The sequence below is a fragment of the Sphingobium naphthae genome, assembly GCF_043589935.1.
Lineage (GTDB): Bacteria > Pseudomonadota > Alphaproteobacteria > Sphingomonadales > Sphingomonadaceae > Sphingobium > Sphingobium naphthae_A.
The window spans coordinates 55,341-111,526 of sequence record NZ_CP171454.1 but is presented as its reverse complement, the minus strand read 5'-3'; the positions used below and the strand labels follow the sequence as shown (position 1 = coordinate 111,526).

At 65.7% G+C, this 56,186-nt stretch carries 52 protein-coding genes and 1 tRNA gene (1 of these 53 only partly in view); 19 read left to right on the top strand and 34 right to left on the bottom strand.

Going from position 1 to position 56,186, the window contains the following annotated elements; translation table 11 throughout:
• The first annotated feature begins 58 nt into the window (after positions 1-58).
• The gene (locus tag ACGGKE_RS00540) at positions 59-808 is read left to right on the top strand and encodes an electron transfer flavoprotein subunit beta/FixA family protein (RefSeq protein WP_375188798.1); all 750 of its coding nucleotides are present in this window, start codon (positions 59-61) and stop codon (positions 806-808) included.
• Positions 805-1,737, top strand: a complete 933-nt coding sequence (locus ACGGKE_RS00535) for an electron transfer flavoprotein subunit alpha/FixB family protein (RefSeq protein WP_037523217.1) — start codon at positions 805-807, stop codon at positions 1,735-1,737. The genes ACGGKE_RS00540 and ACGGKE_RS00535 overlap by 4 nt, the downstream gene beginning before the upstream one ends.
• A gap of 601 nt (positions 1,738-2,338) precedes the next feature.
• Here ACGGKE_RS00535 and ACGGKE_RS00530 read toward each other — a convergent pair.
• From ACGGKE_RS00530 to ACGGKE_RS00515, 4 genes are all read right to left on the bottom strand, one after another.
• Complete coding sequence (locus ACGGKE_RS00530) at positions 2,339-3,589, bottom strand: tyrosine-type recombinase/integrase (protein ID WP_051887101.1); 1,251 nt, start codon at positions 3,587-3,589, stop codon at positions 2,339-2,341.
• Positions 3,590-4,021: 432 nt separating this feature from the next.
• Positions 4,022-5,341, bottom strand: a complete 1,320-nt coding sequence (locus ACGGKE_RS00525) for a tetratricopeptide repeat protein (RefSeq protein ID WP_394442087.1) — start codon at positions 5,339-5,341, stop codon at positions 4,022-4,024.
• Between the two features lie 4 nt (positions 5,342-5,345).
• Positions 5,346-5,903, bottom strand: coding sequence for a hypothetical protein (locus ACGGKE_RS00520; RefSeq protein WP_394439196.1), 558 nt, complete (start codon positions 5,901-5,903; stop codon positions 5,346-5,348).
• Positions 5,904-5,917: 14 nt separating this feature from the next.
• Positions 5,918-6,634 (bottom strand): AAA family ATPase, encoded by a 717-nt coding sequence (locus ACGGKE_RS00515; RefSeq protein ID WP_228165708.1) that lies wholly within the window; start codon positions 6,632-6,634, stop codon positions 5,918-5,920.
• A 169-nt stretch (positions 6,635-6,803) separates the two neighbouring features.
• Between ACGGKE_RS00515 and ACGGKE_RS00510 the strand changes: the two genes are divergently transcribed.
• Entirely contained in the window at positions 6,804-7,811 is a 1,008-nt protein-coding gene (locus ACGGKE_RS00510; protein WP_394442084.1) for an SPOR domain-containing protein, read from the top strand.
• On the opposite strand, the gene gcvA is transcribed toward ACGGKE_RS00510, so the two are convergent.
• The gene (gcvA, locus tag ACGGKE_RS00505; protein ID WP_394439195.1) at positions 7,771-8,712 is read right to left on the bottom strand and encodes a transcriptional regulator GcvA; all 942 of its coding nucleotides are present in this window, start codon (positions 8,710-8,712) and stop codon (positions 7,771-7,773) included. The two genes, ACGGKE_RS00510 and gcvA, sit on opposite strands and share 41 nt — an antisense overlap.
• A gap of 88 nt (positions 8,713-8,800) precedes the next feature.
• Between gcvA and ACGGKE_RS00500 the strand changes: the two genes are divergently transcribed.
• From ACGGKE_RS00500 to purU, 3 genes are all read left to right on the top strand, one after another.
• Positions 8,801-9,841, top strand: a complete 1,041-nt coding sequence (locus ACGGKE_RS00500) for a 2-oxoadipate dioxygenase/decarboxylase family protein (protein ID WP_394439194.1) — start codon at positions 8,801-8,803, stop codon at positions 9,839-9,841.
• 5 nt (positions 9,842-9,846) lie between these two features.
• Positions 9,847-11,256: a succinylglutamate-semialdehyde dehydrogenase gene (gene astD / locus ACGGKE_RS00495; protein WP_394442081.1), complete on the top strand. Its 1,410-nt coding sequence runs from the start codon at positions 9,847-9,849 to the stop codon at positions 11,254-11,256.
• A gap of 62 nt (positions 11,257-11,318) precedes the next feature.
• Positions 11,319-12,158 carry a formyltetrahydrofolate deformylase gene (gene purU, locus ACGGKE_RS00490; protein ID WP_394439193.1) on the top strand — a complete coding sequence of 280 codons (840 nt, stop codon included), beginning with the start codon at positions 11,319-11,321 and terminating at the stop codon, positions 12,156-12,158.
• Between the two features lie 608 nt (positions 12,159-12,766).
• Here the strand turns inward: purU and ACGGKE_RS00485 are convergent.
• The 4 genes from ACGGKE_RS00485 to ACGGKE_RS00470 form a co-directional block, all read right to left on the bottom strand.
• The gene (locus ACGGKE_RS00485) at positions 12,767-12,985 is read right to left on the bottom strand and encodes a DUF2093 domain-containing protein (RefSeq protein WP_394439192.1); all 219 of its coding nucleotides are present in this window, start codon (positions 12,983-12,985) and stop codon (positions 12,767-12,769) included.
• Positions 12,986-12,989: 4 nt separating this feature from the next.
• Entirely contained in the window at positions 12,990-14,393 is a 1,404-nt protein-coding gene (locus ACGGKE_RS00480) for an NAD(P)H-dependent flavin oxidoreductase (RefSeq protein WP_394439191.1), read from the bottom strand.
• 91 nt (positions 14,394-14,484) lie between these two features.
• Entirely contained in the window at positions 14,485-15,618 is a 1,134-nt protein-coding gene (locus ACGGKE_RS00475) for a glycosyltransferase family 4 protein (protein ID WP_394439190.1), read from the bottom strand.
• Positions 15,611-16,492 carry an alpha/beta fold hydrolase gene (locus tag ACGGKE_RS00470; RefSeq protein ID WP_394439189.1) on the bottom strand — a complete coding sequence of 294 codons (882 nt, stop codon included), beginning with the start codon at positions 16,490-16,492 and terminating at the stop codon, positions 15,611-15,613. The genes ACGGKE_RS00475 and ACGGKE_RS00470 overlap by 8 nt, the downstream gene beginning before the upstream one ends.
• A 37-nt stretch (positions 16,493-16,529) precedes the next feature.
• Here ACGGKE_RS00470 and ACGGKE_RS00465 point away from each other — a divergent pair, with 37 nt between their 5' ends.
• The 7 genes from ACGGKE_RS00465 (at position 16,530) to ACGGKE_RS00435 (ending at position 23,519) form a co-directional block, all read left to right on the top strand.
• Positions 16,530-17,930, top strand: a complete 1,401-nt coding sequence (locus tag ACGGKE_RS00465) for a protein adenylyltransferase SelO family protein (protein ID WP_394439188.1) — start codon at positions 16,530-16,532, stop codon at positions 17,928-17,930.
• A gap of 45 nt (positions 17,931-17,975) precedes the next feature.
• Positions 17,976-19,409: a succinylglutamate-semialdehyde dehydrogenase gene (gene astD / locus ACGGKE_RS00460; RefSeq protein WP_394439187.1), complete on the top strand. Its 1,434-nt coding sequence runs from the start codon at positions 17,976-17,978 to the stop codon at positions 19,407-19,409.
• 96 nt (positions 19,410-19,505) lie between these two features.
• Positions 19,506-20,375, top strand: a complete 870-nt coding sequence (cobA, locus tag ACGGKE_RS00455) for a uroporphyrinogen-III C-methyltransferase (RefSeq protein ID WP_394439186.1) — start codon at positions 19,506-19,508, stop codon at positions 20,373-20,375.
• Positions 20,372-20,668: a DUF2849 domain-containing protein gene (locus tag ACGGKE_RS00450; protein WP_228165697.1), complete on the top strand. Its 297-nt coding sequence runs from the start codon at positions 20,372-20,374 to the stop codon at positions 20,666-20,668. The genes cobA and ACGGKE_RS00450 overlap by 4 nt, the downstream gene beginning before the upstream one ends.
• A gap of 2 nt (positions 20,669-20,670) precedes the next feature.
• Positions 20,671-22,302, top strand: coding sequence for a nitrite/sulfite reductase (locus tag ACGGKE_RS00445; protein WP_394439185.1), 1,632 nt, complete (start codon positions 20,671-20,673; stop codon positions 22,300-22,302).
• Positions 22,295-22,735 carry a DUF934 domain-containing protein gene (locus ACGGKE_RS00440; RefSeq protein WP_394439184.1) on the top strand — a complete coding sequence of 147 codons (441 nt, stop codon included), beginning with the start codon at positions 22,295-22,297 and terminating at the stop codon, positions 22,733-22,735. The genes ACGGKE_RS00445 and ACGGKE_RS00440 overlap by 8 nt, the downstream gene beginning before the upstream one ends.
• A complete protein-coding gene (locus ACGGKE_RS00435) occupies positions 22,728-23,519 on the top strand; it encodes a phosphoadenylyl-sulfate reductase (protein WP_394439183.1) in 792 nt (263 codons plus the stop codon). The genes ACGGKE_RS00440 and ACGGKE_RS00435 overlap by 8 nt, the downstream gene beginning before the upstream one ends.
• A 114-nt stretch (positions 23,520-23,633) precedes the next feature.
• Here the strand turns inward: ACGGKE_RS00435 and ligA are convergent, their stop codons facing one another.
• The 18 genes from ligA to rimP all read right to left on the bottom strand — a co-directional run bounded on the left by ligA (position 23,634) and on the right by rimP (position 42,175).
• A complete protein-coding gene (gene ligA, locus ACGGKE_RS00430) occupies positions 23,634-25,745 on the bottom strand; it encodes an NAD-dependent DNA ligase LigA (RefSeq protein WP_394439182.1) in 2,112 nt (703 codons plus the stop codon).
• A gap of 172 nt (positions 25,746-25,917) precedes the next feature.
• Positions 25,918-26,214, bottom strand: a complete 297-nt coding sequence (locus ACGGKE_RS00425) for a hypothetical protein (protein ID WP_394439181.1) — start codon at positions 26,212-26,214, stop codon at positions 25,918-25,920.
• A 47-nt stretch (positions 26,215-26,261) separates the two neighbouring features.
• Positions 26,262-26,636 (bottom strand): putative quinol monooxygenase, encoded by a 375-nt coding sequence (locus ACGGKE_RS00420; protein WP_394439179.1) that lies wholly within the window; start codon positions 26,634-26,636, stop codon positions 26,262-26,264.
• A gap of 85 nt (positions 26,637-26,721) precedes the next feature.
• Positions 26,722-28,383 (bottom strand): DNA repair protein RecN, encoded by a 1,662-nt coding sequence (gene recN / locus ACGGKE_RS00415; protein WP_394439177.1) that lies wholly within the window; start codon positions 28,381-28,383, stop codon positions 26,722-26,724.
• A gap of 51 nt (positions 28,384-28,434) precedes the next feature.
• Positions 28,435-29,223: an outer membrane protein assembly factor BamD gene (locus ACGGKE_RS00410; protein ID WP_228165689.1), complete on the bottom strand. Its 789-nt coding sequence runs from the start codon at positions 29,221-29,223 to the stop codon at positions 28,435-28,437.
• 57 nt (positions 29,224-29,280) lie between these two features.
• Positions 29,281-30,300, bottom strand: a complete 1,020-nt coding sequence (locus ACGGKE_RS00405) for an ATP-binding protein (RefSeq protein WP_317516445.1) — start codon at positions 30,298-30,300, stop codon at positions 29,281-29,283.
• 163 nt (positions 30,301-30,463) lie between these two features.
• A complete protein-coding gene (gene pnp / locus ACGGKE_RS00400) occupies positions 30,464-32,776 on the bottom strand; it encodes a polyribonucleotide nucleotidyltransferase (protein WP_394439176.1) in 2,313 nt (770 codons plus the stop codon).
• Positions 32,777-32,952: 176 nt separating this feature from the next.
• Positions 32,953-33,222 carry a 30S ribosomal protein S15 gene (gene rpsO / locus ACGGKE_RS00395; protein WP_228165686.1) on the bottom strand — a complete coding sequence of 90 codons (270 nt, stop codon included), beginning with the start codon at positions 33,220-33,222 and terminating at the stop codon, positions 32,953-32,955.
• 17 nt (positions 33,223-33,239) lie between these two features.
• Positions 33,240-34,142, bottom strand: a complete 903-nt coding sequence (gene truB / locus ACGGKE_RS00390) for a tRNA pseudouridine(55) synthase TruB (protein WP_394439174.1) — start codon at positions 34,140-34,142, stop codon at positions 33,240-33,242.
• Positions 34,143-34,174: 32 nt separating this feature from the next.
• The gene (locus ACGGKE_RS00385; RefSeq protein WP_394439173.1) at positions 34,175-34,753 is read right to left on the bottom strand and encodes a thymidine kinase; all 579 of its coding nucleotides are present in this window, start codon (positions 34,751-34,753) and stop codon (positions 34,175-34,177) included.
• 10 nt (positions 34,754-34,763) lie between these two features.
• Positions 34,764-35,636: an alpha/beta hydrolase family protein gene (locus tag ACGGKE_RS00380; protein WP_394442078.1), complete on the bottom strand. Its 873-nt coding sequence runs from the start codon at positions 35,634-35,636 to the stop codon at positions 34,764-34,766.
• A gap of 54 nt (positions 35,637-35,690) precedes the next feature.
• Positions 35,691-35,861 carry a hypothetical protein gene (locus tag ACGGKE_RS00375; protein ID WP_394439172.1) on the bottom strand — a complete coding sequence of 57 codons (171 nt, stop codon included), beginning with the start codon at positions 35,859-35,861 and terminating at the stop codon, positions 35,691-35,693.
• A gap of 34 nt (positions 35,862-35,895) precedes the next feature.
• Complete coding sequence (rbfA, locus tag ACGGKE_RS00370) at positions 35,896-36,303, bottom strand: 30S ribosome-binding factor RbfA (protein ID WP_394439170.1); 408 nt, start codon at positions 36,301-36,303, stop codon at positions 35,896-35,898.
• 47 nt (positions 36,304-36,350) lie between these two features.
• Complete coding sequence (infB, locus tag ACGGKE_RS00365; protein ID WP_394439169.1) at positions 36,351-38,921, bottom strand: translation initiation factor IF-2; 2,571 nt, start codon at positions 38,919-38,921, stop codon at positions 36,351-36,353.
• Between the two features lie 81 nt (positions 38,922-39,002).
• Positions 39,003-39,662, bottom strand: coding sequence for a DUF448 domain-containing protein (locus tag ACGGKE_RS00360; protein WP_394439168.1), 660 nt, complete (start codon positions 39,660-39,662; stop codon positions 39,003-39,005).
• A 165-nt stretch (positions 39,663-39,827) separates the two neighbouring features.
• The gene (locus tag ACGGKE_RS00355; protein ID WP_394439167.1) at positions 39,828-40,061 is read right to left on the bottom strand and encodes a 4-oxalocrotonate tautomerase family protein; all 234 of its coding nucleotides are present in this window, start codon (positions 40,059-40,061) and stop codon (positions 39,828-39,830) included.
• 6 nt (positions 40,062-40,067) lie between these two features.
• Positions 40,068-41,636: a transcription termination factor NusA gene (gene nusA, locus ACGGKE_RS00350; protein WP_228165678.1), complete on the bottom strand. Its 1,569-nt coding sequence runs from the start codon at positions 41,634-41,636 to the stop codon at positions 40,068-40,070.
• A gap of 14 nt (positions 41,637-41,650) precedes the next feature.
• A complete protein-coding gene (rimP, locus tag ACGGKE_RS00345; RefSeq protein ID WP_394439166.1) occupies positions 41,651-42,175 on the bottom strand; it encodes a ribosome maturation protein RimP in 525 nt (174 codons plus the stop codon).
• A 234-nt stretch (positions 42,176-42,409) separates the two neighbouring features.
• Between rimP and ACGGKE_RS00340 the strand changes: the two genes are divergently transcribed.
• Positions 42,410-43,540: a PQQ-dependent sugar dehydrogenase gene (locus ACGGKE_RS00340; protein ID WP_394439165.1), complete on the top strand. Its 1,131-nt coding sequence runs from the start codon at positions 42,410-42,412 to the stop codon at positions 43,538-43,540.
• A gap of 109 nt (positions 43,541-43,649) precedes the next feature.
• Here ACGGKE_RS00340 and ACGGKE_RS00335 read toward each other — a convergent pair whose 3' ends face one another.
• The 3 genes from ACGGKE_RS00335 to tpiA all read right to left on the bottom strand — a co-directional run bounded on the left by ACGGKE_RS00335 (position 43,650) and on the right by tpiA (position 46,607).
• Positions 43,650-45,281: a CTP synthase gene (locus ACGGKE_RS00335; RefSeq protein WP_394439164.1), complete on the bottom strand. Its 1,632-nt coding sequence runs from the start codon at positions 45,279-45,281 to the stop codon at positions 43,650-43,652.
• A 92-nt stretch (positions 45,282-45,373) separates the two neighbouring features.
• Positions 45,374-45,742 (bottom strand): preprotein translocase subunit SecG, encoded by a 369-nt coding sequence (gene secG / locus ACGGKE_RS00330; RefSeq protein WP_394439162.1) that lies wholly within the window; start codon positions 45,740-45,742, stop codon positions 45,374-45,376.
• 103 nt (positions 45,743-45,845) lie between these two features.
• On the bottom strand, positions 45,846-46,607 hold the full coding sequence (gene tpiA, locus ACGGKE_RS00325) for a triose-phosphate isomerase (protein ID WP_394439160.1): 762 nt from the start codon (positions 46,605-46,607) through the stop codon (positions 45,846-45,848).
• Between the two features lie 203 nt (positions 46,608-46,810).
• Between tpiA and ACGGKE_RS00320 the strand changes: the two genes are divergently transcribed.
• Together ACGGKE_RS00320 and trpE are read left to right on the top strand one after the other, a co-directional pair.
• The gene (locus ACGGKE_RS00320; RefSeq protein WP_394439158.1) at positions 46,811-48,763 is read left to right on the top strand and encodes a peptidyl-prolyl cis-trans isomerase; all 1,953 of its coding nucleotides are present in this window, start codon (positions 46,811-46,813) and stop codon (positions 48,761-48,763) included.
• 2 nt (positions 48,764-48,765) lie between these two features.
• Complete coding sequence (gene trpE / locus ACGGKE_RS00315) at positions 48,766-50,283, top strand: anthranilate synthase component I (RefSeq protein ID WP_394439156.1); 1,518 nt, start codon at positions 48,766-48,768, stop codon at positions 50,281-50,283.
• Between the two features lie 7 nt (positions 50,284-50,290).
• On the opposite strand, the gene ACGGKE_RS00310 is transcribed toward trpE, so the two are convergent.
• From ACGGKE_RS00310 to ACGGKE_RS00300, 3 genes are all read right to left on the bottom strand, one after another.
• The gene (locus ACGGKE_RS00310) at positions 50,291-51,016 is read right to left on the bottom strand and encodes an extensin family protein (protein ID WP_394439154.1); all 726 of its coding nucleotides are present in this window, start codon (positions 51,014-51,016) and stop codon (positions 50,291-50,293) included.
• A gap of 3 nt (positions 51,017-51,019) precedes the next feature.
• Positions 51,020-51,790: an NUDIX domain-containing protein gene (locus ACGGKE_RS00305; protein WP_394439152.1), complete on the bottom strand. Its 771-nt coding sequence runs from the start codon at positions 51,788-51,790 to the stop codon at positions 51,020-51,022.
• Positions 51,791-51,854: 64 nt separating this feature from the next.
• Positions 51,855-51,930: transfer RNA gene (locus tag ACGGKE_RS00300), tRNA-Ala, on the bottom strand.
• A 226-nt stretch (positions 51,931-52,156) separates the two neighbouring features.
• Here ACGGKE_RS00300 and ACGGKE_RS00295 point away from each other — a divergent pair.
• Positions 52,157-53,086, top strand: coding sequence for a DUF2171 domain-containing protein (locus tag ACGGKE_RS00295; protein ID WP_394439150.1), 930 nt, complete (start codon positions 52,157-52,159; stop codon positions 53,084-53,086).
• A gap of 177 nt (positions 53,087-53,263) precedes the next feature.
• Here the strand turns inward: ACGGKE_RS00295 and fsa are convergent, their stop codons facing one another.
• Complete coding sequence (gene fsa, locus ACGGKE_RS00290; protein ID WP_394439148.1) at positions 53,264-53,917, bottom strand: fructose-6-phosphate aldolase; 654 nt, start codon at positions 53,915-53,917, stop codon at positions 53,264-53,266.
• Between the two features lie 117 nt (positions 53,918-54,034).
• On the opposite strand from fsa, the gene ACGGKE_RS00285 reads away from it, so the two are divergent.
• Together ACGGKE_RS00285 and ACGGKE_RS00280 are read left to right on the top strand one after the other, a co-directional pair.
• The gene (locus ACGGKE_RS00285; RefSeq protein WP_394439146.1) at positions 54,035-54,685 is read left to right on the top strand and encodes a DUF2490 domain-containing protein; all 651 of its coding nucleotides are present in this window, start codon (positions 54,035-54,037) and stop codon (positions 54,683-54,685) included.
• Between the two features lie 46 nt (positions 54,686-54,731).
• A protein-coding gene (locus ACGGKE_RS00280; protein WP_394439144.1) for a primosomal protein N' crosses the window boundary here: on the top strand, positions 54,732-56,186 show its 5' portion. 717 nt of this gene lie beyond the right edge of the window; only the first 1,455 of its 2,172 coding nucleotides appear in the window; the start codon lies at positions 54,732-54,734; the stop codon falls past the right edge of the window.

The window sequence follows — 56,186 nt, the reverse complement described above, 5'->3', positions numbered from 1 at the left end:
TATTGACAGCCAAATCCATTCTAATAATGGTCCGACCATTACAGAGAGGAAGGTTTCTATGAAGATCCTTGTGCCCGTGAAGCGGGTTATCGATTACAACGTAAAGCCGCGCGTGAAGGCGGATGGCACGGGCGTGGACCTGGCCAACGTCAAGATGAGCATGAACCCGTTCGACGAAATCGCCGTCGAGGAAGCCATTCGCCTGAAGGAAAAGGGCGCGGCGACCGAGGTCGTGGCGGTATCGATCGGCGTCGCCAAGACGCAGGAAACGCTGCGCACGGCGCTGGCGATGGGCGCGGACCGCGCCATCCTGATCCAGACCGATGATGAGGTCGAACCGCTGGGTGTCGCCAAGCTGCTCGCCAAGGTTCAGGAAGAGGAAGGCGCTGGCCTGATCATCCTGGGCAAGCAGGCGATCGACGACGACAGCAACCAGACCGGCCAGATGCTGGCCGCGCTGTTGAACCTGCCGCAGGGCACCTTTGCCAGCAAGGTCGAGGTCGAGGGCGACAAGGTCAACGTCACCCGCGAAGTCGATGGCGGCCTGGAGACGGTGAAGCTCAACACCCCGGCGATCATCACCACCGACCTGCGCCTCAACGAGCCGCGCTATGCGTCGCTGCCGAACATCATGAAGGCCAAGTCCAAGCCGCTGGCGAACAAGACCCCGGCTGATTACGGCGTCGATATTGCCGCCCGTCTGGAGACGCTCAAGGTCTCCGAACCGCCCAAGCGCTCGGCCGGCATCAAGGTTGCCGACGTCGATGAACTGGTGGCCAAGCTCAAGGCTCTGGGAGTTGCAGCATGACGAAGACGCTCGTTTGGGTTGAACATGAGGGCGGCGCCGTCAAGGACGCGACCCTTTCCGCCGTGACCGCTGCAGCCAAGCTGGGTGAAGTCCATCTGCTGGTCGCCGGCCAGGGCGTCGACGGCGTTGCCGCCGAAGCCGCCAAGATTGCCGGCGTGGGCAAGGTCCATGTCGCCGATGACGCGGCCTTTGGCCATGCGCTGCCGGAGAATGTCGCGCCGCTGATCGTCGAGCTGATGGGCCATCATGATGCGTTCGTCGCGCCGGCCACCAGCAACGGCAAGAATATCGCGCCGCGCGTCGCCGCCCTGCTCGATGTCATGCAGATCAGCGACATCCTGTCGGTCGAGAGCGAAGATACCTTCACTCGGCCGATCTATGCCGGCAACGCGATTGCGACGGTCAAGTCGAAGGACGCCAAGAAGGTCATCACCGTTCGCGGCACGGCCTTTGAAAAGGCGGCCAAGGACGGCGGCAGCGGCGCGGTGGAAGCCGTGGCCTCGACCGGCGACAAGGGCATTTCCTCCTTCGTCGGCGCCGAGATCGCCAAGCTGGAACGCCCCGAGCTGACCAGCGCCAAGGCGATCGTGTCGGGTGGCCGTGCGCTCAAGGACGGTCCGACCTTCGAGGAATATATCATGCCGCTGGCCGACAAGCTGGGCGCGGCCGTCGGTGCCTCGCGCGCTGCGGTCGATGCGGGCTATGTCCCCAACGATTATCAGGTCGGCCAGACCGGCAAGATCGTCGCCCCGGAAGTCTATATCGCCGTCGGCATTTCCGGCGCGATCCAGCATCTGGCCGGCATGAAGGACAGCAAGACCATCGTCGCCATCAACAAGGACGAGGATGCGCCGATCTTCCAGGTGGCCGACATCGGCCTGGTCGGTGACCTGTTCAAGGTGGTGCCGGAACTGATCGGCAAGCTGTAAGCTGATTTGGCTTGAGTAGGTAAGGGCGTGGGGAGTGATCCCCACGCACTTTCCTTTCTGAATCTCCACATTGTGTGCGATGGCAAAGGCCGACCGCTGGTCGCACTGCTGAGCAAATCCCATATGAGCGACTACAAGGTAGCCGCACTGAAGCTCGACGCCTTGCTCCGTGCCAAAGCTCTGTTCGGCGATTGAGGCTATGACGCCGACTGGTTCCGCAAAGCCCTCACCGAACGCAACATTGCGGCCTGCATCCCGTCAAAGGTAAACCGGAAGGACCCGATCCCGCACGACACCATGCTGTATCGCCAGCGCCACAGGATCAAGAATATGTTCGGCAGGTTCAAGGACTGGCGAGGCATCCATACCCGCTACGGTCGATGCGCCCCACATTCATGTCCTGGATCGATCGATGATTTCTGATCTTAGCTCCGTGGAGGGTCTGCGGTAGTCCAGCCGCACTTCGCTCAACCATTGCAGTTAGGCGCTCAATTCAATTAGCCCCGATCAGTATAGCTCCCTTTCCCCAATGCCAGGTCATTGATGAGCGAAAGAGTTTCGGCTCGGTCCCGCGCCTGCTCGCATGAAGCGATGCGCAACGTCAGACAGCGGTGCCAATCAGCGGGACGACAGCCCGGGCGACGAGATCGTCAAGCCCATCGACGATCCACCGCGAATAATGGCGCTCGATCATAACCACAGAGGTATCGTGAAGTGCTGCTACGAGCCGGATCGGCAAGCCCATGCGCAAGCCGCGTACAATCGAACTGTGCCGCAGAGCGTAGGGGATGGTCGCAGCCGGCAACCCCGCCTCCTTCACAACCAAGTTCCAGCTACGGGTCATTTCTGACGGAGACTTCCATGGACCACGCTCATAGCGTTCCCATTTGACCGCAGATACCTGACGGACACGCCAGCGCTCGAGCAATGGTGCACTTAACGACCGGTCCGCAACGATCGGCCGCAGCAGTTCGACGATATCGTCGCCGATCGCTACGCGAATATGCTCGTTACTCTTTTTGTTACCCTTGTAGGATTGCGGGATCATGAGCCGGTTCCGCTCGAGCAAAGCGTCTGCGACCTGCATTCGCCGCAGCTGCGCGAAGCGCGCACCGGTCGCCGCCATGACCGCGACCAGGCGCCCCAGATCCGCGTCCATCGCGCAGGCTGCCGCGACGATCCGGCGCACCTCGGCATCGGCCAAAATTTGGTTCTCTCGGGCCTTGGACTCGGTGACGGCCGGGGCCTCGAGGGACAATCCATATTTGATGGTCAGCGGCAGATCGACCGGAAGGACCTTACGATGCTCAGCCCAAGCCGCATTGAGGGCTGCCTTGAAATCGTTGAGCAGTCGCTGCGTACTGGTGAACTTCTGCCGCGCCAGCCGCTTCTGCCAAGCGCGTAAATCCGCTTCTGACAAATCCTTGAGTGCCAGTCCTGCCATCTGCTTGTCGCCAAGGACATGCTTGTTGAGCTTGTAGTGCGCGTCCGACCGGACCTCCCTCCCCGCCTGCGCCGCGCGCCGCGCATCGCGTCGCACGACATAGGCCGAGATCGCCATCCCGACGGTGATGTTGGGGTCTAGCGCCGCCGGCGCACCGTTCGTCTGCCGCTCGACCCATTCGAGCGCCTTTGCCAGCGCCTGCTTCCAGCTGAGGATCGTATCATCGTCAGCGGCACGGACATCGTCCGGCTCGCCCAACGTCGCGTTCAAATAGGCATTAGGCACGTCGGTGCGCCGAAAACGGACCACCCAGCTGACCTTCCGCGCGCCTTTGTAATAGCCGATATGGAAGCCCTCGGAGACGAGCCGCCAATAGGCCTTGGTCTTGACCGGCAGGCGCAGGCGCACGGCCCGATCCTGGATACGAACGTCGGCAACTAGGCGAGCCATAAGCGAAAGGGACCATCCGATTTCTTGTCCTTTTGCTATAGCAGGATTGCCTCGGATCAACAAGGATGGCAGAGCGCTAAGTATATGAAATTGAAGGTGTCCTAGGGCATCCCCAGACGTCTTGACGGCGCTCTCTCACGGCTGAAACACGGGTTCGATTCCCGTAGGGGTCACCATCAGCCAATTCACCTATGTCCCTTTGACCCGGCATCGTTGATGACTTTCAACGGGCCGCAAGGCTCTTGGCATTTGTCCTCGACTGGCTCCTTCGATGCCCGCCGCGTTCGCCCCTATCGTTTCGCTTGTGCTGGCGGCCAGTCCCGGAATGCCTTGAAAGCGCGCAAAGCCGGGAAGGCTCCGCGCGCTCCAGTCACGCCTGGGAGGGAGAGATCAGCGCGCGGCGTATTGCCGGCCGCGGCCGGATACGGCCCAGCGCTGCGGCGTCGCATTGGGCGCGGTTTCGCGCACGAAGCATTGGCCGCGCTGCGACCGGATCATGCGGCAGGCGGTCATCGCGTCGGCACGACTGGCAAAGCCGCTGACGGCTAGGCGATGATAGAGGCGGCCCTTGACCGTCGCCTGGCTGGTCAGCACCGGGAAGGCCGCCAGCGCGCTGTTGCGCCCCGCCATGCCCATCCATTTTTCGCGCGCGACGGCGGCGCTGTCATAGGCGCCCAATTGCACGACCCAGTCGCTGGCATTGCCGACCGGCTTGATGAAGGCGGCCTTCTGCATGCGGGCGACCGGCTGCCGTGCGACGTGCTGCTGGACGCGCGGCTGCGCCTTTGGCTGCGCGGCTTCGCGCACGGCGACGCGCGTGATCGGCGCGGCCTGAACGGCAGGCTGAGGCACCGGCTGAACCTGCGGCGCAACATCCGCCAGCGATACAGGCTGGACCTGCGCATCGGGCTGAGGCGCGGCTTCGGGCGCGGCGGCCAGGGCGACGGGATCGGCAGCCGGCGCGGGCGCGGGCGCCAGCGCCAGCATCGCGGGCTGCCCCTGGTCGGCGTCGTTCATCGTGACGCCCATCAGCGCGGCGACGCGCTGCGGTGCGAGCCCCGGGGCGGCGACCTGCGCCCATTCGGTGACGCGCTTGTTGGCGTCGGTCGGATCGAGATCCATGCCGACGACCAGCCGCGCATCCTTCCATCGGCCGGCCAGCGCATAGGCATAGGCCAGGTTCTGGCGCGTGCGCGCGGTGGCGGAGGGATCGTGGATCGCCTGCGACAGGATGCGCACGCCCTCGTCCGCATCGCCCGCCATCGCCATCGCCAGGCCATAGTCGGATGCGGGGATCGTGTCGGCATGGCCGGCGAGCAGGCTGCGCGCCGCCTCCGGGCGTCGCTGCGCCACCTGCACCAGCGCCAGGCTGACGATGGTGCGCGCGTCGCTGCTGCCCAGCGCCAAAGCGTCCGACAGCGCGGTCTCTGCCGAAGCGAAGCGCCCGGCCAGCACATAGGCGCGGCCCAGAAGCTGGCGATAACCGGCATTTTGCGGTGCCAGCTGGACGGCGGCCTCGGCCGAGCGGACCGCGTCATCGGCGTCGCGATCGTCCAGCGCCTCGGCGGCCCGAGCGGCCAGCTTCGCCGGATCGCCCTTGGGCTGCGACATGGAGGCGCGGGGGTGGAATGCCGCCCCCGAGCAACCAACCATGGTGGTGGCGACGATCAGCGAGGAAATCGCCGCCTTTCCGAACGTCGTGCGCGTCATCATCTTACCCACCCTTCGTCATCTTGCGCCGCGCCTGCGGCAACTGGTCGGCCAGCCGGTCGATTTCCGGCAGGGTCGTGAGGAAATCATCCAGCGCCTGGCACACAATCTGCTGCGCGGATCGGCCGGTCACGGCGCTGGCAAGGCGCAGCTTGAGATGGCGCTCCGCGTCGAGGCGCAGCGTGAAGGCGGCCTTGCGATCGCGCGCGGGCGGGCTTTCCGGCTTGGTGCGGCTCGCCGCCTTGGCGCGGGGCGCCTTGACCGGGGCCGGCGTCGCGGCGATCCGTTCGGCCAATTCCTCGCGCTCCGCCACCACGGCGGGCACCGGCGCGCTCAGCGTCGCGCCCATGGGGGTGAGGCCGATCGCGACCGGCTGCTCGACGGGCTGCGGCGCGGGCTCGACATCGAAGCCCATGTCGTTCCAGCCCAGATCATCCTGCTGCAGCGCGGTCGCCGGACCGTGGCCAAAGCCCAGCATCGGGCGGCGCATGGCGGGCTGGGCCGCGCCCTTGCGGGCAAGCAGGCCGGAGGTCAGCGACGCGAGCGGCTTGGGTTCACCCATATGCTATCCTCCTCTTACTGGCTGACGCGGCGGCCGAAGCCGCCACCGATCGGGCGCGCGGCGACGGTGCCGACGCTGCCATGGGGCACGGAAAACACCGTACGGCGGAAATTCTTCTCCAAGCGATCGGACACATAAGTCCACAGCGCCTCGACCTCGCCGGCGGAGCGCCCGCGCGGGTCGACTTCCATCACAGTGCGTCCATCGATCATCGACGCCGCGAAATCGGTGCGGTGATGCAATGTCACCGGCGCGACCGTGCCATGCTGCGACAGGGCGACGGCGGCTTCGGACGTGATCCGCGCCTTGGGGGTAGCGGCGTTGACGACGAAGATCAGCGGTTTGCCCGCGCGCTCGCACAGGTCCACGGTCGCGCCCACGGCGCGCAGGTCGTGCGGGCTGGGCCGGGTCGGCACCACGATCAGTTCGGCGACGGAAATGACGCTCTGGATCGCCATGGTGATGGCGGGCGGCGTGTCGATGACGGCCAGCTTGAACCCCTGCTGCCGCAAAATTTCCAGGTCGGAAGACAGGCGCGCCACGGTGGTCTGGGCGAATGCGGGGAATTCGGCCTCGCGCTCATTCCACCAGTCGGCCAGCGAACCCTGCGGATCGATGTCGATCAGCACGACCGGCCCGGCGCCGGCACGCTGCGCCTGCACCGCCAGATGCCCCGACAGGGTCGTCTTGCCCGATCCGCCCTTCTGCGATGCCAATGCCAGAATCCGCACGCACTTCCCCCGAAGAAATTCCCATTCCGGGCCGATGTGCCATGGGCGCGCCTAAGATTTGGTTAACCGCGCAAACAGGTCTATGTCCGCGGCGGTCTATGCTAACAGGCTTTTAACCTCATTCGGGCTAGATGGCCCCCGACGGAGACTGGGCAGGAGCATGACGCAGATGCAGGCAGGACGGATGATCGGAGCGGCAGCGCTGGCGGTGATGCTGGGCCTGGGCTCCCCGGCGCTGGCGGATGTGAAGGCGGGCGTCGACGCCTGGCAGCAGGGCGACTATGCCCGCGCCATCGCCGAGTGGCGGCCGCTCGCCCAGGCCGGCGATCCCGATGCGCAGTTCAACATGGGCCAGGCCTACAAGCTTGGCCGGGGCGTGCAATCGGACGTTCCCGTCGCGCTGGACTGGTATCGCAAGGCGGCGGCGCAGGGCCATCTGCGCGCCGAGGACAATCTGGGCCTGCTGATGTTCCAGCAGGGCGATCGCGCCGACGCCATGCCCTATCTTCAGCGTGCAGCCTTGCGGGGCGAACCGCGCGCCCAGTATATTGTCGGCACCGCGCTGTTCAACGGCGACCTGATCGGCAAGGATTGGGTGCGCGCCTATGCGCTGATGAGCCGCGCGTCGGCGTCCGGCCTCACCCAGGCGACGACCAGCCTGGCGCAGATGGACAAATATATTCCCGACGACCAGCGCAGGCAGGGCCTGGCCATGGCGGCGAGCCTGGAGAAGGGCAAGGGCGAGACGCTGGCAAGCGCACCGGCCGCGCCGACCCGCCCCAATCCCCCACCGGTGCGCACGGCCGAGCGTCCCGCGCCGAAGCCGGCGACGCCGCCGCCCCCCACCCCTTCCCCCCAGCCCAGGCCCGCCCAGCGAGCGACGACTCCGCCGCCACCCGCGCTTCCATCCAAGCCTGCGCCCGCCGCGCCGGCCCCGGCCGCTTCGGGCGACTGGCGCGTGCAGCTCGGCGCGTTCAGCCAGGATGGCGGCGCGCGCAGCTTGTGGAACCGGCTGACCGCCAAGGTCGGCGGCCTGTCCGCCTATCAGCCCTTCTTCGTCCGCGCCGGCAGCGTGACGCGGCTGCAGGCCGGACCGATCGCCAGCAGCGGCGACGCGGAACGGCTGTGCGGCCGGATCAAGGCCGCGGGCGCGGATTGCTTCGCGACGCGGAAGTGACGGCGCGGGCGCGCGCCTGTTCCAGCATCCAGTTACGAAACTGCGCCACGGCGGGATTGGCCAGCGCCTCGGGCGGGTAGACGAGATAATAGGCCTGCTCGCTCGACATCGGACGCGCGAAAGGAACGACCAGCGTTCCCGCCTCCAGTTCGGGCCGGATCAGGAAGCTGGGGATCAGCGCAACGCCCGCCCCCGCCGCGGACGCCTGCGCCAGCATCAGGAAATGTTCGAAGGTCGGGCCGGGCGCGAGCGCGGACCCATCCACCCCGGCCGCCGCCAGCCAGCGCGGCCAGGCGTCGCGGCGCGACGTCTGGCTGAGCAGCGGCACGCTCAGCAGGTCCGCGGGGGTGCGCAGCGGATGCGCAGCGAGCCAGGCGGGCGCGCAGACCGGCACCGCTTCTTCGCGAAACAGGAAGTCCATCGCTACCCCCGGCCAATCTTTCACGACACCGAAATGGACAGCTGCGTCGAATTCCTCATGGCCGAAATCGAAGGGCTGCGAGCGAGCGGCGAAATCGATCACCAGGTCGGGATGGCGCGCGCTGAGATGCGGCAGGCGCGGCGCGAGCCAGCGCATGCCGAAGCTGGGCAGCGTCGCGATCCGCAGCGCCGTCTGCGCGGGTCGCGCCGACGCGCGGGCCGTGGCGCGGCGGATGCGATCGAGCGCGGGCAGCAGATCGTCGGCATAGGCGCGGCCCGCTTCGTTGAGCCGGACGCGACGGCCGATACGGACGAACAGCGGCGTCTGGAGCATGTCCTCCAGCTGTGCGATCTGACGGCTGACCGCGCTTTGCGTCAGGCCGATCTCCTCGCCCGCGCGGGAAAAGCCGCCATGGCGCACGGCGGCCTCGAACGCGGTGAGCGTCGCCATGGGAGGCAACCATTTGCGGCTGTCTTTCATTCCCTATCCTCATCAGCAGATGACAGGATGCCATTTGGATTTCGCTGTCTACGCTGCGATAATGCGGCTGTCATCCCGGAGCGTTTATATGTCAAATGAGAATATGGGCACGATCGAGCGGCTGGTGACCGGCACGCTGGGCGAAGTGGAGGGACGTCGCACGCTCGACATGCTGGCGATCGACCCGGCGCTGCTGGCGGAACGCGGCGAGCATGTCTCTCGCGCCGCCTTCGCCATGGCGATGAATGTCGGCCTGTTCCACGACCTGCTCACCCGCGTGCCCAGCGGCGCGGCCTATGTCACCGATGCGCTGGCCGGCGGGCGGAGAATCTTGTTCGACCATGGCGCGCTGCGCTGCATCCGCTTTCCCGATGGGCCGACCGGCGCCCTGCCCGGGGGCGAGGACGCCTTCACCCGCATCTTCCTGCCGCTGGGCTATGAGATGGCCGCCGTCTATCCGCTCGACCGGCTGAAGATGACCGGCCGCGCCTATCGCCACGCCGACTATCCCGACGCCATCCCGCAATTCTTCCTGTCCGAACTTCATGTCGATCGCTTCGATGCGGACTTCGCCGCCGCCGCCGCCCGCGTCTTCGGCACGTCGCGCGATCCGCTGGATGACGCCGCTCGGGAGATGCTGCGGCGCTACGCGGCCGGTGAAGCTGTCGCTTTCGCTGTCGCGCTGGCCGCCATGCCCACCATCCTGACCGCCTTCGACCGGCAGCATGAGCCGGCTTCGTTCGAGGATTATCAACTGCTTCTGTCCCGCTCCAACGAAGCGGCCTGGATCGCGACCGAAGGCAATGCCTTCAATCATGCGACGGACCGGGTGCCCGATGTCGCGGCGCTGGCCCAGCAACTGAAGGCGCAGGACCGCCCGATGAAGGAGCGGCTGGAAATTTCCGCGAGTGGCCGGGTGCGCCAGACAGCCTTTCGCGCCGACCGGGTCGCCCGCCCCTTCGCCGATGGCGAAACGCGGCAGGTTTCGGGCTCCTTCTTCGAATTCATCAGCCGCGACCTCGACCCTGAAACGGGCCTTATCGACCTTGCCTTCGACACGGGCAATGCGACCGGCATCTTCGCCATGACGAGCGCCCGCGACGGCGCGCAGGAAGGGACAATTCGGTGACCGACATGCTGCAATCCTTCGACCCCGCATCGCGCGAGCTGATCTGGGAAGGGCCGGTCGCCCGCCCCGCCGATTGCGACCGCGCCATCGCCGCCGCTCGCGCCGCCCTGCCTGGCTGGCGCGCCTCGCCCGTGGAGGACCGGATCGCGGTGGTGCGCCGCTATGCCGCGATTTTGAGCGAGCGCCGCGCGGACCTGGCGCAACTCATCGCCCGGGAAACCGGCAAGCTGCTGTGGGAAAGCGACGCCGAAGTCGGGTCGATGATCGCCAAGGTCGAGATATCGATCCAGGCGCATGCCGAGCGCACTGGCGAGCGCGCCGCCCACATGCCCTTCGGCCGCGCGGTGCTGCGCCATCGCGGCCATGGCGTGATGGCGGTGCTGGGCCCCTATAATTTTCCCGGCCATCTGCCCAACGGGCATATCGTCCCCGCCCTGATCGCGGGCAATGCCGTGGTCTTCAAGCCGTCGGAGATCACGCCCGCCACCGGCGCCGCCATGGCGGACGCCTGGGCCGCGGCCGGATTGCCCGACGGGTTGCTGACGCTCGTCCAGGGCGGGCGGGCCACGGGCGAGGCGCTGGTCGCGAGCGACATAGACGGGCTGCTCTTCACCGGATCGGCGGGAGCCGGCGCGGCGCTGCGCCGGGCGCTGGTCGATCGGCCCCACGTCATCATGGCGCTGGAACTGGGCGGCAATAATCCGCTGATCGCCTGGGACAGTCCGGACGCAGCGGCGTCGATCATCGTCAATTCGGCCTTCATCACCACCGGCCAGCGCTGTTCCTGCGCCCGCCGGCTGATCGTGCCCGAAGGCGCGAGCGGCGACGCGATCGTCGAGGCGACCGCCGCGCTTGCCGCGCAACTGCCGATCGCGGCCTGGAACGAGGCGGGTGACGCCTTCATGGGGCCGCTGGTGTCGGATCAGGCGGCGGCCAGCGCGCATCGCGCCGTCAGCGATCTGATTGCGCGCGGCGCGCGGGTGATACGCCCCTTCGAAGGGCTGGCCGATCGCAGCGCCGCCTTCGTCACGCCGGCGATGCTCGACCTCACCGGGATCGACGCGCCGGACGCGGAAATCTTCGCACCGGTTCTGTCGGTCATTCGCGTCGTGAATTTCGACGCGGCGATCGCCGCGGCCAACGCCACCAGCTTCGGCCTTTCCGCCGGACTCGTCTCGCAGGACGAGGCGCTGTGGCGGCGCGTGGTCGAGGAAAGCCGCGCCGGCGTCGTCAATCGCAACCGGCCGACCACGGGCGCGGCGGGCAACATGCCGTTCGGCGGCCTGGGCGCATCGGGCAATCATCGGCCGAGCGCCTATTATGCGGCCGACTATTGCGCCTATCCGATCGCGAGCTTCGAAGCCGATGGCGTGACTGCGGTGCCGGTTAACGGCTTGAACCGCGCAGCGGCTTAGGGCAACGGCTTTCCCGACCATTATCGGAGGGGCCATTGCCGGACGCTGTCAATTCATCCTGGGTGCTGACCCTGGTCTGCGCCGATCGGGTCGGCATCGTCGCCGCGGTCAGCCAGTTCCTGGCCGAGCGGGGCGGCTTCATCACCGACAGCCAGCAATATGCCGACCGGGACGCCGGCCTCTTCTTCATGCGCGTGGCGTTCGAAGCGACCGATGCGCGCATGCGCGACACCGACGCGCTGCGTTCGGATTTCGTCGCGATCGGCGCGCATTTCGCGATGGATTGGTCGCTGGCGGAAGCGCGCCATCGTCCCCGCATGCTGATCGCCGTGTCCAAGGGATCGCACTGCCTCACCGACCTGCTGCACCGCTGGCAGGCAGGCATGCTGGCGGTCGACATCATGGGCGTGGTGTCCAACCATCCCGACATGCGGCGCATCACCGAATGGCATGGCATCCCCTATCATGAGCTGCCGCCCAATGGCGACAAGGCAGCCCAGGAAGCGGCGCTGCTCGACATATTCGACCGCAGCCGATCCGATTATCTGATCCTCGCCCGCTATATGCAGGTGCTGTCGGAGGCGCTGGTCGAGCGGCTGGCGGGGCGCTGCGTCAACATCCATCACAGTTTCCTGCCCGGGTTCAAGGGCGCGCGCCCCTATCACCGCGCGCATGAGCGCGGGGTCAAGCTGATCGGCGCGACCGCCCATTTCGTGACCGCCGACCTTGACGAAGGGCCGATCATCGAACAGGCGGTCGAGCGCGTCGACCATCGCGCCACGCCCGAGGACATGATCCGCATCGGCCGCGACATCGAGGCGCAGGTGCTGGCGCGCGCTGTTTCCTGGATCGCCGACCGTCGCGTGCTGCTCAATGGTGCCAAGACGGTGGTGTTCCGCTGAGGCGCTAAAGCCCCAGCCTTGCCCAGAAATCTTTGGCAGCGATCGGCGCAACAGGCGTGGCATCCCGATCAGCGTTAGTCCAGCTGCTATGGGGAATGGGGTAGGGCTGGGTCGGCGGGGCCGACCGGCGCCGGCTTTTATATAAGGCAGGGCGAACCATCGTCTTCTCCTTCGATCAGGGGAACACGAAACCTGGCGTGGTCGCTTCGGAACCGTGCGCTTTAGCCGTTGATGACGCGGAGCAAGCTGACATCCTTCAAAAGCCGCGGAGCACGAAGGCTCGGCAAGGCTTATCGACGAGCGGAACGCTCCTGTCCAAACAGCTTTGCTTGGCCGCGCAACAGCCGAACTTGGCGCGGCCGCCTGGTTCAGCCGGCGACGCTGTACAGGAACCAGCCGACGATCAGCAGGCTGGAGATGATGCAGATACGATCGCCGAAAACATCAATACGAGACATGATGGACATCCTTCACCCTGAACGCTCTTTTGGCGCTTCTAAGGCAGATTACATCATGGCCAGCTTTGCTGGAACAGGAAAATTGCGCCCAATGGACATCATCCGAGGATGAACGTCAGCCAGCAGCACTTGAAGCGCCGCTTGCGAGGACTATCCGTCTCCAGCCCCTGCGCGGTGCCGCAGATAGGCCTGCGTCGCCTCTTCGGCTCCCCGGTAGGGCTCCTGGAACTCGGCGCTCCAATATTTGAGATCCTGCAGGTCGATCCGCTCGCCCGAAACGGCGCAGAGCACGAACTGCCCCGGCCGCACCACGGCGAAATCGGCCGCGCCATATTCCAGCACGGCCATGCCCGGTATATCCCCGATCATGCGCTCAGTCGCCGGTCAGAATGCGATCGACCAGCTGCTTCACGGTCGGCACGAACCCGTTGGAGTAGAAGGGGTCCTGCTTGAAGCGATAGGCGGCATGGCCGGCGAACAGCAGATTCTTGTCGAGATCGCCGCCATGAACCGACTCCTGCAGCGACTTCTGGATGCAGAAGCTGCGCGGGTCTGCCAGGCGACCGGTGGAATTGGTTTCGCTGTCCATCCAGCTGGAGAAGGCGCACTGGCTGAGGCAGCCCATGCAGTCGGCCTGATCCTTGCGGATTTCCGCCTTCTCCTCTTCGGTCACGAAGACCAGCGTATTGTCCGGGGTCTTGAGCGCGGAGGTGAAGCCGGCGCCGAACCATTCGCGCGCGCGCGTCAGGTCGCCCAGCGTCACCCAGAAATTCCTGCCCTTCACGCCCACATCGAGCTGATGCGTATGATCGCCCGCCTGTTCAGTGCTGAAGGGGATCTGCCGGTCCGACCGCGCTTCGAGCGAACGCAGGAAGGGATTGCGGATTGCCGAGCTGTAGAAGCCCGTCGGCGAAAATTTGTGAAGCAGCACGTCGCCCGGCTCCAGCTGCATCAGCCGGTCCTTCCACGCCTGCGGGATCGGGCTTTCCTGCGTCAGCAGCGGGCGCGTGCCGAACTGGAACATGATGGAGCCCAGTTCGGGATTGTCGATCCAGTCGTTCCAGTCCTTGAGCGCCCAGACGCCGCCCGCCATGACGATCGGCACATCGTCGGAAATGCCGCCTTCACGCATGGTGGCGCGCAGATCGCGAACGCGCGGATAGGGATCCTGCGGCGCGCGGGGATCCTCGGCATTGGAGAGGCCATTATGGCCGCCGGCCAGCCAGGGATCCTCATAGACCACCGCCGCCAGCCATTCCGACGCCTTGCTGTAGGCGCGCTTCCACAACGCGCGGAAAGCGCGGCCGGACGACACGATGGGCAGGTAGGAGACGCCGTAGGACGCCGCGATTTCCGACAGCTTGTAGGGCATGCCCGCGCCGCAGGTGACGCCCGCCACCATGCCGCGCGTCTTTTCCAGCACGCCATGCAGCACGCGCTGCGCGCCGCCCATTTCCCAGAGCACGTTGATGTTGATCGCGCCCTTGCCGCCAGCAATTTCGAACGCGCGCTTCACCTGCTCGACCGCGCCGTCGATGGCGTAGGCGATCAGTTCCTCATGCCGGTCGCGGCGCGTGCGGCCATGGTAGATTTGGGGGATGATGTTGCCGAAGCTGTCATAGCTGTCGGCGTTGACAGCAGACACCGTGCCGATGCCGCCGGCAGCCGCCCAGGCGCCCGAACTGGCGTGGTTGGACACGGCAACACCCTTGCCGCCTTCGACCAGCGGCCAGACTTCACGGCCGCCATAGACGATGGGCTTCAACCCCTTGAACAACGACTTCTCCTGCACTTGGCAACTGGCCCCCTCGACCAGGTAAAAGCGACCCTATAGCAGCTTTGGCTGTCTATGACGAATTTCGCGCGCCCTAGCGCAAAATCATGGGGCTGGCCAGAGCTTCGCCATAGAGAGACGCATAAGCGTTTACCATGGTTTCCTCGGCGAAATCGCGGGCGGCGCGCGCTTGGTTGGCGGCGCCCAGCCGCGCGCGCAGATCCGCGTCGTCAGCCAACTGACCGAGCGCCTGAGCAAGGCCTTGCTCGTCGCGCATGACGAAGGGGCGATTTTCCGGCGCGACCATATGGACGACGTCGCCGACATCCATGGAAGCGACCGGCAGCCCGGCGGCCATCGCTTCCACCAGCGAGATCGGGAATTGTTCACTGTCCGACGAGAGGGCGAATATGTCGAACAGGCCGACGAAGCGCCAGGGACGGTCCAAAAAGCCGGCCATATGGATGTCGTCCAGCCCCTGCGCGGCGGCTTCGGCCCTGATGGCGTCGCGTTCCGGCCCCTCCCCCACCACCACCAGTTGCAGCCGGTCCTTGTTGGCGGCGACGGCGCGCACGAGCCGGGGGATATTCTTGACCGCACGCAATCCCGCCAGCGTGCCCATCAGCAGCTTGCCGGGCGTCCGCACCAAGCCAGGAATCGCTTCAGGCGCGGGCGGTTCGCCGTAGCGCGCGACATCGATGCCGTTGCGGATCAGGTGCAGCTTCTCCGCAGGCTGTTTCCAGACCTGCCGGGCGATGTTCTCCAGCCGGACGGAGGGGACGACCAGCCCATGCGCGCGTTGCAGCGCCACGCGGCGGAAGAGATTGCGCTTGGTCTTCAGCCGCTCCGCCTCGTCCGCGTTGAAGCCATCCTCATGATGGATGAGCGGCGGCAGGCCAGAGGCTGCGCCGCCGCCCAGCCGATGCGCCATCACCGCGTCCATCGCGCCCCAATTATAGGTGAGGACAAGGTCGAAGCCCTTCAGAAAGGCGCGGATTTCCCCATAGCGCGCAAGACCCGGCTTGCCGGCGAAGGAGGGGCCGGCGGGATAGCGCACATCGATCGCCGGATCGATTGCGTCGCGCGCGCTCATGGCGGCGGGATCGGCGCTCATGATGCTGTGGCGGGCGCGGTCGCCCCAGATGTTCATCAGGCGGACTGCCCGCGCCTCCTTGCCGCCGAGCGAGAAACTGCCATGGACATGCAGGATGTTGGGCGGTTCAGCCACGCAGCACCCGGTCGAGTAGCCGGTCGATGGCGGCCACGCTTTCGGGCTCGTCCAGCGTAGGCGCATGGCCGACATCGGGCACAGTGACCAGTTCGGCGCTCTCGCCGATCTCGCGCGCCATGCGGCTGGCATTGTCCTCGCTCAGCAAATCCGATCGCCCGCCGCGCAGCAACAGCGTCGGAATGCCGGAAAAGGCCTGCATCACCGGCCACATGTCGACGCCCGCTTCGCTGCCCATGGCGCGGATGGGCTCGGCGATCTTCATGTCATAGTCGAGCACGATGCGCCCGCCGCTGTTGAGGCGGTAGAGCCGCTTGGCCATGGCAATCCATTGTTCGAGCCCGTAGCCGGGATAGACGTCGCCATTGGCTTCGGCGAGCGCCCGGGCCGCATGCACCCAGGTCGGATGGGACTGGCCCACGCCGACATAGGCGCGGATCCGGTCGAGCCCCGCCGCGTCCAGCGCCGGGCCGACATCGTTGAGCAGCGCGCCCGCCAGCCATTCGCGATGCGTCGCGGCGATCAACATGGTGATGACCCCGCCCAGCGACGTGCCGATCGCGACGAAACGCGTGATCGCCAGGTCCGCGAGCAGGCGGCTGATGTCCTGCAGATATGTCAGCGGGACATAGGTCATCGCATCCTTGGCATAGGCGCTTTCGGCGCGGCCGCGCATGTCGGGGCAGATCAGCCGCCACTCCCCGGCCAGCCGGGCGGCCAGCGGCTCGAAATCGCGCGCGTTGCGGGTCAGGCCGGGCAGGCAGAGCAGCGGCGGCCGGCCGTCATCCGGATGCGCCCCGTCCCTGGCATAGTCCCTATAATGGAGCCGAAGCCCATCGGGTGACCACCAATATCCGTCCTTATAGCCGGTCAAGCTTGATCCTTCCGCCCTGGCTCCCCCATATCGCCGCATGAGCCAGACGCCGCAACCTGCATCTTATCGCCCCGCCACGGAAATCGACGCGCTGATGCCCGATATCGCCGATCCGGTCGTGGCGGCGGACTTCCCGCAGACGATCCTGCGCTACCGCAATGACCGGGCAGCGGCGGAGGTCGGGCTGGAGGCGCTGAGCGATGCGGGATGGATCGCTCATTTCGGGCGCTTCGCGCCTCTGGAGGGCAGCCTGCCGCAGCCGCTGGCGCTGCGCTATCATGGCCATCAGTTCCGCCACTATAATCCCGACATCGGCGATGGCCGCGGTTTCCTGTTCGCGCAGCTGCGCGACCAGCAGGACCGGCTGCTGGACCTGGGCACCAAGGGGTCGGGCCAGACGCCCTACAGCCGGTTCGGCGACGGGCGACTGACGCTGAAGGGCGGCGTGCGCGAGATATTGGCGACCGAGATGCTGGAGGCGCTGGGCGTCGACACGTCCCGCACCCTGTCCATCATCGAGACCGGCGAGGCGCTGGAGCGCAATGACGAGCCGTCGCCCACGCGCTCGGCGGTGATGGTGCGCCTCAGCCACTCGCATATCCGCATCGGCACGTTCCAGCGCGCGGCGTTCCTGGACGACACGGCCTTGCTGGAGCGACTGACTAACTATGCGCTGACGCGCCTCTATGACGAAGCCCCGGGCGACAACCCGGCAGAGCAATTGCTGGGCCATGTGGTCGAACGCACTGCCGACCTAGCGGCGAGCTACATGGTCGCGGGCTTCGTCCATGGCGTGCTCAACAGCGACAATATCAACGTCACCGGCGAAAGCTTCGACTATGGCCCCTGGCGCTTCACGCCGCTGTGGGATCCGGGCTTTACCGCCGCCTATTTCGACCATGCCGGCCTCTACGCCTTCGGGCGGCAGGCCGAAGCGATTCATTGGGACGTCGCGCAACTGGCGGTGTCGCTGCGCCCCTTGACCGACGCGGCGCCTCTGATCGCGCAGCTGGAGCGCTTCCCCGCCCTCTATGGGGAGGCTGTGCAGCGGCGCTTCTGCTGGCGGCTGGGCGTCAAACCCGGCGCACAAGCGGGGCCGATGGTCGAGGCGGCGGTGCGCGGCATGACCGCGACGGACACGCCCATCGACCGCTTCTTCCACGACTGGCGCGGCGGCATCGCGCCGGCCCGCGGCGGTTATGAACATGATGCCTGGGAGGCCTTTCGGGAGGCCATCGCCGGGTTTCAGCCCGTGCCCCAGGCCCGCGACCATGCCTATTGGGACGACGCTGCGCCTTGTTCCATGCATATCGAGGAGGTGGAGGCCATCTGGAGCGCGATCGACCTGGACGATGACTGGACGCCGCTTCATGCCAAGGTCGCCGCGATCCGGCGCATGAGTGCCGCCCATGGCGATGCTGCGACGAGCCGACGCTAGGTCCCTCTTCTTTCATTAACCAATTTCCGGCATAGCCCTGCTCAAATGGTCGCGTCGCTTACATCCCATGAACCCGCCACCGGCGACCTGCTCTGGCAGGGGGAGCCGGGCGACGTCGAAGCCGAAGTCGCCGCCGCGCGCGCCGCCTGGCCCAAATGGGCCGCGCAACCGATCGCCTATCGCATCGAAACGCTGCGCCGCTTCGTCAATGTCGTGCGCCGCGAAGAGGATGCGCTGGCCGACCTGATCGCGCGCGAAACCGGAAAGCCGCTGTGGGACGCACGGGCGGAAGTAACCGCGCTGATGGGCAAGGTGGACATCAGCGTCGCCGCCTATTCCGAGCGGACCGGCCAGCGCCGGCTGGAGGCCAATCTGGGTGCGCGCCAGTCGGTGCGGCACAAGCCCCACGGCGTGATGGCGGTGCTTGGCCCCTATAATTTCCCCGCCCATCTGCCCGGCGGACATATGATTCCCGCGCTGCTGGCCGGCAATGCGGTGGTGTTCAAGCCGTCGGAAAAGACGCCGGCGGTGGGCGAGATGCTGGTGCGGCTGCTGCACGAGGCGGGCATTCCCGCTGACGCGGTGCGCCTGTTGCTGGGCGGCGCCGACGCGGGCAAGGCGCTCGCCGCTCACCCCGATGTCGGCGGCATCCTGTTCACCGGATCGGCGCAGACCGGCATCGCCATCAACCGTCAGTTCGCGACGCAGCCATCGAAGATCCTGGCGCTGGAAATGGGCGGCAATAATCCGATCGTCGTGTGGGACACGCCCGAAATCGGCGCCGCCGCCGCGATCGTCATCCAGTCCGCCTTCCTGAGCAGCGGCCAGCGCTGCACCGCCGCCAGCCGCCTGATCGTACGCGACGCCATCGCCGACACGCTGATTGCGGAAGTGAAGAAGCTGGCCGACCGGTTGATCGTCGATCATCCCCATGCCAGCCCCGTCCCCTATATGGGTCCCGTCATCGACAATCAGACCGCGGACGGGCTGACCGAAAGCTTTCTGTGGCTGATGAGCAATGGCGGGCGACCGATCAAGCATATGGTCCGCAGCCGGCCCGGCCTGCCCTTCCTCAGCCCCGCGATCATCGACGTCACCGCGATGAAGGAGCGACCCGACGTCGAGCTGTTCGGCCCGCTGCTGCAGGTCATCCGCGTCAAGGAATTTGGCGAAGCGATCGCCGAAGCCAATAACAGCCGCTATGGCCTGGCCGCATCGCTGATCGGCGGGACGCCCGAGCAATATAATCAATTCTGGTCCAATGTGCGGGCGGGCCTCATTCACTGGAACCGGCCGACCAACGGCGCGGCGTCCAATGCGCCGTTCGGGGGCGTTGGCATATCGGGCAATCATCGGCCGAGCGCCTATTACGCTGCCGATTATTGCGCCTATCCGGTGGTCTCCGCCGAACTGGAGACGCCGCGCGCGTCGATCGGCGTGGGCCTGAAAGACGTCGACGTCAGCGCGATGGGCGACTGAGGCGCGTGCCAAGCCCAATGACGCAAAAACATTTCCTAATCCCCCCCATATCCATTCTGAATTGAACTGGCCGGGGGCTTTCGCCATGTGCGCTGCATGGCTGAAACGATACCCGCCACCGTCTTTCTGGTCGGCGCGGGGCCGGGCGATCCGGACCTGCTGACGATCAAGGCCGCGCGCCTGATCGGCGCGGCGGACGTGATCGTGCATGACGGGCTGGTGTCCGACGCCATCCTGGCGCTCGCCGCGCCGGATGCCGACCTGATCTCGGTCGCCAAGCAGCGCAGCCGCCATTCCATGCCGCAGGACGCGATCAACGCCCTGCTGGTCGAATTGGCGCGCGAGGGGCGCAAGGTCGTGCGGCTGAAGGGCGGCGACCCGTTCATCTTCGGCCGCGGCGGCGAGGAAGTCGACGCCTGCCGCGCCGCCGGCGTGCCGGTGGAGGTGGTGCCCGGCATCAGCGCGGCGATCGGCAGCGCGGCCTCTGCGCAATTGCCGCTCACTCATCGCGCGGCATCGAGCGCGGTCAGCTTCGTCGCGGGTCAGTGCAAGGGCCTGACGGCACAGGACTGGTCGGGCCTGGCGGGCCAGGGACGCACGCTCGTCATCTATATGGGCGTCGCGACGGCGGCCGACATCGCCGACAAGCTGATCGCCGACGGGGTATCCCCTGCCATTCCGGTCGCGGTGCTGGAAAATGGGACACGCGTCGATATGCGGACCCTGCGCACCCTGCTGGCCGATCTGGGCGACATGGTCGCGCGGGAAAAGGTGAAAAGTCCCGCGCTGATCGTGGTCGGCGAAGTGGCGGCGCACGCGCTGGCGCAGGACAGCATGGAGGGTTATCGCGACATGCTCGCGTCCGTGCGGCCCGAGCCTTTTGAGGGCCGGCCGTTCGTTCGGGGCGAAGAAAGAGCAGAAGACGGACAGGGCTCCAACAGCCCGAACGGGAAAAGGGTAGAATGAAGATATTGACGGGCAATGACCTGGTGACCGGCGACGTCATCTGGTGGGCAGGCGACGGCTGGTCGCGCCAGGTGGGCGACAGCGTCGATGTCGGCGAGCAGGGCGATGACCTCGCCCGCACCGAGGAAGCCGCGTTGCGCGTCGTGGGCGCCTATGTGATCGACGCGACGCTGACCGACGAGGGCGTGCGCCCGGCCCATATCAAGGATCGCATTCGCGCGCTGGGGCCGACGGTGCGCCCCGACCTCAACCTCAAACCAAATGATGCCGATGCCGGCAACTGGGTGATCTGACCATGTATCGCTACGACAGCTATGACCAGTCCATCGTCGACGCGCGGGTCGAGGAATTTCGCGACCAGGTGCAGCGCCGCCTGGCCGGCGCGCTGACCGAGGATCAGTTCAAGCCGCTGCGGCTGATGAACGGCCTCTATCTCCAGCTGCATGCCTATATGCTGCGCGTCGCCATCCCCTATGGGACGCTCAGCGCCCCGCAGTTGCGCAAGCTGGGGGAAATCGCGGCGAAATATGACAAGGGCTATGGCCACTTCACCACGCGCCAGAATTTGCAGTATAACTGGATCAAGCTGGCAGATGCGCCCGAAATCCTCGCCGAGCTGGCGAGTGTCGAGATGCATGCCATCCAGACCAGCGGCAATTGCATCCGCAATATCAGCTCCGACCAATATGCCGGCGTGTCGGCCGATGAAGTGGCGGACCCGCGCCCCTGGGCGGAACTGCTGCGCCAATGGTCGAGCTTCCACCCGGAATTCACCTATCTGCCGCGCAAGTTCAAGATCGCGGTGATCGCGTCGGATGACGATCGCGCGGCGATGCGGCTGCACGATATCGGCCTCAAGCTGGTGGCGCGCGACGGCCTTATCGGCGCGGAAGTCTATGCCGGCGGCGGCATGGGCCGCACCCCCATGGTCGCGCCGCTGATCCGCGACTTTGTGCCCGAGGAGGAGATCGTCTCCTATCTGGAGGCGTGCCTGCGCGTCTATAATCGCTACGGTCGCCGCGACAACAAGTACAAGGCGCGGATCAAGATCCTGGTCCATGAACTGGGGGTCGAGGAATATAAGCGGCAGGTGGAGGAAGAGTTTGCGCAGATGCGCGACCTGGGCCTCAATCCGCCGACCGAGGAACTGGACCGCATCCGCGCCTTCTTCGCTGCGCCTGACTATGAGACGGGCCTGCCCGAAGAGATCGACCGGAGCGATCCGGGCTTTGCCCTGTGGGTCGACCGGCAGGTCGCGGCGCACAAGGCGCCGGGCTATGCGATCGTCAATATCAGCCTGAAGCCGCTGACCGGCATTCCCGGCGACGCATCGGCCGAGCAGATGGCCTTGGTCGCGGATCTGGCGGAACGCTATTCGCTGGATGAGATCCGCGTCACCCACGCGCAGAACCTTGTCCTGCCGCATGTGCGCAAGGCGGACCTTCACGCCATCTGGCAGCAGTTGGAGGAAGCGGGTCTGGCCGAGGCTAATCTCGACCTCATCACGGACATCATCGCCTGCCCCGGGCTCGATTATTGCGCGCTCGCCAATGCGCGGTCGATCCCGCTGGCGCAGAAGATCGCGCAGCGCTTTGCCGACAATGAACGGCAGGCGGAACTGGGCGAGCTCAAGCTCAAGATTTCGGGCTGCATCAATGCCTGCGGCCACCATCATGCCGGCCATATCGGCATCCTTGGCGTGGACCGGAAGGGCGTGGAGAATTTCCAGCTGCTGCTCGGCGGATCGGGCGCGGAGGATGCGTCGCTCGGCCAGATCACCGGCCCCGGCTTTTCCGAGGATGGCGTGGTCGATGCGATCGAGAAGGTGACCGACATCTACCTTGCCCAGCGGGCGCAGGGCGAACGCTTCCTCGACACCTATCGCCGCATCGGCATGAAGCCCTTCAAGGAGGCGATCTATGGTTGAATTCCTCTCCTTCCGCGACGGCGAAGCCGCGCAGGAGCCTGCGGTCACCGTCGAATCCTTCACTGGCCAGTCCAACTCCACCGCCGTGCGCATCGAAGCAGGCGAGGATGCGCGCGAATTGCTGCCGCATCTCGACCGGCTTTCGCTGGTGGAGGTGAACTTTCCCGCCTTTGGCGATGGTCGCGGCTATTCGGCCGCCCGCATCCTGCGCGAAGCGGGCTATCAGGGCGAATTGCGCGCCGTGGGCGATGTGCTGGTCGATCAGATCGTCGCCATGCGCCGCTGCGGCTTTGACAGTTTCCATCCGTCCAAGGCGCTGGATGACGCCGCCGTCGAGCGCGCCCTCACCCGCTATGCGGACGTTTACCAGAAATCGGTCGATGGCCGTGCGCCCGTGTGGGCGAAACGGCATCCGGAGAAAATAGATGGCTGAACCCGCCCGCCAGATTGACATCATCGATGCCCGGCCCGCCTTCACCCAGGAGGAAGCCGACGCGCTCAATGCGCGCTTCGAGGGCGTCGATACGCTGACCATGCTCAAGACCGTGTTCGCCGAAGGCCTCGCCGGCAATGTCGCCGTCGTTTCGTCTTTCGGCACGGAAAGCGCGGTGCTGCTCGATCTGGTGGCCAGGGCGGACCGGACCGTGCCGGTTATTTTCGTCGACACGCTCAAGATGTTCGCCGAAACGCTGAACTATCGCGACACGCTGATCAAGCGGTTTGGCTTCACCGACAGCCGCACCGTTGCGCCGCTGCCCGACGTGATCGCGAAGAAGGACGAGACCGGCCTGCGCTGGTCCTATGATCCCGACGGCTGCTGCGAGATCCGCAAGGTCGAGCCGATGAAGCGCGCCAAGGATGGGCTCGACGCCTGGATTTCCGGCCGCAAGGCGTTCCAGTCGGTGACGCGTCAGAACCTGCCCCGTTTCGAGGTGGAGGATGGCCGGCTGAAGCTCAACCCGCTCGGCGACTGGACCAAGGCCGATCTGGAGGCCTATTTCGCCGAGCGTGACCTGCCGCGTCATCCGCTGGAGGCGCAGGGCTATCTGTCAATCGGTTGCGAGCCCTGCACGTCCAAGGTGCTGCCGGGCGAAGACCCGCGTGCGGGTCGCTGGCGCGGATGGGACAAGGTGGAATGCGGCATCCACACGCCAGTCAGCCCCATCCCGGGCGCGAGCGACGATGCCGACGATCCGGCGAACATGCCGGTCTTCTGAAGCGGCGGGCCCGTCCGCCTTCCGGGTGAAGTCGTTCGGCCTTCAGTCGTGCAGCCGTCCGGGCCGCCGTTCAGGACAAGCGTCGAAAAGCTCAGGACAACCGGAAGTGGCGGTTCAACCCGCCGCCTTCACGATTGCGGCCCAGGCTTCCTCCGTGATGACGTCGATGCCAAGCGCGGTCGCCTGCTTCAATTTGCTGCCGGCACCCGGCCCCGCCACGACCAGATCGGTCTTGGCGCTGACCGATCCCGCCGCCTTTGCGCCCAGCCGTTCGGCCTGCGCCTTGGCTTCGTCGCGGCTCATGGTCTCAAGCTTGCCAGTGAAGACGATGGTCTTGCCGGTGACGGCGCTGGCGGTCGTTTCGACGACATAATCGGGTGGCGACACTTCGCCCAGCAGATCGTCCCATGCCTCCACATTATGCGGTTCGTGAAAGAAATCCGCGAGGGCATGGCCGACAGCCGCCCCCACATTTTCGACGCCGATATGGTCGGCGATCGCCTTGTCGCGCTTCGCCTGGCTGTCGAATGGCTGGTCGCGCAAGGCGATGATGTCGTCCGCCAGGCCGCGGATGGCGCCAAGCCTGGTGTAGCGCTTCAACAGATCGCGCGCCGTCACTGCGCCGACATGGCGGATGCCAAGGCCAAAGAGCAGACGCGCGGCATCGGGCTGACGCTTGGCCTCGATCGCGGCGAGCAGATTGTCGACCGACTTTTCCTTCCAGCCTTCGCGGCCCAGCAGATCGGCGCGATGCCGTTTCAGCCGGAAAATGTCGGCGGGCTCGGCGATCCAGCCGAGGTCGAGAAATTCCTGGATCGTCTTTTCGCCCAGCCCTTCGATGTCGAGCGCGGCGCGGCTGACGAAATGGCGCAGCCGCTCGAACCGCTGGGCCGGGCAGATGAGACCGCCGGTGCAGCGATAATCCACCTCGCCTTCCTCGCGCACCGCTTCCGACTGGCATACGGGGCATCGGATGGGGAAGTGGAACGGCGCGCGGGGTTCGTCGCGGGTAAGATTGTCCACGACCTGCGGGATGACGTCGCCCGCGCGCTGAACGATGATGCGGTCGCCGGGCCGGACGCCGAGCCGCGCAATCTCATCGGCATTGTGCAGGGTAACGTTGGAGACGACGACCCCGCCCACGGTCACGGGCGTCAGGCGACCGACCGGTGTGAACTTGCCGGTGCGGCCGACCTGGATGTCGATCGCCTCCAGCGTGGTCTGCGCGCGCTCGGCCGGAAATTTGTGGGCGATGGCCCAGCGCGGTGCCTTGGCGACGAAGCCGAGCCGCTGCTGCCAGTCGAGCCGGTCGATCTTGTAGACCACGCCGTCAATGTCGAAGGGCAGGTCCGCGCGCGCGGCTTCGATGGTCCGATAATGCGCGATAAGCGCATCCAGGCTATCGACACAGGTCAGCAGGTCCGACACCGGCAAGCCCCAGCCGGCAATCGCCCGCATGACGCCAAGCTGCGTGTCGGCGGGCAGCGCGCTATGTGCGCCCCAGCCATGGGCGAGGAACCGCAGCGGCCGGCTGGCGGTGACGGCGGCGTCCTTCTGGCGCAGCGATCCGGCGGCGGCATTGCGCGGATTGGCGAATTGGCGCGCCTTTCCCGGATCGTCGGCCTCGGCGAGCAGGCGCTGATTGAGCGCCACGAAATCGTCCTTGGCCATGTAGACTTCACCGCGTATCTCGAACAGGTCGGGGATGTCGGGACCGGCCAGCCGCTCGGGAATATCGCCAATGGTGCGGACATTGGCAGTCACATCCTCGCCGGTTGTGCCGTCGCCACGAGTCGCGGCAAGGACCAGTTCGCCCTGCTCGTAACGTAGCGAACAGGACAGGCCATCGATCTTCGGCTCGGCGGTGAGCGCGACGGACGCGTCCTCCGCCAGGGCGAGGAAGCGGCGGACGCGGGCGATAAACTCGGCAATGTCCTCGTCGGAAAAGCCATTGTCGAGGCTCATCATGCGCACGGCATGCGGCACTTTTCCAAGCGCCGAAGTCGGGGCGGCGCCGACCTGCGCATTGGGCGAATCGGCGCGGACCAGATGCGGGAATTGGGCTTCGAGCGCATTGTTTTCGCGGATCAGCGCATCATAGTCCGCGTCGCTGATCTCCGGCGCGTCCTGATCATGATAGAGCCGGTTATGCTTCGCCACGTCCCTGGCAAGGCGCATCAGGCGATTGGCGGCTTCGGCTTCGGTAAGGGTCGCAGGGTCGATCATGGCCTGTCCTTAACGCCTCCCGTGCTCCTGCGAAAGCAGGAGCCCAGAGTGCAGGGTCACTCGCGTCAACGCTGGGCTCCTGCTTTCGCAGGAGCACGGTCGTGTAACGCAGCGAAGGCGAAAGCAATCATGCCGACCCTGGCGGTGACGGCAGAGAACGGCAAACTTCTTCCTACCAGACATCCCCGAAGCCGCCCAACAAAGCGGTCATTTCAGCACCAGCCAACAGCCCATAGACTGCGGCGATGCCGAGCGCTTTCGCATCGGGATTGAAAACGGCCTGCATCCCAACCACAACCCCACGGCAAGAGATCAGCCAACCACCCAAGAGGGCGATCCCCACCAAGACCATGTAGAGATTTGGCAGACCATAGACGAGTAAGCCCACGCCCAGCATGATTGCCACGCCAGTAAAGGCAATAAACGCTGTGGCGGAAATCATTGCACCGACTAACAACAGGGGGATCATTGCTACTTGGCCTAAAGCGGCAAGTGTCGAGTCGCGCAATAGCGCCATCAAACACCTGCCACCGGCACCGTTTCGAAATTTTGTGGAAAGCCCGCGATGATCGGGCGGGCCTTGGCGATGGCGGCGCGGACGGCGGGGAGTTTGAGCGAGGCGGCGTGGCTTTCGCGGCTGTCCCAGACTTCGGTAATCCAGAGCGCGTCGGGGTTGGCGCCATCGAGCGCAACGATGTAGGAGAGGCAGCCGGGCATCCCGCCCATCGCCTCTTTCAGATAAGCGACAAGTTCGTCGCGCTTGCCGGGGAGGCTGAGCATCTGGCCGATCAGGCCGTAGCGCGGTTTTGCCTCCTGCGCGGCGGCGGGCACGGCGGTTGCGGCGAGCGTGGCGGCGGTCAGGCCGAGCATGTCTCTGCGATTATGAGTCATGCGGCTATCCTCCCTGTTCGGTTCGAGCTTGTCGAGAACCCTGCACTGCGGTTCTCGACAAGCTCGAACCGAACGAAGGTGGGAGTCAAGCGTCCAGCAGCCGTTTCGCCTGCGCGCGCGCTTCGGCGGTGATTTCCGCGCCGGAGAGCATGCGGGCGATTTCCTCGCGGCGGTCGGCCGGTTCGAGCGCGTGGACGCCGGTGCGGGTGACGGTGCCGTCGCTCGACTTGGCGATCAGCATATGGCCGGCGCCGCGCGCCGCGACCTGCGGGCTGTGGGTGACGACGAGGATCTGGTTGTTCTGGGCCAGGCGGGAAAGCCGCTCGCCGATCGCGTCCGCCACCGCGCCGCCCACGCCCCGGTCGATTTCGTCGAAGATCAGCGTGTCCGCCCCGCACCGCTCGGCCAGTGCGACCTTGAGCGCCAGGATGAAGCGCGACAATTCGCCGCCGCTCGCGATCTTGGCGAGCGGCGCGAAGGGCGCGCCGGGGTTGGTGGAGATTTCGAATTCGACCCGGTCCATGCCCTGGGCGCTCCACTGTCCCTCGTCCAGCGGGGCGACCACGGTGCGGAAACGGGCCGCGTCCAGCTTCAGCGGCGCGAGTTCGCCCGCTACCGCCGCATCCAGGCGACCGGCCGCCAGCTGGCGCTCCGCCGACAAGGCTTGCGCGGCGGCGCGATAGGCATCCGCCTTGCGCCCGACATCCTGTTCCAGCGCGGCGATATGCTCTTCCCCGCCCTCGATCGCGGCGAGGCGGGCGGCCATGTCTTCGCCCAGCGCAGCCAGATCATCGGGTGCGACCTGATGCTTGCGGGCGAGCCCGCGCAGATCGAAGAGGCGCGTTTCGATGGAGTCGAGGCGAGCGGGATCGAAGCTGAGCGCCTCGGCAGCTTCGGCAAGCCGATCCTCCGCCTCCCCTGCTTCCACCACGGCGCGGTCCAGCGCCTCCAGCACGGCGGTCAGCAGCGGCTCTTCGCCCGCGATGCGATCGAGCCGGCGCGCCGCCTGGCGCAACTGGGCCAAACCACCATCGGAGCCGGTCAGGCAATCGCTGATGACGCTGAGATCATCGGTCAGGCGCGCGCCCTTCTGCATCGCCGCCCGCTCCTCCGCGAGCGTCGCTTCCTCCCCGGGCTGAGGCGCGAAGCTGCGCAGTTCCTCGACCGCATGCGTCAGATAGTCGCGATCGCGCGCGGCGGTATCCACCGTCTCACACGCCTGCTCCAGCGCCCTGGCGGCCGCGCGCCAGGCCGCGTGCGCCGTCGCCACAGCCGCGGCGTCACAGCGGCCATAGCTGTCGAGCAGCGCCCGATGCCCGCGGGGATTGAGCAGGCCGCGATCATCATGCTGGCCGTGGATTTCCACCAGCGACCCGCCCAGCTCGCGCAGCAGCGCGGCGGAACAGGGCTGGTCATTGACGAAGGCGCGACTACCGCCATCGGCCTTTACCATGCGGCGGATCAGCAGGGGTTCGCCCGGCTCCATGGCGATGCCATTGTCGGCGAGCAGAGCGGCGGCGGGATGATCGCTGGCCGGCGGTTCGAAGGCGGCGACGACACTTGCCTGCTGCTCGCCCGCGCGCACCAGCCCGCTATCGGCGCGCGCGCCCAGCGCCAGACCCAGGGAATCGAGCAGGATCGATTTGCCCGCGCCCGTTTCGCCGGTCAGAACGGAAAGGCCGGCGCCGAACTCCAGGTCCAGCGCCTCGATCAGCACGACATTGCGGATCGCGAGGCTTGTCAGCATGACGCGTTCCTACCCGTCAATGCACAAAAGGGGAACAGGGAAAGCGGCGGCTCAGGCCGCCCCGCCATGTTCCTGCATCAGCTTGTAGCTGCGCTCATACCATTTGGTGCCCGGATAATTGCGGCCCAGCACCGCGGCGGCCTTCTGCGCTTCGGCCGGGATGCCAAGCGAGAGATAGGATTCGACCAGGCGCTCCAGCGCTTCGGGCGTGTGGGTGGTGGTCTGATATTTGTCGACCACGGTGCGGAAGCGCAGCGCGGCGGCCAGCCACTGTCCGCGCCGCTGATAGAATCGGCCGACCTCCATCTCCTTGCCGGCCAGGTGATCGTTCACCAAGTCGACCTTCAGCCGCGCGTCGGCGGCATAGCGGGTCTGGGGATAGCGGCGGATCAGTTCGCCGAGTGAGTCGAGCGCCTGCTGCGTGATCTTCTGATCGCGCGTGACGTCGGCGATCTGCTCATAATAGCAGAGCGCGATCAGATAATAAGCGTAGGGCGCGTCCTTGTTGCCCGTGTGGATCGACAGGAAGCGCTGCGCGGCCGAAATGGATTCCGCATAATCGCGGTTCATATAATAGCTGAACGCCGACATGAGTTGCGCGCGGCGGGCCCAGGGCGAATAAGGATGCTGACGCTCGACTTCGTCGAACAGGGCGGCCGCCAGCTTGTACTGGCCGCGGTCCAGCCGGTCCTTGCCGCTGTTGTAGAGGGTCGACACGTCGCGGGCGACATAGAGGGTGTCGGCCTTGTTCTTCGATGTCGAACAGCCAGTGAGCACGGGCGAGGCGATCAGGACCAGAGCGGTGGCCGCGCCGATGCGCGTCAGGGTTTTCGTCAGCATGGGCGGGTCATAGCCGAGCGACGCGCCGCCGCCAAGCGGCAGAATGTAGCGCTTTATTCAACAGGCCGCAGCCAGTGGCAGGTCGAGCCGCGCAATGGCCCCGCCCTGCGCACCGGGCTGCAGCGCGAAGCGTCCACCCAGCTGCGCCGCGAGCGCGTTGGCGATGCGCAGGCCCAGCGACTGGCCGTCGCCGACCTGGAAATCGGGCGCCACGCCCTTGCCATCGTCGATGATGCGCAGGGTCAGTTCGCCCGCGTCATTTTCCAGCGTGACATGGATGCTGCCGGCGCGGTCGGGCAGCCCATGTTCGATTGCATTGCTCACCGCTTCCGCAACCACCAGGGCGAGCGGCACGGTGATGTTGGGCTCCAGGATCAGTGCGTCCGGCGCCGTCACCTTCACGGTCACGTCGCTGCGCCCGGACGCGTCCAATATGTCCGCGGTCAGGGTGAGGAGGAAGGCGCGAATGTCCTGCCCCTCCCCCGAGGGATCATAAAGGGCGCGGCTGATCCGTCCGACCAGGCCCAACCTTGCCGATGCATCGTCCAGCGCGCGGCGCGCCACATCATGATCGACATGCCGTCGCTGCAGCGAGAGCATCGCGGCAACGACCTGAAGATTGTTGGAAACGCGGTGCTGAAGCTCACGGAACAGGAGTTCGCGGTTTTCCGCCAGCGCGCGGCTGCGTTCGCGCTCGACCGCCAGGTTGAAATTGGCGCGCTGCATGAAGTGGATGAGGATGATGTCGACCGTCACCACGCCCGTGTAGAAGAGCATGGCCATCGCGGTCGCCGGGTTCAGCGCGAAGCTGTGGACGGGCGAGATGAAGAAATACCAGGAGGCGAGGCCCGCGATCACGCCGCCGAAAATGCCCGGACGCACGCCGAACAGAAAGGAGGAGAGGATGACGGCCGGGAAGAAGGTGACGAAGGGATAGCCCTGCGGCAACAAGGGCTCGGCGGCGAAACGCAGCATCAGCCCGGCGCCGCAAAAGACCAGGGTCAACAGATAGGCATAGGCCGGTCGATTGAGGACGAGCGGCAGGCGTTCGACAAAGCGCTCGTTGCTCCGCTGCATGATGGACCTCATTTCGCTCTTCACCACCTTAGCAAAATATTACGCAAGCGCATTGATCAAGATCAGTCCATCCCGACCAATCCCGAAAAAAGGCGCCCGGACGGGTCCGGACGCCTTTCTTTTTTCGCTGCCCCGATGATCGGGGAGCCGATAGGGATGTCGATCAGTCCTGGGTCAGGAAGTCGGGCAGGCCGGCGCTGGAGCCGTCGTCGTCGCCCTTGCCGCCGTCGCCACGCGGGCCGCGGTCACGGCGCGGGCCGCGATCGCCCCGGCCGCCACGGTCGCCGCCGCGGTCGCGGCGGTTGCGGTCGCCGCGGCCTTCGCCCCGATCGCCGCGCGCTTCACGCGGTTCGCGGGCGGGACGGGTATCTTCCAGTTCCTCGCCGGTTTCCTGATCGACGACGCGCATCGACAGGCGAACCTTGCCGCGCGGGTCGATCTCCAGGACCTTGACCTTCACTTCCTGGCCTTCCGACACGACGTCGGTCGGCTTTTCAACGCGCTCATTCTTCATCTCGGACACGTGGACGAGACCGTCCTTGCCACCCATGAAGTTCACGAAGGCGCCGAAGTCGACGATGTTGACGACCTTGCCGGTGTAGACCTTGCCGACTTCCGCTTCCTCGACGATGCCGAGGATCCACTTCTTGGCGGCCTCGATCTGGGCGATGTCGGACGAAGAAATCTTGATGATGCCTTCGTCGTCGATATCGACCTTCGCGCCGGTTTCCGCGACGATTTCGCGGATGACCTTGCCGCCGGTGCCGATGACGTCGCGGATCTTCGCCTTGTCGATCTGAATCGTCTCGATGCGCGGGGCATGGGCCGACAGTTCAGTGCGGGTAGAGGACAGCGCCTTGCTCATCTCACTCAGGATATGCGCACGGCCTTCCTTGGCCTGGCGCAGCGCGACTTCGAAGATTTCCTGCGTGATGCCGGCAACCTTGATGTCCATCTGCATGGTGGTGATGCCCGCTTCCGTGCCCGCCACCTTGAAGTCCATGTCGCCCAGATGATCCTCATCGCCCAGGATGTCGCTGATGACAGCATAATCCTTGCCTTCCAGGATCAGGCCCATGGCGATGCCCGACACCGGACGCTTGAGCGGAACGCCCGCGTCCATCATCGACAGCGAACCGCCGCAGACCGTCGCCATCGACGACGAGCCGTTGGACTCGGTGATATCGGACAGGACGCGGATGGTGTAGGGGAACTCTTCCTTGCTGGGCAGGACCGGGTGCAGCGCGCGCCAGGCCAGCTTGCCATGGCCGACTTCGCGACGGCCCGGCGCGCCGAAGCGGCCGACTTCACCGACCGAATAGGGCGGGAAGTTATAGTGCAGCATGAAGCTTTCATAATGAACGCCGACAAGGCCGTCGATCATCTGCTCGGCATCCTTGGTGCCGAGCGTGGTGGTGCAGATCGCCTGCGTTTCGCCACGGGTGAACAGCGCCGAACCATGGGTGCGCGGCAGGAAGCCCACCATCGCCTCGATCGGACGGATCTGCGTGGTGGTGCGGCCGTCGATGCGCTGGCCATCCTTCAGGATCGCGGTGCGGACGATCTCGGCTTCCAGCTTCTTGGTCAGCTTGATGCCGGCCATGACGGTCTGGGCGTCCAGTTCCTCCTCGGCGAAGAAGGCCTTCGCCTTCGCCCGGGCGTCGTTGAGCGCGTTCGAGCGGGCCGACTTGTCGGTCAGCTTGTAGGCGGCAGCGATGTCCTTGCCGATCAGCTTGGTCAGCTTCTTCTTGAGACCGCCCAGATCGTCCTGCTGGGCCATTTCCCACGGGTCCTTGGCGGCCTGCTCGGCCAGATCGATGATCGCGCCGACGACCTTGCGGGCAGCGTCATGCGCGAACATGACCGCGCCCAGCATGACGTCCTCCGACAGCTCCTTGGCTTCGGACTCGACCATCATCACGGCGTCATGGGTAGCGGCGACGACCAGGTCGAGCTCGCCTTCCTTGACCTCCTCCATGGAGGGGTTGAGCTGATATTCGCCATCCTTGTAGCCGACGCGGGCGGCGCCGATCGGGCCCAGGAAGGGCACGCCCGACAGGGTCAGGGCAGCCGAAGCGGCGATCATCGCCACGATGTCGGGCTCGCTTTCGCCATCAAACGACAGCACCTGAGCGATGACGTTGATTTCGTTGTAGAAGCCTTCGGGGAAGAGCGGGCGGACCGGACGGTCGATCAGGCGGGAAACCAGCGTTTCCTTTTCCGTGGCGCCGCGCTCACGCTTGAAGAAGCCGCCCGGAATGCGGCCGGCGGCGGAATATTTTTCCTGATAATGAACGGTCAGCGGGAAGAAATCCTGCCCATCCTTGACCGACTTGGCGGCGGTCACGGCGCAAAGCACCACGGTCTCGCCATAGGTCGCCAGCACGGCGGCATCGGCCTGGCGCGCAATGCGACCGGTTTCGAGAGTCAGGGTCTTGCCTGCCAGCTCGATCGAAACTTTCTTTACATCAAACATGCTTTTTCCTTCGCCCGCCAAGCCCTATTGCCGGGCGGGGCCTGTCATGCGGGCTAAACCGGCCCGCAACGGTGTGGAGCATCATCTGGCCCCTGATATGCAACAGGGTGCCGGATTGCGCCCTGTTCCAGAATCGAAAAACGGCCCCTTGGGGGGCCGTTTCTTCTTTAGCAGACTTACTTGCGCAGGCCTAGCTTGGCGATGAGGTCGGTATAGCGGCCCTCATCCTTCTTCTTGAGATAGTCCAGCAGCGAACGACGCTTGTTGACCAGCATCAGCAGGCCGCGACGGCTGTGATTATCCTTGTGATGACCCTTGAAATGCTCGGTCAGGTTGGCGATGCGCTCCGAGAGGATCGCAACCTGGACTTCGGGCGAACCGGTGTCGCCTTCAGCGCGGGCATGTTCCTTGATCAGCGCTTCCTTGCGCTCTGCAGTGATCGACATCGGGCTTCCTTTCGTATCTAGAGATTGAAGCCGCGCACCACCCGGATGTCCGGGCCACTGGACTCCACCAGCGCGATGGGCGTGTCGCCCAGCATGGCCAGCAGGAGACCGGTGTGCGGTTTCCCCATGAGCATCTTCCCCTGACGGAGAGCCAATGCTTCATCGGGACTGACGGGAAGGGCCGGGATGTCGTCCAGCCCCGCCGTCAACGGCAGCATATACTGCGCGATGCCGTGCCCCGTAGCAGCATCGTTCAATTTGTCCAGCGAAATCGCGGATTCCAGCGTGAAAGGCCCGGCCTTCACGCGGCGGAGCATGGTGACATGCCCCACCGTGCCAAGCGCCAGCGCAATGTCGCGCGCGAGGGAGCGAATATAGGTGCCCTTCGACACATGGGCGGCTAGCGTCAACTCGTGCACGGGAGCAAGAGGGTCATGCGGCATATCCTCAGGGTAGGCCTGCAAGCGATGGATCGTGACGCTCCTCGTCTTCATCTCGACCGCCGCTCCCTTTCGGGCGAGATCATAGGCGCGCTGGCCGTCGATCAGGATGGCGCTGTAGGCGGGCGGCGCTTGCTCGATCGGTCCGGTAAAGCGCGGCAGCGCCGCCTCCACCAGCGCCCAGGTCGGGCGATGGTCGCTGGTCGCGATCGGCTTGCCCTCCAGGTCGAGCGTGTCGGTCTGGACACCGAAAGCGACAGTGAAGTCGTAAACCTTGTCACTGTCGAGCATGCGCCCCGCGAGCTTGGTGGCTTCGCCGATCGCGATCGGCAGCACGCCAGTCGCCAGCGGATCGAGCGTGCCGCCATGACCGACCTTCACCTTGCCCGCGCCGCTCTGGCGCAGGACGCGCTTGACGGCGCTGACCGCCTGGGTGGAGCCCAGGCCATGCGGTTTGTCGAGAATGATCCAGCCATGCATGGCCGCGCCTGTAGAAGCCCGCGGGGCCGCTGTCAGCCCCGCATCTGCTCGACGAAATGGCGGCGGCATAACGCGACATAGCGATCATTGCCGCCAATCTCGGTCTGCTGCCCCTGCCGGATCGCCCTGCCCTGCGCGTCCACGCGCAGGTTCATCGTGGCCTTGCGGCCGCAGTCGCAGACGGTCTTTATCTCCGTCAGCGTATCGGCCAGGCCCAAGAGGTTCGCGCTGCCCTCGAACAATTCGCCCTGGAAATCGGTGCGCAGGCCATAGCAGAGGACCGGAACGCCCAGCGCGTCGGCAACGGCGGCGAGTTGCCAGACCTGGTTGCGCGTCAGAAACTGCGCTTCGTCGACCAGCACGCAGGACAGCGGTGCATCGGCATGGCGCTGGGCAACGGCCGCGAACAGATCGGTTTCCGCTTCGAACAGATGCGCCTGCGCTTCCAGCCCGATGCGCGAAGCGATGCGACCCCGGCCGTAGCGCGTGTCCACGGCGGCGGTCCAGAGCATCGTGTCCATGCCGCGTTCACGATAGTTGAAGTCCGACTGCAGCAGGGTGGTCGATTTCCCCGCATTCATCGAGCTATAGTAGAAATAGAGCTTCGCCATCCGCGCTGGATTAGCGGATCGTGGGCGCGACGCCAGCCAGGAAACGGACCAGCGCATCGGCCAGCGCGATGCGCTGGTCGGAAAAACTATGGTCGGTCGGCCATATCATCAGCCGCGCGTCGGGATTGGCGCCCTGCGCGTCCGCCGCCGCCTTGCGCGCCATCGCGCCGATCCCGCGCTCCGCCCCGATCATGATGAGGGGGCGACGACCATAGCCTGCGAGGCGGCGCCCAAGATCGAACTTGGCAACGTCCGCCTTGATCTCGCCGGTCAGGCTGTCATAGGTGGCGCCGGCCAGCGGCGGCAAATCGCTCGCCACCTCCGCCTGCCACGCCGCTTCGCCTTCGGGCGTCGCCAGCGAGGCGACGGTCTGCGCCGGATCCCAAGGATCGATCAGGAAGAGACCCGCGACGCGCGGTTCGGCCGCGGCGGCATCGGCGGCCATGAAGCCGCCCATGCTGTGACCGGCAACGACGAGCGCGCTGGTGTCGATGCGGTAGCGCGCGATGGTCGCGGGCTGCTGAAGGAATTGCAGCGCGGTGAAGGCGTCTTCGGACGCGTTGCCGAAGGAAAAGGCGCCCGGACTCCCCCAGGAGCCGCGATAATGAAGCGTCAGGACATTCCAGCCGGCGCGCCGCGCCGCCTGCGCGAGATCCAGATTCTGCTCATTGCCGGGAAAGCCATGGAGCAGCAGCAGCGTGGGATGGAGCCCGGCGCCCGCGGCCGTGTACATGACCGCGTTCATGGCCCCGTCGCCCGACGGGATGACGAAGGCGCTCATGCCGGCGGGATGGGCGGCATCGGGCTTCGGGTCGGCGATGACCGCAGGATGCGGACCCGTGTCCCTGGCTTGCGCGGGAGCAACGAGCGCGCAGCAAATCATCGCGAACGACAGCCAATGACCCTGCATCTTCAATTCCCCTTTTCTACGGCAATATCATGACGGCCACAGACGGAGAATCCCCGATTTTTTTTCGACCGGTCGATCGAATGTCAGGCACCCGTCCACATCACCACCCATGCACATGCCCAATGCCAGGTCGATCCGGTCGCGCACGTCCTTGGGGATGACGACCGACCTGGCCCAGAGCGCAATCCAGGCGTTCATGTCGATCAGATGCCGCGTCTCAGCAGGAATCAGGTCAATCTTCGCCCTCGTCCGGTGCCAGGTCGCGAGCGACCTTGGGATCACGGAGCAGCTTGTCGATATGGCTGCCTTCGTCGAAGCTTTCGTCCGCCAGGAATTTGAGTTTCGCCGCATATTTGAGGCGGATGCGGTGCGCGACTTCGCGCTGCAGATAAGCGGTATTGGTGCGCAGTGCCTTGAGCACCGCCTCCTCATCCTGGCCCAGCAGCGACTTCACGAATACGGTGGCGTGACGCAGGTCGGGCGACATGCGCACTTCAGTGACGCTCACGACATGCGCGGCCAGCACATCGTCATGCACGTCGCCGCGCTGGAGGATGTCCGCCAGGACATGACGCACCTGCTCGCCCACGCGAAGCAGACGGACAGACGGGCCTTCGGAAGACGGATTGGGATGTGCCATGCACGAAAACTCCCCCCTCCCCCCCGAAGGGGAGGGGTTATTGGCTGTTACAGCGTCCGCTGACGTTCCTCGACCTCAAACAGTTCGAGCGTATCGCCCGGCTTGATGTCGTTGGTATCCTGCAGAACCGCACCGCACTCCATGCCGGCGCGGACTTCGGACACATCGTCCTTGAAGCGACGCAGCGAGGCGATGTTGGTGCGCGACACGATGACATCGTCGCGGGTGAGGCGCGCGGCCAGACCCTTGCGGATGATGCCTTCGAGGACGAGCAGACCGGCCGCCTTGTCCTTCTTGCCCGCCGGGAACACCTGAAGCACCTCGGCGCGGCCGACGACCGTTTCGATGCGCTCGGGCGCCAGCTGGCCCGCCATTTCGCCGCGCACTTCCTCAAGAAGGTCGTAGATCACGTCATAATAGCGCAGCGAGATCTTCTCGCGTTCGGCAAGCTGACGCGCCTTGGCGTTGGGCCGGACGTTGAAGCCGATCAGCGGCGCACGGCTGGCGGCTGCCAGCGTGACGTCGCTTTCGGTGATCGCGCCGACGCCCGAATGCAGGATGCGCACCTTGATCTCGTCGGTCGAGATCTTGTTGAGCGACGACACGATCGCTTCGACCGAACCCTGCACGTCGCCCTTCACCACCACCGGATATTCGATGACCTTGGTGTTGAGCGCCGAGAACATATGTTCAAAGCTGGTCGGCGCGGCGGTCGTGCGCTTCTTGGTCGCCTGTTCCTGACGATAGGCGGCGACTTCGCGCGCACGGGCTTCATTTTCCACGACGGTGAGCTGATCGCCCGCCATGGGAACGCCCGACAGGCCCAGCACCTCAACCGGGGTCGAAGGCCCTGCCTGCTTCACCTGCTGGCCCTTGTCATTGATCATCGCGCGGACCTTGCCGCTTTCGGCGCCGATGACGAAGGTATCGCCGACCTTGAGCGTGCCGCGACGGACCAGAACGGTCGCCACCGCGCCACGGCCCTTGTCGAGCTGCGCCTCGATCACATTGCCTTCGGCAGCGCGATCGGGATTGGCGGTGAGTTCGAGCAGTTCGGACTGGAGCAGGATCTTGTCGATCAGCGCATCGAGCCCCTGCCTCTTGAGCGCGGACACTTCGACGTCCTGGGTTTCGCCGCCCATATCCTCGACGATCACCTCATGCTCCAGCAGACGCTCGCGCACCTTCTGCGGATTGGCGTCGGGCTTGTCGCACTTGTTGATCGCGACGATCATCGGCACGCCCGCGGCCTTGGTATGGTTGATGGCCTCGATCGTCTGCGGCATCAGCCCGTCGTCGGCCGCCACCACCAGGATGACGATGTCGGTGACGTTCGCGCCACGCGCACGCATTTCCGAAAAGGCTTCGTGGCCCGGCGTGTCGAGGAAGGTGATGAGATCGCCCCCCTTCGTCTTGATCTGATAGGCGCCGATATGCTGCGTGATGCCGCCGCTTTCGCCGGACACGACATTGGTGCCGCGCAGCGCGTCGAGCAGCGAGGTCTTGCCATGATCGACATGGCCCATGATCGTGACGACGGGCGCACGCGGCTGCAGCGTTTCGGGCGCATCCGCCTCACCCTGCATGCCGATTTCGACGTCGGCGTCCGACACGCGCTGGATGCGGTGGCCGAATTCCTCGACCAGCAGCTCGGCCGTATCCTGATCGATCGGCTGGTTGAGCGTGACGGCGGTGCCCATCTTGAACAGGGCCTTGACCAGGTCCGCGCCCTTTTCGGCCATGCGGTTGGCCAGTTCCTGCACCGTGATGCTTTCCGGCACGATGACGTCCCGCGACTGCTTCTCGCGCGGCTGGCCGCCGCCCGAATAATGCGCGCGACGCTCCTTTTCCCGCGCGCGCTTGAGCGCGGCGAGGCTGCGAGCGCGCGCGCTGTCGTCGTCGGCCAAGGCGCGCGTCACGGTCAGCTTGCCGGACTGGCGGCGATTGTCGTCGCCGCGCTTGGCGCGCTCGGGCTTGGCGGGCTCGGGACGCTTGGCCGGCGTAACCGGGGTGAAGCGGCGGGGCGGCGGCATGGTCGAGGCCGGCGCAGCGGGCGCGGCGGGCGTCGCTTCAGGCGCAGGCTCGGCGGCAGGCGCAGCAGCGGCCTCGGGCGCAGCCGCTTCGGGCTGCGGCGCAGGCTCGGCCGCTTCCTCCACTTCGCGCGCGGCTTCCGCTTCGGCGGCCTGGCGATTTTCCTCGGCGCGGCGCTTTTCTTCCTCGCTCGCGGCCTGACGCTCGGCATCCTCGCGACGGCGCGCTTCTTCCAGCGCGGTCATGCGGGCTTCCTCAGCCTCACGCAGCAGCTTCTCCTGAAGCTCCTTGCGCGAGAGCATCGAATTCTGCGCGACCGGACGCGGCGGGGGCGGCGGCGCGGGGCGTTGCGCCGCAGGCGCTGCGGGGCGCGGAGCGGGCGTCGGATCAGCCTGGGGCGCAGCCGCAGGGGCAGCACCGGTCGTCTCACCGGGCTTGCCCAGGACGCGGCGCCGCTTCACCTCAACCACGACCGTATTCTTGCGGCCATGGCTGAACTGCTGCTGCACCTGGCCGGATTCGACGGTCCGCTTGATGCCCAGCGGCTTGCGGCCCAGAACCGGCTTGTCTTCCTTGCTGTCACTCATATTTTCGAACTTAACCCTTCACTTCCGCTCCGGCCGGATAGGCCCGCCGGCGCCTTCAATCCTGATGCCCAATCCCGATGCTTAGCCGACGCCCGGCGCGTCGGCAGAGGCAGGCTCCCCATGCGCGGGCGCTTCGGTAGCGCAACCCAGATAGCTTTCCAAGCGGCCGATAGCGCCGCGCAGACGCGCCGCCGCACGCGAGTCGGTAATCGCGATGTGGACGACATTGTCGCGCCCCATTGCCATAGATAGTGCATTGCGGTCCACAGGCAAGGTGATGCCCGCAAGATCCGTGCCTTCCGCTTCCTGCCCGACGCGCAGCGCCTGATCCAGTTTGCGGTTGCCGTCCGCGGCCGCGTCGGACGCATGCAGCAGCAGCTTCACGTCGCCCTTGCGACAGGCGACGTCGATTTTTTCCGAGCCGGTCAGCAGCATGGAGGCGCGCGCCTCCAGCCCCAGCCGATCCAGCAACGCCTTGCGCAGCCCATCCTCGATCATGGCGGGCAGCGCGTCGGGGACATGCAGATCGCCGGCCTTGAAGGCCCGCGCCAGCGAGCCCTTGAGCTTGCCCTTGGCGATCGCGGCTTCGAGCGCGACGCGATCAACGCCGATCCAGGCGCCGCGCCCCGGCGCCTTGGCCCGGATGTCCGGCAGCACCTGCCCTTCCGGCCCCACGGCAAGGCGGATCAGCAGGTCGGGATCGGCGCGGTCGCCGGTCAATATGCATTTGCGTTCGGTCATGAATGCGCCCTCCGGTGCGAAAGGCGGGAAATCAGGGTGGCCGATGGCGCAGAATCATCCCGCACATGAGCGGGCGACATTTCTCCGACCGGCCTGCGGCCAGCCCCCGCCCCCGCCCTCGCCGGGGAAGAAGGAAGGAATCGCGATGTGTAGCCGTTCAGCCCCTCATCGGGGAGTGTCCGCAGCATGGGCGTCCTCCCTGGATGGCGTGGGGGCGCGGTCGGCGAGCAGCTGCCCGCCGGCCGCATAATTTTCGGTCGAAACTTCGGAAATGACGATCTGGACGGCAGCCGCCGGCTTCCCCAGCCGCTCCACGAGCGACTGGGTGACGTCGGCAACGATCGCGGCTTTCTGCTCGCGAGTGGCGCTGCCGGCCAGGCGGATGTCGACGAACGGCATGAAGTCTCAGGCTTCCTCTTCGAACCAATGCGCGCGAGCGGCCATGATGATCTCATTGCCCTGCTCTTCATTGAGGCCATAGGCCGACAGGATGCCGCCCTTGTCCTCGCTGGTTTCCGACTTGCGGCGACGCTGGTCCACGCGCTTCTTGGCGATCAGCTCGTCGGTCGCGAGATCGGCGAGATCATCCAGCGTCTTGATGCCGGCCTTGCCCAGCGTGACGAGCATCGCTTCGGTCAGATGCGGCATGTCGGCCAGCGCATCCTCGACGCCCAGCGCCTGGCGCTCTTCGCGCGCGGCGGCTTCGCGGCGATCCAGCGCTTCCTGCGCGCGGCTCTGCAGCTCTGCGGCCAGATCCTCGTCGAAGCCCTCGATCGAGGCCAGTTCCTCGACGCTGACATAGGCGACTTCTTCCAGCTCGCCGAAGCCTTCGGCGACCAGCAGCTGCGACAGCGTTTCGTCCACGTCCAGTTCGTTCTGGAACATTTCGGAGCGGGCGACGAATTCCTTCTGGCGCTTCTCGCTGGCGTCGGCCTCGGTCATGATGTCGATCGCCTTGCCGGTCAGTTGGCTGGCGAGGCGGACATTCTGGCCGCGACGGCCGATGGCGAGCGACAGCTGATCGTCGGGCACGACGACCTCGATGCGCTCCTCTTCCTCGTCGATGACCACGCGAGCCACCTGGGCGGGCTGCAGCGCGTTGACGACGAAGGTCGCGGTATCTTCGGACCAGGGGATGATGTCGATCTTTTCGCCCTGCATTTCCTGCACGACGGCCTGGACGCGGCTGCCCTTCATGCCGACGCAGGCGCCGACCGGATCGATGCTGCTGTCGCGGCTGATGACGCCGATCTTCGCGCGCGAACCGGGATCGCGGGCGGCCGCCATGATGGTGATGACGCCATCATAGATTTCGGGGACTTCCTGCGCGAACAGCTTCTTCATGAATTCGGGATGCGCGCGGCTGAGGAAAATCTGCGGCCCGCGATTTTCGCGGCGCACGTTCAGCACGACCGAGCGAATGCGGTCGCCGACGCGCACGACTTCGCGCGGGATTTGCTGGTCGCGGCGGATCACGCCCTCGGCGCGGCCGAGATTGACGACGACATGGCCGAATTCGACCGACTTGACGACGCCGGTGATGATCTCACCCACGCGGTCCTTATATTCCTCATATTGGCGCTCGCGCTCGGCGTCGCGGACCTTCTGGAAGATCACCTGCTTGGCCGACTGGGCATCGATGCGGCCCAGGTCGATGGCGGGCAGCGGATCGACGATGAAGTCGCCGATCACGGCGTCCTTCTTGAGCTTCTGCCCCTGCTTGAGGTCGACCTGCTTGAAATAATCCTCGACCGTCTCGACCACTTCGACCACGCGCCACAGGCGCAGGTCGCCACTGTCGGGATCGAGCTTGGCGCGAATGTCGTTTTCAGCGCCGTAGCGGGCGCGCGCCGCGCGCTGGATCGCGTCTTCCATCGCCTCGATGACGATGGCCTTGTCGATCATCTTTTCGCTCGCCACCGAATTGGCGATCGCGATCAGCTCGGCCTTGTTGGCGGAAATGGCGTTGGCCATGACTTTATGAACCCTTATTCTTCGGTTTCAAACTCGTCCGCCCCATCGGAGGAGAGCGGCATACTAGCAGCAATCAATGCGTCGGTCAGCAGCAGCTTGGCCTCGGCCACCAGCGCGAAGGGGATGCGCACCGCGCCGGACTTGGCATCGGTGAACAGGATCTCGTCGCCTTCCACGCCATCCAGCACGCCGCGGAAGCTCTTGCGCCCGGCAACGACCTCGGTGGCGGCGATCTTCGCTTCGTGCCCGGCCCATTCCTGGAAGTCATGCAGGCGCGTGAGGGGGCGGTCGATACCCGGGGAGCTCACTTCCAGGCGATAGGCTTCCGCGATCGGATCAGCCTCGTCCAGCACGTCCGACAGGCGGCGCGAGATGGTGGCGCAATCCTCGATGACGAGTTGCTTGGTCGCCGGGTTTTCGGCCATTATCTGGAGCGTATGTTCGTCGCCCGATCCAAACAGCTTGATGCGCACGAGGTCAAAGCCCAGGGCCTTCACCTCGGGTTCGATCAGCGCGGTCAGTTCGGCGATGTCCGCCATGCGGTCTCCAGACAAGAATATGCGCGCTTCCGCGTCGCCGCGAGCATCCGCCCGCGACCCCGACATGTTTGACGATGTAAGGAAGCATTGCTGATATAGGCGGCGCATCGAATATCTGCAACAAATTTCCTCACCGCTCATTTCCGTTCAGGCTGCGCTTGTCGAAGCCCTCCACATTCTTTCTAAGACAGATATGACCCGTCGACAGGTTCGGGGCGAACGGAGACCGAGAATATGCGTCATTCCATGATGTTCAGCCTTCCCCTGGCGCTGATCGCCTGTTCGGGCGAAGGCGCCAACAGCCAGACCGCCGCATCCGCCGAAAAGCCGTTCAAGACGTCGGTGATCGCCGATTTCGAATCGCCCTGGGCCATGACGTTCCTGCCCGACGGCCGCGCGCTGGTGACGGAAAAGGCGGGCGACATGATCCTGTTCGATCCGAAGAACGGCACCAAGATCCCGGTCGGTGACATCCCGCAATCCGACAGCGCCGGCCAGGGCGCGCTGATGGACGTGGTGCTTTCGCCCACATTCGGCGATGACAAGATGGTCTATTTCAGCTTTTCCGAAGCGCGCGACGGCGTGAAGGGCGTCGCGCTGGCCAAGGGGCGCTTCAATCAGGCGAGCGACGGCACGACCAAGCTGGACGATGTCGCGGTGATCTTCCGCGCCAGCCCCTATGTCGATGGCAATGGCCATTATTCCGGCCGCATCGCCTTCTCGCCCGATGGCAAATATCTGTTCTTCACCAATGGCGAACGGCAGAAGATGGACCCGGCACAGGACCCCAAGTCCACGCTGGGCAAGGTGCTGCGCCTGAACCTGGACGGCACGCCTGCATCGGGCAATCCGCTCGCGGCCAAGGGCTTCAACCCCGCCATCTGGTCCTATGGCCATCGCAACCTGCTGGGCATCGCCTTCGACGCGGACGGCCGGCTGTGGGAACAAGAAATGGGGCCCAAGGGCGGGGACGAGGTCAACCTCATCAAGCCGGGCCTCAACTATGGCTGGCCCAAGGTTTCGAACGGCAGCCATTATGACGGCCGCGACATTCCCGATCACGCCGCGGGCGACGGCTATGAAGCGCCCAAAGTGTCGTGGAACCCGGTCATTTCGCCCGGCGGCCTGATCTATTATTCGGGCGACCTGTTCCCGCAATGGAAGGGATCGCTGTTCATCGGCGGCTTGTCGAGCCAGAGCCTGGTCCGCGTCAAGCTGGACGGCGACAACGCATCCAAGGCCGACCAGTGGGACATGGGCGCCCGCATCCGCGAAGTCGAACAAGGGCCGGACGGCGCGCTCTGGTTGCTGGAGGATGGCGGCAAGTCGCAGGGCCGACTGCTGAAGCTGACGCCGGCGGCCTGACTGCGCGTCGCTCGGCTGGAGCGACGGCGAGCACCATGGCTCGACTTCGCTCCGGCAGGCACGGCCTGGAGGCAGATCATCCCGACTTTCTCCGGGATGATGCCCTTAATCAGACCAGCCGGCTCTGCTTGACCGCCGCTTCGATGAAGCTGGCGAAGAGCGGATGGGGATCGAAAGGCTTGGATTTCAGTTCCGGGTGGAACTGGACGCCCACGAACCAGGGATGGTCGGGTCGCTCCACGATTTCAGGCAGGGTGCCGTCGGGCGACATGCCCGAAAAGATGAGGCCGCCCTTCTCCAGCGCTTCGCGATAGCCGGCATTGACTTCATAGCGATGGCGGTGCCGTTCGCTGATCTCGTTGGTGCCGTAGATGCCCGCGACGACGCTGTTGCCGGTAAGCTTGGCGGGATAGGCGCCAAGGCGCATCGTGCCGCCCAGATCGGTTTCGGCGGTGCGCTTCTGCAGCCCCTCGGCGCTCATCCATTCGGTGATGAGACCCACGACCGGCTCCGACGTCTCGCCAAATTCGGTGGTCGACGCATCGGGAATGCCGGCAGTGTTGCGCGCGCCTTCGATGCAGGCCATCTGCATGCCGAGGCAAATACCGAAAAAGGGCACGTTTCGTTCGCGCGCAAAGCGGACCGAAGCGATCTTCCCTTCCGAACCGCGCACGCCAAAGCCGCCGGGAACGAGAATGCCGTGCATCGGCTCAAGGCTGGCGGCGAGATCGTCACCCTTCTCGAACAGTTCCGCGTCGATCCACTTGACGTTGACCTTCACCCGGTTGGCGAGGCCGCCATGGTTGAGCGCTTCATAGAGCGACTTATACGCGTCGAGCAGGCCGACATATTTGCCGACCACGCCGATCGTCACTTCCCCTTCAGGGTTGAGCTGGCGATCCATGATGTCCACCCAGCGATCGAGCTGGGGCGCGGGCGCGTCGCTGATGCCGAAGGCGCGCAGCACTTCGCGGTCCAGCCCTTCGGCATGATATTGTTCGGGAACGGCGTAGATGCTCTTGGCGTCGCGCGCGGGAATGACGGCTTCGGGCCGGACATTGCAGAACAGCGCGATCTTCTGCCGCTCGCTTTCGGGCAGCGGATGCTCGCAGCGGCACAGCAGGATGTCGGGCTGGATGCCGAGCGAGGTCAAATCGCGCACGCTGCGCTGGGTCGGCTTGGTCTTCAACTCGCCGGCAGCCGCGATATAGGGCACCAGCGTCACATGGACGAAGATCGACTGGCCGCGATCCAGATCATTATGCAGCTGGCGAATCGCTTCCATGAAGGGCAGCGATTCGATGTCGCCGACCGTGCCGCCGATTTCGCACAGGACGAAATCCAGATCATCGGTATCCGCAGTCGCGAACGCCTTGATCTCGTCAGTGACGTGCGGGATCACCTGCACCGTCGCGCCCAGATAGTCGCCGCGCCGTTCGCGCTGGATGATCGTCTGATAGACGCGGCCCTGCGTCACATTGTCCGACTGGCGCGCCGACACGCCGGTGAATCGCTCATAATGGCCAAGGTCGAGATCGGTTTCCGCCCCGTCGTCGGTCACATAGACTTCGCCATGCTGATAGGGGCTCATCGTGCCCGGATCGACGTTGAGATAGGGGTCGAATTTCCGGATTCGCACACGGAAACCTCGCGCCTGCAGCAGCGCTGCGAGCGAAGCGGCCATCAGGCCCTTGCCAAGCGAGGAGACCACGCCGCCGGTGATGAAAATATACCGCGTCATGGGAGGAGAGGCTTAGCCTTTCGGAACAACAAAGGGCAAGCGCGCGAATCCACGCGCGCTTAAAAAAAAAGATCGAAGGATCGGCGGAGAGCTTAGTTGGCGAGCGGAACCGCGCCATTGGACACCGGCGCCGAAGCGGCGTTGGCGGCGGGCGCGGCCAGCGGATCGGTTGTCGCTGGCGCGCTCTGCGTCGCAGGGGCCTGCTTCACCAGCGACGTGTCAATGTCGCTGGGCGCGTGCCGGACGGACGCGATCACCGCCATGACGATCGACAGCAGCACGAAGATGCTGGCGAGAATGGTGGTCGAACGGGTCAGGAAATCCGCCGCGCCGCGCGCCGACATGAAGCCAGCCGGACTGCCGCCCACGCCCAGACCGCCGCCTTCCGACTTCTGCATCAGGATGACGGTGACCAGCAGGGCGGCGACGATCGCCTGCACGACGAGGAGGAAAGTGAACATGCGACAAGTGTCCGGGACAAGAAATATGTTGGCGGGCACATAGCGACGAAGGACGGCGGGGGCAACCTGTGTGGAGCCCCCGCCTGTTCCGTTCGTCCCTCGGTCAGGCGGCGGCCTGCATCCGCTGGTCGGCCGCCTCGATGATCGGCGCGAACTTGGCCGCCGACAGGCTGGCGCCGCCGACAAGTCCACCATCGACATCGGCCAGCGCCATCAGGTCGGCGGCATTGTCGCCGTTCATCGACCCGCCATAGAGGATGCGCATCCGGTCGGCCTCCGCGCCGATGCGGCTGGCCAGCGCCTTGCGCAGCGCGGCATGCATGGTCGCGACCGCTTCCATGCTGGGGATGCGGCCCGTGCCGATCGCCCAGATGGGTTCATAGGCGACCGCCAGCCAGTCCGCCGCCGCGCCTTCGGGCAGCGAAGCGAGCAACTGGTCCGCGACGACCTGTTCTGCGCGACCGGCGTCGCGCACCGCGATCGTTTCCCCCACGCACAGGATGACGTTGATCCCCGCCTTGTGCGCGGCGACGGACTTGGCCGCAATATCGGCATTGGTTTCGCCGCGCGCCTCGCGCCGTTCGCTATGGCCGGTGATGACCCAGGTGGCGCCGGCTTCCGCCAGCATCTCGGCCGAGAGCGATCCGGTATAGGCGCCGCTGATATCCATATGGCAGTTCTGCGCGCCGATGAAGGCGGCGCCGCGCCGTTCAGACCCCGCCATGATGAGCGTGGCGGGCAGGCACAGCCCGACTTCGACCGCAGGATGCGCCGCCGCGACCCGGCCGATCGCCTCCACCTCATCCAGATGCGCGCGCATCCCGTTCATCTTCCAGTTGCCGACAACCAGCTTTCGCCTGTTCATCCGCGAAATTCCCCTGTCATTATTGCTGCACGTAGCGCCTGCGCGCGTCGTCGCCGCATCATCATGCGGCGCCTCCAAGACACATGCGGGCGCCAAGCAAATGCGATGGACGGGCATCGCGCATTTGTCCAGTCCAAGCCTTGCCGCCGCGCCGTTAGGCCCTTAAAGCGGGCCGCCATACCGCCTGTAGCTCGGACATATTCATGCTCTCTGTCTTTCGCCGCGTCATCCATTCCAAGTTCGGCGCGATCTTCGCGATCCTGTTTCTGGGCGTGATCGCCGCCGCCTTCATCCTGGGCGATGTGACCAGCGGCCAGTTCGGCGGCGCCAGCCTGTCGGGCGGCGGCACTGCGGCCAAGGCGAAGGGATATAAGCTGACGGTCGCCGAACTGCAGGATCGGGTGCAGCGTGTGTTCGAAAATGCGCGGCGTTCCAGCCCCGAGCTGCAGATCGGCGACTTCTTCGCCCAGGGCGGCGGCGCCCAGGTGTTCGACCAGCTGGTGCAATCGCTGACGCTGCGGGCCTTTGCCGATGATCAGGGCATGCATATCTCCAAGCGGCTGATCGACGCGCAGATCGCGCAGATCCCGGCCTTCCAGGATGCGGCCGGCAATTTCAGCAATGACAGTTTCCGCGCCCTGCTGGCGCGCGAACGGTTGAGCGAGCAGGCGCTGCGCGATGATATTCGCCGCGAAATCCTGCAGCGCCAGCTGCTCGCGCCGATCGGCCTGGGCGCGCGCCCGTCGGAAAATCTGGTCCTGCCCTATGCCTCGCTGCTGCTGGAAGCGCGGCAGGGCAATGTCGCGGCCATTCCTGCCGTCGCTTTCCTGGACGACAAGGATCCGACCGACGCGCAACTGACCGACTTCTACAAGAAGAACAGCGCGCGCTTCACCATCCCCGAGCAGCGCCGCATCCGCTTCGCCGTGGTCGACGCCACGCGCTTTGCACAGGCGGCCGCGCCCAGCGATGCTGACATCAGCACCTATTACAACCAGAACAAGGCCGCCTATGCCGCCAGTCAGACTCGCAGCGTCGAGCAGCTGGTGCTGCCGACCGAAGCGGGCGCCAAGGCGATCGCCGCGCAGGTGAAGGGCGGCAAGTCGCTGCCGCAGGCGGCGCAAGCGGCGGGCCTTTCCGTCTCCACCCTGGAAGGGCAGAGCCGCGCGCAGCTCACCAGCGCGACCAGCAAGGCTGTGGCCGATGCCGTCTTCGCCGCCCAACAGGGTGCGCTGGTGGGTCCGGTGCGCGGGCCGCTCGGCTTTCTGCTGCTGCGCGTGACGGCGATGCAGGACAAGCCCGCCCGTCCGTTGAGCGCGGTGCGCGAGGACATCGTCAAGACGCTGCGCGCGCAAAAGGAAAAGCAGCTGCTCAACGACTTCACCGCCAAGCTGGAGGACCAGATCGCCGATGGCGGCACGTTCGAGGAAGTGGCGAAGGACAATGGCCTGACGCTGGAGACCACGCCGCCGCTGCTGGCGACCGGCAAGCAGGTCAAGGACATGGCCTATGTCGCGCCCGCCGACATCCAGCCGCTGGTGGCGCCCGCCTTTGCGATGAGCGCGGACGATGACGCGCAGCTGGTGCCGATCACGCCCGTCCAGCGCTATGCGCTGATCGCCCCCGGCCAGATCATTGCCGCTGCCCCTCCGCCGCTGGCCGAGGTCAAGCCGCTGGTCCAGGCGCAGTATAAGCTCAACGCCGGCAACCAGAAGGCGAAGGCGCTGGCCGAGCAGATCCAGGCCAAGGTCGCCAAGGGCACGAAACTGGCCGACGCCATCGCGCAGGCCGGTGTCAAGCTGCCGGCGCCACAGACGCTGGGTGGTCGCCGCGCCGACATCATGCGCGCCGAGCAGCGTCCGCCGGCCGAAGTCTCGATCCTCTTTTCCATGGCAGAAAACAGCGTCAAGACGCTGCCGATCAGCGAAGGGCGAGGCTATTTCGTGGTCCAGCTGACCAAGATCGAGCGAGGCGATGCCAAGGGTAACCCTCAATTGCTGGCGCAGGTGCGCGACCAGATGGGCGATGTGATCGGCCAGGAATATGGCGAGCAGTTCGAACGCGCGGTCGAAAAGGAGCTGGGCGTCACCCGCAACCCCAAGGCGGTGGAGCAGGTGCGCAGCGCCCTCACCGCGAATAACAGCGGCGGCCAATAAGCATGGCGGCTGGGGGGAGCGACGGGATCGCAACTGCGCGCGCGGCGCTGGCGCGCGGCGAATCGGCGTTGATCTGGCGGCGTCAGATCGCCGACACCGACACGCCCATTTCCGCCGCCCTCAAATTGTTTGAATCCGATCGCGGCGATTATCTGCTGGAGTCGGTCGAGGGGGGCGCGGTGCGCGGTCGCTACAGCCTGATCGGCCTCGCCCCCGATCTTGTCTTCCGCGCCGACGGGCAGCGGGCCGAAATCAACCGCCATTGGGCGAGTGATCGCAGCGCCTTCGTTCCCGCGCAGGCAGGCGCGCTCGCTGCGCTGCGGGCGCTGGTCGCCGAATGCCGGGCGGAGATGGACCCGGCGCTGCCCCCGGCGCTCGCCTGCCTGGTCGGCTATTTCGGCTATGAGACGGTCGGCCTGGTGGAAAAACTGCCCCGCCCTGCGCCCAACGCCATCGGCCTGCCCGACATGCTGTTCGTGCGCCCGACCGTGATCCTGGTGTTCGATCGCCTGGCCGACGCCCTCTACATCGTCGCGCCGGTGTGGAAGGGCAGCTTCACCGATGCCGATCAGGCGGTCGACGCTGCGCTGGAGCGGATCGACGCGACGGCGGCGCGACTGGCGGCGCCGCTGCCAGCCCTTCCCGCGCCGACCGACATCGCCGATGTCTCCGTGACGCCGGTGCTGGAACCCGGCCGCTATGCGCAGATGGTGGAGGCGGCGAAGGACTATATCGTCGCCGGCGACATCTTCCAGGTCGTGCTGGCGCAGCGCTTCACCAGCCCCTTCACGCTGCCGCCGATCGCGCTCTATCGCGCGCTGCGGCGGATCAACCCGTCGCCCTTCCTCTATTATCTCGACCTGCCCGGCTTCGCGCTGATCGGGTCGAGCCCCGAGATCTTGGTGCGCGCGCGTGACGGCGAAGTCACGATCCGCCCGATCGCCGGCACGCGCCCGCGCGGCAAGAGCGCGGTCGAGGACGCGGCCAATCGCGAAAGCCTGCTGGCCGACCCCAAGGAGCGGGCCGAACATCTGATGCTGCTGGACCTGGGCCGCAACGATGTCGGCCGCGTCGCTTCCGCTGGGTCGGTCACGGTGACGGAAAGCTATACCGTCGAATTCTACAGCCATGTCATGCACATCGTGTCGAACGTCGTCGGCCGGCTGGCCGATGACAAGGACGCGATCGACGCGCTGTTCGCCGGCTTCCCCGCCGGCACCGTGTCGGGCGCGCCCAAGGTGCGGGCGTGCGAGATCATCGCTGAGCTGGAGCCCGAAACGCGGGGCGCCTATGCCGGGGGCGTGGGCTATTTCGGGCCGGACGGCAATATGGACAGCTGCATCGTCCTGCGCACGGCGGTGCTCAAGGACGGCATCATGCATGTGCAGGCGGGCGCGGGGATCGTCGCCGATTCCAACGCCGACTATGAACAGCGCGAGTGTGAGGCCAAGAGCGGCGCGCTGCTGGCCGCGGCGCGCGAGGCCGTGGCGATCGCGCGCGAGGCGGGCTTCGGCCAATAAGCGCTGCTCAACGGCACGCGCGGCCGCCCATCGCGCCGCGCTCGGCCTGGTCGAGATGGAAATGATCGCGGTGCGCCGCATTATAGTCGGGTGACAGGACGGTCGAGAAGAGATTACAGGCGCCGTCCCGGACTTCGCGCAGAAAACCGGCGTCCTTTCCCTCCCCCTTCCAGTCCTGGAGCACGCTGACCGATCGCCCGTCCTTCAGCACGAAGGCGGCAATGTCGATGGCGTCGGCGGTGGCATGTTCGCTGAAGTCGCCCTTGCTGCGGCCATATATGCGGCGACAGCTATAGCTGCCGAAATGGCGGATGGTGCGAACCGGCTGACCGTAGATGCGCTGGGCCGCGGGTTGCACCACCTGCCATTCCCACAGCTTGAGCGCGGCGACCACCGGGCAGGACGGCGCCACCGCAGACGGAGCGAGCGCGATCGCGCCCTCTTCCGCCCGGAGCCGCACCGCGTCGGCATAGGCGCACTGATCCGCGCCGCCCGGATCCATCGCGACATAATCGACGCCGGCGCGGTCGAGCAGCGCCTTGCAGGTTGCGGTGTCGCCGGTGAGCGCCGCCAGCTTGCGCCCGGTAAACAGACCGATGGGCTGCGCCAGATCGAGATCGGTCCAGGGCAGGTCCTGCGGCCGCTGTCGCAGCCAGGCATAGGTCAGCAGCAACAGGATGATGAAGCCGCCGATCAGCAGAAGGCGGCGAAGCGTCAGATGAAGCGTGCGCATGGGCTAAGCACGCTGGACGCGCTTCATTGGTTCCGCGGTGACCGGATAGCCCAGATGATCGGGGATGCACAAATGCGCTTCGCCATCGCGATCCTCCTGCCAGGGCCGGATCTTCTCCACCGGAAAGCAAGACGCATGCGCAACCATGTCGGCATGGCGGCGATGGCCGGCCAATCGTTCGAGATTGCGGCGCGTGGGATAGATGATCCGCCCTTCGCCCGCATCACACAGCGCCAGCACATCGCTTGCGCTGCGCCAGAACAGCCGGACATTCTCCCGGCTGTCCACGCTCGCCACTTGCCCTTCGGGCGCGCGCGCCAGATAGAATCGCGTGTCGAAAATCCGGGTTGCGCGATCGAACGGCGCGGGATGCCAGCGCGCGAAGGGCGTGAGCGCATCGAGCATCAGGGTCAGGCCATGGCGATCGAGCAGATCGCCCAATGTTTCTCCATCGTGCAAACCGTCGCGCAACCGCAGCACCGCCGCCGCATCGATCCGGCCCGCCAGCCCGATGGCGATGCCGGCTTCCTCGATGGTTTCGCGAATGGCCGCGATGCGCGCGGCTGCTTCTTCCAGGGGCAAGTCGCCGCCATGACGCGCGGCAAGCGCCAGGTCGGCCGGGTCCACCGCGCCGCCGGGAAACACCAGCGCCCCCGCGGCGAAGGCCATGGTGGAGGCGCGCTCGACCATCAGCAATTCGGCCGCCCCCTCCGGGCGATCGCGTATGATCACCACCGTCGCCGCCGGCCGGCCCGCATCGTTCATGTCTGTCATGAAACCGCTCTAGGCGCTTGGCGCATCGGCGGTAAAGTCCTTCGGATCCAACCCGGTGGAGGGTTGGTGGAGCCTAGGGGGATCGAACCCCTGACCTCGTCATTGCGAACGACGCGCTCTCCCAGCTGAGCTAAGGCCCCTGAAGGAGCGCTGCCTATAAGCGAGCGCCTTGAGCCATGCAACGGTCTTTTTGCGCAAAAATTCCCTGCGCTTCGCTTTGCGGAAGGGCGCACCAACTCGGATCGCGTTGAGCCGCGCCAGACGCAGGACATTACTCCCCCGTAACGCCCGGAACGATGGCTCCGCCCACTCATTGACAGAGCGACGACGCCGTTCCGCGTCGCCAGACAGACAAGGAGAAGGACAATGGGTTACCAAGGCGGACGCCGCTATGGTGATGATCGTTATTCAACCGGCTGGGATCGTGGCGATCGCTATCGTGGTCAGCGCGATTATCGCGGCGATGATCGCGGCTCTCGTTATGGCACGCGCGGGCAGTTTGGTGGCCCCGATTATCGCCGCAGCCCGGACGACTATGATCCCGAAGACCGTGGCTTCTTCGATCGCGCAGGCGACGAGATCCGCAGCTGGTTTGGCGATGAGGAAGCCGAGCGACGGCGCGAATATGATGAATATTATAATCGCCCCTATGGCGATCCGCGCGACCAGTCGAGCCGCATGGGCTATGCCTCGGCTTCGCGCAGCGACTATCTTCCCGGTCGCGGCTATGCTCCCTATACGAACGAGCGCAGCGGCTTCGGCAGCGAAGACCATGGCTATCGCACTCGTTCCTATGGCCCGCGTCATGACCAGGGCGCGCATTATGACAGCAATTATCATGCATGGCGCCAGCAGCGGATCGACGAGCTGGATCGCGACTATGCCGAATATCAGCGCGAAAATCGCGACCGCTTCAACAATGAGTTCGGCACCTGGCGCACGCGCCGCGGCGAACAGCGCCAGGCGATCACGCAGGTCAGGGAGCATATGGAAGTCGTCGGCAGCGATGGCGAACATGTGGGCAAGGTCGACAAGTGCCGCGGCGACCGCATCATCCTGACCAAGAATGACGAGGATGCCGGCGGCGTCCATCATTCGATCCCGTCGAGCTGGATCAAGTCGGTCGATGCGACCAAGGTGACGCTGGAAAAGACTGCCGAACAGGCGCAGGACGCCTGGCGGACTGAACGCGAGCAGAGCGCCCTGTTCGGTGATCGGCCCGAAGGCCGCGACGGCGGCTGGAGCAGCGAAGGCTTCGCCAGCAGCGGCAACACGCAGCAGGGTCGCTATCGCTAAATAGAGCTCAAGAATGACAAATAGGCTCGGCGTTGCCGCCGAGCCTATTTTCATATTGCGCGCATCGCTTCCGATGCCGCACTTCGTCGGGAGGGCCGGCAGCGTTTCGAATGACGCGGCGGTCCCGAATGCCTGTCCGCCACGTCCGTTCGGAACCGGCGGTTTACCGGCAGCAGCTTAAAGGATGGTCTGGCCGGTCTTGGCCCAATCGGCGGCGAAGCCTTCCAGCCCTTTGTCGGTCAGCACATGCTTGGAGAGCATCTTGATGACGGCCGGCGGCGCGGTGATGACGTCGGCGCCGATCTTCGCGCATTCCAGCACATGGATCGGATGACGCAGCGACGCGGCCAGGATTTCGGTGTCGAACTGGTAATTATCGTAGATGAGGCGAATGTCCTCGATCAGCTTGAGGCCATCGAAGCCATTATCGTCATGGCGGCCGACGAAGGGCGAAATGAAGCTGGCGCCGGCCTTGGCCGCGAGCAGCGCCTGGTTGGCCGAGAAGCAGAGCGTCACATTGACGAGCGTGCCGTCATCGGTCAGCGCCTTGCAGGTCTTGAGCCCGTCAATCGTCAGCGGCACCTTGATGCAGACATTGTCGGCGATCTTCCGAAGCACCTCGGCTTCCTTCATCATCGTCTCATGATCGAGCGCGACGACTTCGGCGGAGACGGGGCCATCGACGATGCCGCAGATTTCCTCCACCACTTCCATGAACTTGCGGCCCGATTTGTGGATCAGGGTCGGGTTGGTGGTGACGCCGTCCAGCAGGCCGGTGGCGGCCAATTCGCGGATGTCGGCGGTGTCGGCGGTGTCGACGAAGAATTTCATGGGGGTGCTCCGGCAATGTGGCGATTCGGCCCCCTTTAGCCGCTGGAGGCGGGATTCGCCATCGGTTGCCCCCGCTGCGCAGGCTGGGTAAGGCGGCCGCACCTTTCCAAAGGATCAATGATGCGTTTCCTCATATTGCTGGCCGCCATGACGCTGCCGATGATCGCCGCCCCCGTTTATGCTGCGGAGGATACGCAATTGTGGGTGTCGGAAGCCCTGACCTTCAAGGCCGACGACAATGACAGCGTCACGCTCGATTTCAGCCAGCGCGCCCGGTCCGACGGCGACAGCGGCGGCGAGCAGTCGCTCAATCGCATCACCTGGGATCACAGGATCGCGGACGGCGTGCAGATCGGCGGCGGCTTCGCCTATCTCAAGAGCGAGGTCGATCAGGAACTGCGTTTTCACCAGCAGCTGACCGCCAGCCATGGCATATTGCAGAGCCGCACGCGGCTGGAACAGCGTTTCTTCGACAATATGGACGAGCCGATCTGGCGGCTGCGCGAGCGCATCCAGGCGACGGTGCCGCTGGACGCCGACAAAAAATGGGCGCTGGTAGGGGCGACCGAACTCTTCTTCCATCTCAACCGCGCCAAGGCGAGCGACAGGACCGGCCTGGCGGTGATGCGGCTGCAAGGCGGCATCCGCCGCTCGCTCGGCAAATCGGTCGATGTGCAGCTTCTCTACATGCGCCAGCAGACATTTCGCGACAACGAACCCGACACATATAACAATGTGCCCTGGCTTTCGCTCAACTGGCGGATCTGACCAAGCGACGATTTGCGTGCGCCGCGCCAGCGGCTAAGGACAGGCCATGTCTTCGCGCGCTCGTGTCCTCCTGCTCAACGCCGCCCTCGGCCCGCTTGACTATCGCGTGCCGCACGGGATGCGGGTGGAGCATGGCAGCATCGTCGTCGCACCGCTGGGGCCGCGGCAGATCGTCGGCGTCGTGTGGGAGGAGGATCGCTTTCCCGACGTCGAAAGCGTCGGCGACAATCGCCTGCGCAACCTGCTGGAGGTGGTGGACGCCCCGCCGCTGCCCGAACCGCTGCGCCGGCTGATCGAATGGACCGCCGACTATTATCTCAGCCCCCCGGCCGCCGTGCTGCGCATGGCGCTGTCGTCCATGTCGGCGCTGGAGGGGGCGCGGACGGTCATCGAATATCGAGCCACCGGCGCCGTGCCCGACCGCATGACCGAGCAGCGCGCCCAGGCGCTGGAGCGGATCGGCGAGCGGCAGGGGCTGATCCGCGAACTCGCGATGATCGGCGGGGTCAGCGACGCGGTGATCCGCGGCCTCATCAAGCAGGACATATTCGAAGCGGTGGAGGTGAGCGTCGACACGCCCTTCCCCCTGCCCGACCCCGATCATGCGCCGCCCGCCCTGTCGGACGCGCAGGCCGCCGCCGCCGGGCAGATGGCCGATGCGGTGCGGGCGCAGGATTTCGCCCCCTTCCTGCTCGACGGAGTCACCGGATCGGGCAAGACGGAAGTCTATTTCGAGGCCATCGCGGCGGCCATCCGAGCGGAACGGCAAGTGCTGGTGCTGCTGCCCGAGATCGCGCTGACCGAGCCTTTTCTGGAGCGGTTCGAAAAACGTTTCGGATGCGTTCCAGTCAACTGGCATAGCGGTCTGCGACAGAGCGAGCGGCGTCGTGCCTGGCGCGCGATCGCCAGCGGCCAGGCGCAGGTGGTGGTCGGCGCGCGATCGGCGCTGTTCCTGCCCTATCCCAATCTGGGCCTCATCATCGTCGATGAAGCGCATGAGGCGAGCTTCAAGCAGGAGGACGGGGTCCATTATCATGCCCGCGACGTGGCAGTGATGCGCGGCCTCATCGAGAAATTCCCGGTCATCCTTGCCTCCGCCACGCCCGCCATCGAGACCCGGCATCAGGTGGAGTTGGGCCGCTATGCCGAAATCAGGCTGCCGTCCCGCTATGGCGGGGCGGAGATGCCCGACATTCATGGCATCAACCTGCTGACCGACCCGCCCGAGCGCGGCCGCTGGATCGCCCCGCCGCTGGTCAAGGCGATCGACGAGACGATGGCGAAGGGCGAGCAGAGCCTGCTGTTCCTCAACCGGCGCGGCTATGCGCCGCTGACGCTGTGCCGCCATTGCGGCTATCGCTTCCAATGCCCCAATTGCACCGCCTGGATGGTCGAGCATCGGCTGACCCATCGCCTGGCCTGCCATCATTGCGGTCATGTCATCCCCGCGCCGCGCCGCTGCCCGGAATGCAAGGAGGAGGACAGCCTGGTCGCCTGCGGC

Bases quoted from the DNA above. Each gene is read 5' to 3' on its own strand.
- ACGGKE_RS00540 (WP_375188798.1), top strand. From the start codon at position 59: ATGAAGATCCTTGTGCCCGTGAAGCGGGTTATCGATTACAACGTAAAG.
- ACGGKE_RS00535 (WP_037523217.1), top strand. From the start codon at position 805: ATGACGAAGACGCTCGTTTGGGTTGAACATGAGGGCGGCGCCGTCAAG.
- ACGGKE_RS00525 (WP_394442087.1), bottom strand. From the start codon at position 5,341: ATGACGCGCACGACGTTCGGAAAGGCGGCGATTTCCTCGCTGATCGTC.
- ACGGKE_RS00520 (WP_394439196.1), bottom strand. From the start codon at position 5,903: ATGGGTGAACCCAAGCCGCTCGCGTCGCTGACCTCCGGCCTGCTTGCC.
- ACGGKE_RS00510 (WP_394442084.1), top strand. From the start codon at position 6,804: ATGCAGGCAGGACGGATGATCGGAGCGGCAGCGCTGGCGGTGATGCTG.
- gcvA (WP_394439195.1), bottom strand. From the start codon at position 8,712: ATGAAAGACAGCCGCAAATGGTTGCCTCCCATGGCGACGCTCACCGCG.
- ACGGKE_RS00500 (WP_394439194.1), top strand. From the start codon at position 8,801: ATGTCAAATGAGAATATGGGCACGATCGAGCGGCTGGTGACCGGCACG.
- astD (WP_394442081.1), top strand. From the start codon at position 9,847: ATGCTGCAATCCTTCGACCCCGCATCGCGCGAGCTGATCTGGGAAGGG.
- ACGGKE_RS00485 (WP_394439192.1), bottom strand. From the start codon at position 12,985: ATGATCGGGGATATACCGGGCATGGCCGTGCTGGAATATGGCGCGGCC.
- ACGGKE_RS00465 (WP_394439188.1), top strand. From the start codon at position 16,530: ATGAGCCAGACGCCGCAACCTGCATCTTATCGCCCCGCCACGGAAATC.
- astD (WP_394439187.1), top strand. From the start codon at position 17,976: ATGGTCGCGTCGCTTACATCCCATGAACCCGCCACCGGCGACCTGCTC.
- cobA (WP_394439186.1), top strand. From the start codon at position 19,506: ATGGCTGAAACGATACCCGCCACCGTCTTTCTGGTCGGCGCGGGGCCG.
- ACGGKE_RS00450 (WP_228165697.1), top strand. From the start codon at position 20,372: ATGAAGATATTGACGGGCAATGACCTGGTGACCGGCGACGTCATCTGG.
- ACGGKE_RS00445 (WP_394439185.1), top strand. From the start codon at position 20,671: ATGTATCGCTACGACAGCTATGACCAGTCCATCGTCGACGCGCGGGTC.
- ACGGKE_RS00440 (WP_394439184.1), top strand. From the start codon at position 22,295: ATGGTTGAATTCCTCTCCTTCCGCGACGGCGAAGCCGCGCAGGAGCCT.
- ACGGKE_RS00435 (WP_394439183.1), top strand. From the start codon at position 22,728: ATGGCTGAACCCGCCCGCCAGATTGACATCATCGATGCCCGGCCCGCC.
- ligA (WP_394439182.1), bottom strand. From the start codon at position 25,745: ATGATCGACCCTGCGACCCTTACCGAAGCCGAAGCCGCCAATCGCCTG.
- ACGGKE_RS00425 (WP_394439181.1), bottom strand. From the start codon at position 26,214: ATGATCCCCCTGTTGTTAGTCGGTGCAATGATTTCCGCCACAGCGTTT.
- ACGGKE_RS00420 (WP_394439179.1), bottom strand. From the start codon at position 26,636: ATGACTCATAATCGCAGAGACATGCTCGGCCTGACCGCCGCCACGCTC.
- recN (WP_394439177.1), bottom strand. From the start codon at position 28,383: ATGCTGACAAGCCTCGCGATCCGCAATGTCGTGCTGATCGAGGCGCTG.
- ACGGKE_RS00410 (WP_228165689.1), bottom strand. From the start codon at position 29,223: ATGCTGACGAAAACCCTGACGCGCATCGGCGCGGCCACCGCTCTGGTC.
- ACGGKE_RS00405 (WP_317516445.1), bottom strand. From the start codon at position 30,300: ATGCAGCGGAGCAACGAGCGCTTTGTCGAACGCCTGCCGCTCGTCCTC.
- pnp (WP_394439176.1), bottom strand. From the start codon at position 32,776: ATGTTTGATGTAAAGAAAGTTTCGATCGAGCTGGCAGGCAAGACCCTG.
- rpsO (WP_228165686.1), bottom strand. From the start codon at position 33,222: ATGTCGATCACTGCAGAGCGCAAGGAAGCGCTGATCAAGGAACATGCC.
- truB (WP_394439174.1), bottom strand. From the start codon at position 34,142: ATGCATGGCTGGATCATTCTCGACAAACCGCATGGCCTGGGCTCCACC.
- ACGGKE_RS00385 (WP_394439173.1), bottom strand. From the start codon at position 34,753: ATGGCGAAGCTCTATTTCTACTATAGCTCGATGAATGCGGGGAAATCG.
- ACGGKE_RS00380 (WP_394442078.1), bottom strand. From the start codon at position 35,636: ATGATTTGCTGCGCGCTCGTTGCTCCCGCGCAAGCCAGGGACACGGGT.
- ACGGKE_RS00375 (WP_394439172.1), bottom strand. From the start codon at position 35,861: ATGAACGCCTGGATTGCGCTCTGGGCCAGGTCGGTCGTCATCCCCAAG.
- rbfA (WP_394439170.1), bottom strand. From the start codon at position 36,303: ATGGCACATCCCAATCCGTCTTCCGAAGGCCCGTCTGTCCGTCTGCTT.
- infB (WP_394439169.1), bottom strand. From the start codon at position 38,921: ATGAGTGACAGCAAGGAAGACAAGCCGGTTCTGGGCCGCAAGCCGCTG.
- ACGGKE_RS00360 (WP_394439168.1), bottom strand. From the start codon at position 39,662: ATGACCGAACGCAAATGCATATTGACCGGCGACCGCGCCGATCCCGAC.
- ACGGKE_RS00355 (WP_394439167.1), bottom strand. From the start codon at position 40,061: ATGCCGTTCGTCGACATCCGCCTGGCCGGCAGCGCCACTCGCGAGCAG.
- nusA (WP_228165678.1), bottom strand. From the start codon at position 41,636: ATGGCCAACGCCATTTCCGCCAACAAGGCCGAGCTGATCGCGATCGCC.
- rimP (WP_394439166.1), bottom strand. From the start codon at position 42,175: ATGGCGGACATCGCCGAACTGACCGCGCTGATCGAACCCGAGGTGAAG.
- ACGGKE_RS00340 (WP_394439165.1), top strand. From the start codon at position 42,410: ATGCGTCATTCCATGATGTTCAGCCTTCCCCTGGCGCTGATCGCCTGT.
- ACGGKE_RS00335 (WP_394439164.1), bottom strand. From the start codon at position 45,281: ATGACGCGGTATATTTTCATCACCGGCGGCGTGGTCTCCTCGCTTGGC.
- secG (WP_394439162.1), bottom strand. From the start codon at position 45,742: ATGTTCACTTTCCTCCTCGTCGTGCAGGCGATCGTCGCCGCCCTGCTG.
- tpiA (WP_394439160.1), bottom strand. From the start codon at position 46,607: ATGAACAGGCGAAAGCTGGTTGTCGGCAACTGGAAGATGAACGGGATG.
- ACGGKE_RS00320 (WP_394439158.1), top strand. From the start codon at position 46,811: ATGCTCTCTGTCTTTCGCCGCGTCATCCATTCCAAGTTCGGCGCGATC.
- trpE (WP_394439156.1), top strand. From the start codon at position 48,766: ATGGCGGCTGGGGGGAGCGACGGGATCGCAACTGCGCGCGCGGCGCTG.
- ACGGKE_RS00310 (WP_394439154.1), bottom strand. From the start codon at position 51,016: ATGCGCACGCTTCATCTGACGCTTCGCCGCCTTCTGCTGATCGGCGGC.
- ACGGKE_RS00305 (WP_394439152.1), bottom strand. From the start codon at position 51,790: ATGACAGACATGAACGATGCGGGCCGGCCGGCGGCGACGGTGGTGATC.
- ACGGKE_RS00295 (WP_394439150.1), top strand. From the start codon at position 52,157: ATGGGTTACCAAGGCGGACGCCGCTATGGTGATGATCGTTATTCAACC.
- fsa (WP_394439148.1), bottom strand. From the start codon at position 53,917: ATGAAATTCTTCGTCGACACCGCCGACACCGCCGACATCCGCGAATTG.
- ACGGKE_RS00285 (WP_394439146.1), top strand. From the start codon at position 54,035: ATGATGCGTTTCCTCATATTGCTGGCCGCCATGACGCTGCCGATGATC.